Source organism: Prevotella herbatica (assembly GCF_017347605.1).
Lineage (GTDB): Bacteria > Bacteroidota > Bacteroidia > Bacteroidales > Bacteroidaceae > Prevotella > Prevotella herbatica.
Genome location: NZ_AP024484.1, coordinates 1,062,501 through 1,120,171 on the forward strand (window position 1 = coordinate 1,062,501; position 57,671 = coordinate 1,120,171).

Annotated in this window: 40 protein-coding genes, 2 tRNA genes, 2 rRNA genes and 1 CRISPR repeat array (2 of these 45 cut by a window edge); of the genes, 14 read left to right on the forward strand and 30 right to left on the reverse strand. The window is 36.8% G+C overall.

Annotated elements, in window-relative coordinates; all coding sequences use genetic code 11:
- The 6 genes from prwr041_RS03890 to prwr041_RS03915 all read right to left on the reverse strand — a co-directional run.
- Positions 1–1,641, reverse strand: a 23S ribosomal RNA gene (locus prwr041_RS03890); it reaches 1,257 nt to the left of the window's first position.
- Positions 1,642–1,823: 182 nt separating this feature from the next.
- Positions 1,824–1,897 (reverse strand) — tRNA-Ala (locus prwr041_RS03895).
- A 16-nt stretch (positions 1,898–1,913) separates the two neighbouring features.
- Positions 1,914–1,987 (reverse strand) — tRNA-Ile (locus tag prwr041_RS03900).
- A 159-nt stretch (positions 1,988–2,146) separates the two neighbouring features.
- A 16S ribosomal RNA gene (locus prwr041_RS03905) occupies positions 2,147–3,676 on the reverse strand.
- The 16S and 23S rRNA genes sit together here with 2 tRNA genes alongside, the layout of an rRNA operon.
- A gap of 451 nt (positions 3,677–4,127) precedes the next feature.
- Entirely contained in the window at positions 4,128–5,291 is a 1,164-nt protein-coding gene (locus tag prwr041_RS03910) for an iron-containing alcohol dehydrogenase (RefSeq protein WP_207155054.1), read from the reverse strand.
- Positions 5,292–5,411: 120 nt separating this feature from the next.
- Positions 5,412–6,116 (reverse strand): SIMPL domain-containing protein, encoded by a 705-nt coding sequence (locus prwr041_RS03915; protein WP_207155056.1) that lies wholly within the window; start codon positions 6,114–6,116, stop codon positions 5,412–5,414.
- A gap of 410 nt (positions 6,117–6,526) precedes the next feature.
- Between prwr041_RS03915 and prwr041_RS03920 the strand changes: the two genes are divergently transcribed.
- The 3 genes from prwr041_RS03920 to hemG all read left to right on the forward strand — a co-directional run bounded on the left by prwr041_RS03920 (position 6,527) and on the right by hemG (position 11,384).
- Entirely contained in the window at positions 6,527–8,575 is a 2,049-nt protein-coding gene (locus prwr041_RS03920) for a TonB-dependent receptor (RefSeq protein ID WP_207155057.1), read from the forward strand.
- Between the two features lie 75 nt (positions 8,576–8,650).
- Complete coding sequence (gene hemN / locus prwr041_RS03925; protein ID WP_207155059.1) at positions 8,651–10,015, forward strand: oxygen-independent coproporphyrinogen III oxidase; 1,365 nt, start codon at positions 8,651–8,653, stop codon at positions 10,013–10,015.
- Between the two features lie 4 nt (positions 10,016–10,019).
- Positions 10,020–11,384 carry a protoporphyrinogen oxidase gene (hemG, locus tag prwr041_RS03930; protein ID WP_207155061.1) on the forward strand — a complete coding sequence of 455 codons (1,365 nt, stop codon included), beginning with the start codon at positions 10,020–10,022 and terminating at the stop codon, positions 11,382–11,384.
- Positions 11,385–11,724: 340 nt separating this feature from the next.
- Here the strand turns inward: hemG and prwr041_RS03935 are convergent, their stop codons facing one another.
- The 15 genes from prwr041_RS03935 to cas6 form a co-directional block, all read right to left on the reverse strand.
- On the reverse strand, positions 11,725–12,513 hold the full coding sequence (locus tag prwr041_RS03935; protein WP_207155062.1) for a class I SAM-dependent methyltransferase: 789 nt from the start codon (positions 12,511–12,513) through the stop codon (positions 11,725–11,727).
- Positions 12,514–12,696: 183 nt separating this feature from the next.
- The gene (locus prwr041_RS03940) at positions 12,697–13,218 is read right to left on the reverse strand and encodes a hypothetical protein (protein WP_207155063.1); all 522 of its coding nucleotides are present in this window, start codon (positions 13,216–13,218) and stop codon (positions 12,697–12,699) included.
- Between the two features lie 21 nt (positions 13,219–13,239).
- Positions 13,240–14,943 (reverse strand): sigma-70 family RNA polymerase sigma factor, encoded by a 1,704-nt coding sequence (locus tag prwr041_RS03945; RefSeq protein WP_207155064.1) that lies wholly within the window; start codon positions 14,941–14,943, stop codon positions 13,240–13,242.
- A 233-nt stretch (positions 14,944–15,176) separates the two neighbouring features.
- Positions 15,177–15,899: an ImmA/IrrE family metallo-endopeptidase gene (locus prwr041_RS03950; RefSeq protein ID WP_207155065.1), complete on the reverse strand. Its 723-nt coding sequence runs from the start codon at positions 15,897–15,899 to the stop codon at positions 15,177–15,179.
- Positions 15,886–16,233: a helix-turn-helix transcriptional regulator gene (locus prwr041_RS03955; protein ID WP_207155066.1), complete on the reverse strand. Its 348-nt coding sequence runs from the start codon at positions 16,231–16,233 to the stop codon at positions 15,886–15,888. Before prwr041_RS03955 ends, prwr041_RS03950 begins: the two co-directional genes overlap by 14 nt.
- A 279-nt stretch (positions 16,234–16,512) precedes the next feature.
- Entirely contained in the window at positions 16,513–17,661 is a 1,149-nt protein-coding gene (locus prwr041_RS03960) for a peptidase associated/transthyretin-like domain-containing protein (RefSeq protein WP_207155067.1), read from the reverse strand.
- A 64-nt stretch (positions 17,662–17,725) separates the two neighbouring features.
- The gene (locus tag prwr041_RS03965) at positions 17,726–21,604 is read right to left on the reverse strand and encodes a Pls/PosA family non-ribosomal peptide synthetase (RefSeq protein ID WP_207155068.1); all 3,879 of its coding nucleotides are present in this window, start codon (positions 21,602–21,604) and stop codon (positions 17,726–17,728) included.
- 907 nt (positions 21,605–22,511) lie between these two features.
- A CRISPR array of direct repeats spans positions 22,512–28,318; the repeat unit is 30 nt; unit sequence ATTTCAATTCCATAAAGGTATGATTAAAAC.
- Between the two features lie 216 nt (positions 28,319–28,534).
- Entirely contained in the window at positions 28,535–28,798 is a 264-nt protein-coding gene (gene cas2 / locus prwr041_RS03970) for a CRISPR-associated endonuclease Cas2 (protein WP_207155069.1), read from the reverse strand.
- The gene (gene cas1b / locus prwr041_RS03975) at positions 28,798–29,802 is read right to left on the reverse strand and encodes a type I-B CRISPR-associated endonuclease Cas1b (RefSeq protein ID WP_207155071.1); all 1,005 of its coding nucleotides are present in this window, start codon (positions 29,800–29,802) and stop codon (positions 28,798–28,800) included. The genes cas2 and cas1b overlap by 1 nt, the downstream gene beginning before the upstream one ends.
- Positions 29,799–30,311 (reverse strand): CRISPR-associated protein Cas4, encoded by a 513-nt coding sequence (cas4, locus tag prwr041_RS03980; protein WP_207155073.1) that lies wholly within the window; start codon positions 30,309–30,311, stop codon positions 29,799–29,801. Before cas4 ends, cas1b begins: the two co-directional genes overlap by 4 nt.
- Positions 30,312–30,318: 7 nt before the next feature.
- A complete protein-coding gene (cas3, locus tag prwr041_RS03985) occupies positions 30,319–33,093 on the reverse strand; it encodes a CRISPR-associated helicase Cas3' (protein WP_207155074.1) in 2,775 nt (924 codons plus the stop codon).
- Entirely contained in the window at positions 33,077–33,844 is a 768-nt protein-coding gene (gene cas5b / locus prwr041_RS03990; protein ID WP_207155075.1) for a type I-B CRISPR-associated protein Cas5b, read from the reverse strand. The genes cas3 and cas5b overlap by 17 nt, the downstream gene beginning before the upstream one ends.
- Before the next feature lie 12 nt (positions 33,845–33,856).
- The gene (locus prwr041_RS03995) at positions 33,857–34,768 is read right to left on the reverse strand and encodes a type I CRISPR-associated protein Cas7 (protein WP_207155077.1); all 912 of its coding nucleotides are present in this window, start codon (positions 34,766–34,768) and stop codon (positions 33,857–33,859) included.
- Positions 34,769–34,775: 7 nt separating this feature from the next.
- A complete protein-coding gene (locus tag prwr041_RS04000) occupies positions 34,776–36,722 on the reverse strand; it encodes a hypothetical protein (RefSeq protein ID WP_207155078.1) in 1,947 nt (648 codons plus the stop codon).
- Positions 36,723–36,738: 16 nt separating this feature from the next.
- Positions 36,739–37,518, reverse strand: coding sequence for a CRISPR-associated endoribonuclease Cas6 (cas6, locus tag prwr041_RS04005; protein ID WP_207155080.1), 780 nt, complete (start codon positions 37,516–37,518; stop codon positions 36,739–36,741).
- Positions 37,519–37,939: 421 nt separating this feature from the next.
- On the opposite strand from cas6, the gene prwr041_RS04010 reads away from it, so the two are divergent.
- The 11 genes from prwr041_RS04010 to prwr041_RS04060 all read left to right on the forward strand — a co-directional run bounded on the left by prwr041_RS04010 (position 37,940) and on the right by prwr041_RS04060 (position 50,020).
- Positions 37,940–38,392, forward strand: coding sequence for a DUF6078 family protein (locus prwr041_RS04010; protein ID WP_207155081.1), 453 nt, complete (start codon positions 37,940–37,942; stop codon positions 38,390–38,392).
- 232 nt (positions 38,393–38,624) lie between these two features.
- Entirely contained in the window at positions 38,625–40,757 is a 2,133-nt protein-coding gene (locus prwr041_RS04015) for a VapE domain-containing protein (protein ID WP_207155083.1), read from the forward strand.
- Positions 40,758–41,005: 248 nt separating this feature from the next.
- The gene (locus prwr041_RS04020) at positions 41,006–41,212 is read left to right on the forward strand and encodes a GxxExxY protein (RefSeq protein ID WP_207155085.1); all 207 of its coding nucleotides are present in this window, start codon (positions 41,006–41,008) and stop codon (positions 41,210–41,212) included.
- Positions 41,213–42,004: 792 nt separating this feature from the next.
- Positions 42,005–42,169 carry a hypothetical protein gene (locus prwr041_RS04025; RefSeq protein WP_207155087.1) on the forward strand — a complete coding sequence of 55 codons (165 nt, stop codon included), beginning with the start codon at positions 42,005–42,007 and terminating at the stop codon, positions 42,167–42,169.
- Between the two features lie 101 nt (positions 42,170–42,270).
- Positions 42,271–42,894 carry a hypothetical protein gene (locus prwr041_RS04030; RefSeq protein ID WP_207155089.1) on the forward strand — a complete coding sequence of 208 codons (624 nt, stop codon included), beginning with the start codon at positions 42,271–42,273 and terminating at the stop codon, positions 42,892–42,894.
- Between the two features lie 821 nt (positions 42,895–43,715).
- The gene (locus tag prwr041_RS04035) at positions 43,716–44,411 is read left to right on the forward strand and encodes a hypothetical protein (RefSeq protein ID WP_207155090.1); all 696 of its coding nucleotides are present in this window, start codon (positions 43,716–43,718) and stop codon (positions 44,409–44,411) included.
- Positions 44,412–45,068: 657 nt separating this feature from the next.
- Positions 45,069–46,571, forward strand: a complete 1,503-nt coding sequence (locus tag prwr041_RS04040; protein WP_207155091.1) for a hypothetical protein — start codon at positions 45,069–45,071, stop codon at positions 46,569–46,571.
- A 188-nt stretch (positions 46,572–46,759) separates the two neighbouring features.
- The gene (locus prwr041_RS04045) at positions 46,760–47,167 is read left to right on the forward strand and encodes a hypothetical protein (RefSeq protein ID WP_207155092.1); all 408 of its coding nucleotides are present in this window, start codon (positions 46,760–46,762) and stop codon (positions 47,165–47,167) included.
- A 12-nt stretch (positions 47,168–47,179) separates the two neighbouring features.
- Positions 47,180–47,638: an NTF2 fold immunity protein gene (locus prwr041_RS04050; protein WP_207155093.1), complete on the forward strand. Its 459-nt coding sequence runs from the start codon at positions 47,180–47,182 to the stop codon at positions 47,636–47,638.
- 973 nt (positions 47,639–48,611) lie between these two features.
- The gene (locus prwr041_RS04055) at positions 48,612–49,076 is read left to right on the forward strand and encodes a hypothetical protein (RefSeq protein ID WP_207155094.1); all 465 of its coding nucleotides are present in this window, start codon (positions 48,612–48,614) and stop codon (positions 49,074–49,076) included.
- Positions 49,077–49,546: 470 nt separating this feature from the next.
- Positions 49,547–50,020, forward strand: a complete 474-nt coding sequence (locus prwr041_RS04060; RefSeq protein ID WP_207155095.1) for a hypothetical protein — start codon at positions 49,547–49,549, stop codon at positions 50,018–50,020.
- A 172-nt stretch (positions 50,021–50,192) separates the two neighbouring features.
- On the opposite strand, the gene greA is transcribed toward prwr041_RS04060, so the two are convergent.
- From greA to prwr041_RS04105, 9 genes are all read right to left on the reverse strand, one after another.
- Positions 50,193–50,660 carry a transcription elongation factor GreA gene (gene greA, locus prwr041_RS04065; protein ID WP_207155575.1) on the reverse strand — a complete coding sequence of 156 codons (468 nt, stop codon included), beginning with the start codon at positions 50,658–50,660 and terminating at the stop codon, positions 50,193–50,195.
- A gap of 249 nt (positions 50,661–50,909) precedes the next feature.
- On the reverse strand, positions 50,910–51,905 hold the full coding sequence (tsf, locus tag prwr041_RS04070; protein WP_207155096.1) for a translation elongation factor Ts: 996 nt from the start codon (positions 51,903–51,905) through the stop codon (positions 50,910–50,912).
- A gap of 110 nt (positions 51,906–52,015) precedes the next feature.
- The gene (gene rpsB / locus prwr041_RS04075; RefSeq protein WP_207155097.1) at positions 52,016–52,867 is read right to left on the reverse strand and encodes a 30S ribosomal protein S2; all 852 of its coding nucleotides are present in this window, start codon (positions 52,865–52,867) and stop codon (positions 52,016–52,018) included.
- 118 nt (positions 52,868–52,985) lie between these two features.
- Complete coding sequence (gene rpsI, locus prwr041_RS04080) at positions 52,986–53,372, reverse strand: 30S ribosomal protein S9 (RefSeq protein WP_207155098.1); 387 nt, start codon at positions 53,370–53,372, stop codon at positions 52,986–52,988.
- 9 nt (positions 53,373–53,381) lie between these two features.
- The gene (gene rplM, locus prwr041_RS04085) at positions 53,382–53,843 is read right to left on the reverse strand and encodes a 50S ribosomal protein L13 (protein WP_207155099.1); all 462 of its coding nucleotides are present in this window, start codon (positions 53,841–53,843) and stop codon (positions 53,382–53,384) included.
- 336 nt (positions 53,844–54,179) lie between these two features.
- Positions 54,180–55,073 carry a hypothetical protein gene (locus prwr041_RS04090; RefSeq protein WP_237072303.1) on the reverse strand — a complete coding sequence of 298 codons (894 nt, stop codon included), beginning with the start codon at positions 55,071–55,073 and terminating at the stop codon, positions 54,180–54,182.
- Complete coding sequence (locus prwr041_RS04095) at positions 55,070–55,975, reverse strand: hypothetical protein (RefSeq protein ID WP_207155100.1); 906 nt, start codon at positions 55,973–55,975, stop codon at positions 55,070–55,072. Before prwr041_RS04095 ends, prwr041_RS04090 begins: the two co-directional genes overlap by 4 nt.
- Positions 55,975–57,015 carry an NAD-dependent epimerase/dehydratase family protein gene (locus prwr041_RS04100; RefSeq protein WP_207155101.1) on the reverse strand — a complete coding sequence of 347 codons (1,041 nt, stop codon included), beginning with the start codon at positions 57,013–57,015 and terminating at the stop codon, positions 55,975–55,977. The genes prwr041_RS04095 and prwr041_RS04100 overlap by 1 nt, the downstream gene beginning before the upstream one ends.
- A gap of 4 nt (positions 57,016–57,019) precedes the next feature.
- On the reverse strand, positions 57,020–57,671 hold the 3' portion of the coding sequence (locus prwr041_RS04105; protein ID WP_207155102.1) for an IspD/TarI family cytidylyltransferase. It continues 68 nt past the right edge of the window; only the last 652 of its 720 coding nucleotides appear in the window; its start codon lies off the right edge, out of view; it ends in the stop codon at positions 57,020–57,022.

The following is a 57,671-nucleotide window of genomic DNA, read 5'->3' on the forward strand; positions in this document are numbered from 1 at the left end:
ACCACAGGGATTAAGTTTAGCGGATTTTCTCGGGAGTATGCTTACCAGCGCTATCAGCTTCCCCCGAAGGGGATGCCGTACTTTCAGGTTCGACTCGGAAGGTGGATTTGCCTGCCTTCCTCAACATCTACACCCTTAAACGGGGACTTCCGTCACCCCGCGGCTGTGTCACTGCTCCGTCTCCACGTCACTCCCTATGGTAGTAACGGAATATTAACCGTTTCTGCCATCGCCCTCGCCCTTCGGCTGAGACTTAGGACCCGACTTACCCCAGGCTGATTAACATTGCCTGGGAAACCTTAGACTTTTGGCGGAGGGGGATCTTACCCCTCTAATCGTTACTTATACCTACATTTGCTTTTCCATACGCTCCAGGATCGGTTATCCTCACCATTCGACGCATATGGAATGCTCCCCTACCGATACTTTTATTATTACTATCCCGCGTCTTCGGTACCTGCCTTATACCCGATTATTATCCATGCCCGGACCCTCGACTAGTGAGCTGTTACGCACTCTTTGAATGAATGGCTGCTTCCAAGCCAACATCCTAGCTGTCACTGGGACCAGACTTCGTTAGACTAACTTAGACAGAATTTCGGGACCTTAGACGGCGGTCTGGATTCTTCTCCTCTCGGGAACGGACCTTAGCACCCGTCCCCTTACTGCATATCTGCCGCTCATGAGCATTCGGAGTTCGTCAGGTCTCGATAGGCGGTGAAGCCCTCTTGACCTATCGGTCGCTCTACCTCTCATGAGGATCAATACACGCGGCACCTAAATGCCTTTCGGGGAGTACGAGCTATCTCCAAGTTTGATTGGCCTTTCACTCCTACACTCAACTCATCCAGAAGCTTTTCAACGCTTATTGGTGCGGACCTCCATTCCGTGTTACCGGAACTTCATCCTGGTCAAGTGTAGATCACTTGGTTTCGCGTCTACCCCCTCTGACTGAACGCCCTGTTCAGGCTCGCTTTCACTGCGGTTGCGGGGCTTAACCCCTTAACCTTGCCAGAGATGGTAACTCGTAGGTTCATTATGCAAAAGGCACGCCGTCACTGATTGCTCAGCTCCGACCGCTTGTAGGCGTATGGTTTCAGGAACTATTTCACTCTTCTTATCGAAGTTCTTTTCACCTTTCCCTCACGGTACTGGTTCACTATCGGTCTCACAGGAGTATTTAGCCTTACCGGATGGTCCCGGCAGATTCGCGCAGAATTCCTCGTGCTCCGCGTTACTCAGGATACCACTATGCCGGATTCAACTTCACATAAGGGGCTATCACCCGCTATGGCTGAACTTTCCAGTTCATTCTGTTCATTGTCTCCATACAATCACGTGGTCCTACAACCCCGGCGGTGCGTTGCCACATCACCGGTTTGGGCTGGTCCCCGTTCGCTCGCCACTACTAGGGGAATCATTATTTATTTTCTCTTCCTCCGGGTACTAAGATGTTTCAGTTCCCCGGGTTAACCCTCACGACTGGCGTGAGTGACTGTCCTTCAGACAGACGGGTTGTCCCATTCGGAAATCCTCGGATCAGCGGCTATTTGCACCTACCCGAAGCTTATCGCAGCTTATCACGTCCTTCATCGTCTCTGTGAGCCTAGGCATCCACCATACGCCCTTTCTTACTTTCTTTCGCCAACATGACATTAATGTCATGAGGTTGCTCATACTTTCAGCTGTTAAGTGAAATCCTTAAATCTTGCGATTTTCTTGATTTCAAAGTTTGAACTTTATTACTTTACAGTTTTGCTTGTGTCAATATGTCAAAGATCTATCTGGAATGCATATACTTAATCAAAAGTATGTTCCATGTGTGGAGAATAACGGATTCGAACCGTTGACCCCCTGCTTGCAAAGCAGGTGCTCTAGCCAGCTGAGCTAATCCCCCGAGGGATTGTAAGGAGTAGTCCCAGGCAGACTTGAACTGCCGACCTCCACATTATCAGTGTGGCGCTCTAACCAACTGAGCTATAGGACTATATCTTCCAGCTGGTTCATTCAAGCTACGTGGGCTTTTTGCTGCCCAGCTTCCTTATTTCTCTTATATCTATAAACAGTTCAGTGAGTACAAGAAGGAAAAGAACCAAACTCTTGTTCTATCCTTATATATAATCCATTGTTGGAAAATCGTCTCCAGAAAGGAGGTGTTCCAGCCGCACCTTCCGGTACGGCTACCTTGTTACGACTTAGCCCCAATTACCAGTTTTGCCCTAGGCCGTTCCTTGCGGTCACGGACTTCAGGCACCCCCGGCTTTCATGGCTTGACGGGCGGTGTGTACAAGGCCCGGGAACGTATTCACCGCGCCATGGCTGATGCGCGATTACTAGCGAATCCAGCTTCGTGGGGTCGGGTTGCAGACCCCAGTCCGAACTGGGACCGGCTTTAAGGATTGGATTACTTTTGCAAGCAACCGTCTCTCTGTACCGGCCATTGTAACACGTGTGTAGCCCCGGACGTAAGGGCCGTGCTGATTTGACGTCATCCCCACCTTCCTCACACCTTACGGTGGCAGTATCTCCAGAGTGCCCAGCATCACCTGATGGCAACTAAAGAAAGGGGTTGCGCTCGTTATGGCACTTAAGCCGACACCTCACGGCACGAGCTGACGACAACCATGCAGCACCTTCACAGAGGCCCCGAAGGGCATCACCATCTCTGGATCTTTCCTCTGCAATTCAAGCCCGGGTAAGGTTCCTCGCGTATCATCGAATTAAACCACATGTTCCTCCGCTTGTGCGGGCCCCCGTCAATTCCTTTGAGTTTCACCGTTGCCGGCGTACTCCCCAGGTGGGATGCTTAATGCTTTCGCTTGGCCGCTGGCCCAGGTGGGTCAACAGCGGGCATCCATCGTTTACCGTGCGGACTACCAGGGTATCTAATCCTGTTCGATACCCGCACTTTCGAGCTTCAGCGTCAGTTGTGCTCCCGTAAGCTGCCTTCGCAATCGGAGTTCTTCGTGATATCTAAGCATTTCACCGCTACACCACGAATTCCGCCTACGTTGCGCACACTCAAGTCTGCCAGTTCGCGCTGCAATTCAGATGTTGAGCATCTACATTTCACAACACGCTTAACAGACGGCCTACGCTCCCTTTAAACCCAATAAATCCGGATAACGCCTGGACCTTCCGTATTACCGCGGCTGCTGGCACGGAATTAGCCGGTCCTTATTCATACAGTACCTGCAAATAACCACACGTGGCTAACTTTATCCCTGTATAAAAGCAGTTTACAACCCATAGGGCCGTCATCCTGCACGCTACTTGGCTGGTTCAGGCTTTCGCCCATTGACCAATATTCCTCACTGCTGCCTCCCGTAGGAGTTTGGACCGTGTCTCAGTTCCAATGTGGGGGACCTTCCTCTCAGAACCCCTACTGATCGTTGCCTTGGTGGGCCGTTACCCCGCCAACAAGCTAATCAGACGCATCCCCATCCATAACCGATAAATCTTTATTCCTAATCAGATGCCGTCAAAGGAAATTATAGAGCATTAGTCTTACTTTCGCAAGGTTATTCCCTAGTTGTGGGCAGGTTGGATACGCGTTACTCACCCGTGCGCCGGTCGTCGACAAGGAAAGCAAGCTTTCCTCTCGTTACCCCTCGACTTGCATGTGTTAAGCCTGTAGCTAGCGTTCATCCTGAGCCAGGATCAAACTCTCCATTGTAAAATATTATATATTCTATTTCTAGAATGTCTGTAATCTGTTCAGAACGAATCTCCTAAATTATTGTAGTCTAAAACCTGATTTTTTCGAAACCGAACCTAAGTCCGGTGACGGTTTGTTTCTTTTTACCCGAGTACCGAAATAAATCCCAGCACTCGCTTCTTGTACTACTTTTCTGTCTATGTAAATCTTTTCAAAGAACTCTTTCTTCTTTCGAAGAACACCGGCTGCACTCAACATGTGAAAATAAATTTCATTTTGTTTTCGTTTGCACGATGTTTCTTTTTGCTTTATTAAAAACCGTTGTTCTTAAAAGCGAGTGCAAAAGTATAGGTTTTTATCCAAACCTCCAAATCTTTTTGCTAAAAAGATTCATTTTTATTTCATTATTTCCGTTTTGTTGACAGAAAAGATGACAAGATTTTAAGTTCACCTTATTATATATAGCACATCAATATGCTTTTTTCAATATATCAAGGATTTCCTGAGTAGTCATTTGCTTATATCCACCCATTAATAATGTAGAATTAGCAATCAATGGCAGCATTTCCTCTGTAGCATTTAGATCACGCAGACGTGTCACCATTCCCGATTCCTTAATAAACTGTTCCAAAGCATCTATTCCAGCCTTCGCAAGCTGTTCCTTGGTCATGCCTTCTTCATTGATATGCCATACCTCACGAGCGAAACGAACAAACTTGTCTAGTCCGAACTGAGATACATAACGATAATAAGGTATAGAGATAGCAGCTAGTCCCATACCATGAGCACAATCAGTATAAGCTCCCAACTGATGTTCTATCATGTGAACTTCCCAATCCTGCGCCTTTCCTAGTCCAGCAAGTGGATTCATTGCCAGAGAAGAGCACCACATCAAATTGCTGCGAGCCTCATAATCTTCTGGATTTACTACTGCCACACGTGTACTATCAATAATCGAACGGAGCAATCCCTCGATGATATAGCTTGAAGTTCCGTTATCATCACCTGCGAAATAAGCTTCCATAAGATGAGACATCATATCAAAGATACCACTCAACATCTGATATTTAGATACAGAGAAAGTGTATTCTGGATTAAGGATTGAAAAACGAGGATTAACGTTTGCATCAAACACACGCCCCATCTTGATTTTTAAGTCTTCATTTGTGATTACCGCACCTGAATTCATTTCTGATCCTGTACCAGCCATTGTCAGGATTGAAGCCACTGCAACTAGCTTATTGTCTACTGGTTCAAAGTTAGTAAAATAACGTTGCCATGCGTCGCCTTCGCAATAAGTAGATACCGAAATTGCCTTTGCGCAGTCTATAACCGATCCACCACCTACAGCAAGTATCAAGTCTACATTGTTTTCCTTTACCAATCGGCATCCTTCCATCACTTTCTCGTAAGTAGGATTAGGCATAACTCCAGACAATTCAACAACAGTCTTACCCAGACTCTTGCATATATCCAAAACCTGATCGTAAACGCCTATCTTCTTTATTGCTCCCTTACCATAAGCAAGCATAATTGTTTTACCATATTTTGCAAGTTCGGTTTTAAGACCATCCATTGCCGTACGACCAAAATATATCTTGGTCGGATTCTCATATGTGAAATCTAATTTCATAATTACTATATCCTTTCTTTTATTACATTAGTTATATTTACGGATGCAAAGTTAAATCATATTACGCATTTAACGAGTATCCGAATTACAGATTAAAATACAGATTTTACTGATTCTGCGTCAGTCTTTCAGATAATACACAATACTAGTAACAACACGCACCTTTTTAATAAAAGGAGTATTGGCATCACGGTCTTCAATAGATATCTGTCCCTGGTCGGCACTTTTTATCTTACCGAGATCGCTTTCAGAATCCTTTGCGAATTTCTCTGCTGCTGTACGTGCATTCTTTGTAGCCTGTTCTATCATCTTTGGTTTCACGCTATTGAGTTTTGTGAAAGCATAAATCACTGTATTATTATAATCATTTGCCGTAATGGCTACACCCTGCTTCAGCAAGTCTGCCTGTTGGCTCATCAACCGCCTTACAAGATCCACCTTATTTGTTGACACAGTCATCACCGATGTAACATTATACCTTTCTTTATATTGATTGTTGCCATAAACATCAGCTGCCTTGTCAACAATCTGAGGAGCGTTTACACTTATTTCCTTATCAGAAATACCTTTGCTTATAAGGAAATTCTTCACAATACGATTATTTCTGTTCACATCTTGATAAATAGAACTGAGATCATTACCAACAATCTTAAACGAGACAGGCCATGTTACTTTATTGGCTTTCACGTCCATTTCCGCCAACCCCTTAACGTTCACCACTCGCGAGTTGTCTGCCATACTGTTCAATCCACTCTTGATGCAGACTCCCACAACGATGAGTCCCACCATCAGCAATGCTGCCGAAACAATTTTGTAGTTTTTCATATTCACGATATAATTAAGTTGTTCAGTAAATCACAAATATAATGATTTTACCAACAAGCCGCATCATAAAGCAACGAAGTTTATGAAATATTTTATATTTATTATGTATAGAGGCGCAACTTGCATTTATACAGATATCTCCTACTAATATAATCGCATAGACGAATACTGAAGCAAGTTTAGTGAAAATGGATTAGAAGCATACCATTTTTCCAAAAACAGTTAATTACCTTACAAATGAGGATTGCATACTTTAAGATTAGTTGCTAACTTTGCGCACTGATAAAAACAGGATGTCAACAACTCAAAATGGCAGCATCATGCAAACATTGGATAATGTCAACGACCTTCCAAAACTTGCAATGAGAGTACTTCCTGAATAAACGTAATAAACAAAACAGATAAATAGTATGCTTACAGAAATTTTAATGACTTCACTTATGTTGGTTAATACACATTTTAAAACAGACAGTGTCATAAACATTAAAGAAGTCACCGTTACAGAGTTCAAAGCCAATAGAAGAAGTCTTGCGCCTATGTCAGTAAACAAAATGAACGCAAGAGACTTAAACATGCAAAATGTCACAAGCATGAAAGAACTCTCTACCCTTCTACCAAATTTCTATATGCCCGATTATGGTTCAAGAGCCAACAGTCCTATATTTATTCGTGGAATAGGTTCAAAGGCTAAGACATCCGCTGTCGGCTTTTATATTGACGGAATCCCACATTATGATATTTCTGCTTTAGATATTGACATGGCTGATATTGAGAGTATTGAAGTTTTCAAGGGACCACAGGGTACCTTATACGGACGCAATGCCATGGGCGGCATTATTGATATTCACACATTCTCACCGTTGGAATATCAGAACACTAAAATAAAAATAGGTTATGGTAACAAAAACGATATCACTGCTCAGGCATCAAGTTATTTAAAGTTGGCAGACAATATCGGTTTCTCTATTTCAGGAAATTATCATAGCAATGATGGTTTCTTCACGAATGTAGCTACTGGCAAAAAGGCTGACAAGATCAAAGAATATTCTGGCAGAACTGCTTTTGAATGGAAACCTACTGAATTATGGAAACTCCGATTTAGTTCATGGATTGATTACAGCAACCAGAACGGTTATCCCTATGCTCTATATGACAAGCAGAACAATACTATAGGAGACATTTCTTACAACAGAACAAGCGGATTCAAAAGACTTATATCAAATAATGGACTATCTGCTGTCTACAATGGAAGCAACATTAGCTTCAGCAGTCAGACATCATATCAGTTTATGAACGGAAGCATGAATATTGATCAGGACTTCACTACTGCTGACAAATACTTTGTCACGAATGATTACCACATGAACACGCTCACGCAGGAATTCACACTTAAATCAAATAATGACAAGAGATACCAATGGATTCTTGGAGCTTTCGGACTCATTCAGAAGAAGGACAATGTTCTGACAACAGATTATATTGCCCGGAAATTCAGCATGCCTACCTATTACAGTGATCCTATATCATCTTTCGCTATCTATCATCAGTCATCTTATAATATATGGAAAGGCCTTTCTGCCACTGTTGGATTAAGATTTGACTATGAGCATGCAAAGAAAGATTATAAAAGATATACTATCGTAACAGGTTCTACTTCTGCTAACAATTCTCCATATACATTCAACAATAAGCTCAACTTCAACCAATTCTCGCCAAAGTTCAGTCTGCAATACCTCACTACCCTGCATAACAATTACTATATCACCGTAAGTCGTGGGTATAAAGTGGGCGGTTTCAACGAAACCATTACTTCCGACGACGACAAGACATACCAACCTGAATATAGCTGGAATTATGAAGTAGGCAGCAAACTGCGTTTCCTTGATGGAAAAATCACCACCGATATTTCTTTATTTTATATCGACTGGAGACATCAACAGATTACTCATACTATTCCTGGAGTAGGCAACATCCTTACAAATGCAGGACATAGCAACAGCAAAGGTGTTGAGCTCTCTGTTTCTGCCCACCCTATATACAATTGGAATGTTGGATTAAGCTATGGATATACCTATGCTGAATTTCTTGACTACAAGCAAAGTGATAAGACGATTTATAATCACAATATGATTCCGATGGTCCCAAGAAACACTTTCGGTTTAAACTCTGATTACACCTTATATCCAAAGTGCAATATTGTTGATAGAATCACATTCAGTGCCGGTCTTGACGGAACAGGCAAGATATATTGGAACGAAGACAATGCTCTTAGTCAGAAATTCTATCTTCTACTTAATGCTAAAGTCATCGTCAGCAGTGGTAAGTTCAACTGGGAAATATGGGGCAAGAACCTCACCGACACCAATTATCAGACCTATTGCTTTAGCTTGAGTAACGCATATTATGTGCAGAAGGGCAGACCAGTAAGTTTTGGAACATCAATATCATATAATTTCTGATAACATCGAGAGCATGTGCAGCGATAATCATCAAATCCGCCGTCACATGCTTTCCGTCATTTTATTACGAATACAATGAACAAGGAAATAATTAATAAATACAATATTCAAGCACCGAGATACACCAGTTATCCCCCAGCCAACTATTTCAAAGAAATCAATGAATCTGATTTCATAAAGACAATCCAGGATTCCAACGACGCGAAGAGAAACAATGTTTCATTTTATCTCCATTTCCCCTATTGCAAACGCTTGTGTCATTACTGCGGATGCAATTCTTTCAAATGGAATAATCAGGAGTCTACCGATAAATATGTTGATGCACTTCATAAAGAAATAGACCTTGTTGCAAAGCATCTCGACAAAAACAGGCGCATCTCGCAGATACACTATGGTGGTGGAAGTCCATCCCAACTTAGTGCTAGCACACTAAAGGAACTCAACCAACATCTATTGTCGTTAATGCCTACTATCGACCATCCCGAAATAGCTATCGAATGTCATCCTGGATTTCTCAATCGTGAGGGATGGGAAGCTATTGCCGATAGTGGATTCAACAGAGTGAGCATCGGCATACAAGATACAGATACTAGCGTATTGGAAGCCGTAAACAGACAACCTTCAATATTGCCGATAAAAGAAATCTTCGAGATACTTAAATCAAAAGGAATCATCATCAATCTTGATTTCTTATATGGTCTACCCCATCAGACACCAGAGGAGTTTGAGCGTGCGATATCTGAAGCCGTAAACCTTCGTCCAGACAGAATAGTAACATTCAGTTACGGACATGTGCCATGGGTTTTCAAGCGTCAACAGATATTAGAAAAGATTGGTTTGCCAGATAGTGAGAGCAAAGAAGAAATGGCAACAAGAGCTGCAAAGGCTATCGCCGAAGGTGGATACCGCCGTATCGGTATGGATCATTTTGTATTACCTGAAGACGAACTCAGCAAGGCTTTGGATACCCACCAACTGCATCGCAACTTCCAAGGCTATTGCACCCTCCGCACCACCGGACAGGTGTATGCCTTTGGAGCAACAGGAATTAGTCAACTAGATGATGCTTATTGCCAAAACACAAAAGATATCAGCGAATACGTCGAGACCATCAACAGCGGACATTTGCCTGTTGCACACGGATATAAACTGAATGAGAAAGAAAAGGTGATGCGTGAAATAGCTGAATCATTGATGTGCAACTACCATTTAGACTGGGACGTATTGGCAAAAGAATTAAATATGTCTGTTGACGAGGTAAAAGCCTGCACCAACTATAATGAAGATAAGCTGAAAGAGATGGCTGCAGATGGACTTATCAACATGTCTGGCAACATCATTGCAATGGCTGAAATGGGATCTCCGTTTGTCAGGAATGTTGTTGCAGCCTTAGATCCCCTGATGGTGAATACCGATAGAAAATTCTCTAAACCAATATAATAAGATGGACAATACTCACGATATAGTTATCATTGGAGCGGGACTTACAGGACTCACTACAGCTTTCGCATTGCATCAGAAAAACCGCAATGTCACAATCCTTGAAAGCGACAATAAAATTGGTGGACAGATACAGTCACATCATGTCAATGGATTCATCTTTGAAGGTGGTCCTAACACTGGTGTCATTAAATATCCTGAAGTGATGGATCTGTTCCATTCCTTAAACGACAAATGCGAACTTGAAGTTGCTAAAGAATCTGCAAAGAAGAGACTCATCTGGAAAGGTAACAAGTTTCATGTATTACCTTCCGGACCTATCAGCGCCATCACTACTCCCCTATTCACAACCTACGACAAACTGCGTATTCTTACAGAACCATTCAGAGCAAAAGGCAACAATCCCAATGAAAGCATCGCAGAATTGACGAAAAGAAGACTTGGAAGTTCATATCTCAACTATGCCGTTGATCCATTCCTTGCCGGAGTTTACGCTGCCAATCCTATGACGCTGCCTACAAGATACGCATTGCCCAAACTATATGAGTTGGAACAAGACTATGGCAGTTTCATCCTTGGGGCTATTAAAAAAGCCCGTCAACCAAAGACTGATAGAGATAAAACAGCCACAAAAGAAGTATTCTCCACTCGTGGCGGACTGTCAAATCTTACAAAGGCGATGGCTGATAAAATTGGTTCCGACAACATTATTTTAAAAACAAAGTCAATCAGTATAACCCCATCAGCTGATGGTTTTGTGATAGACTACACCGTCAATGGTGAGCAGCATCAGATAAAATGCAACAAGGTCGTCACCACATGTGGAGCTTACTCCCTACCAACCATGTTACCATTTGTAGACAAAGGCATCATGGAGACTATCACTAATCTGAAGTATGCGCCAGTAATTCAGGTAGGCGTAGGAATTTCCGACACCAAAGGAGTTTGCCACAACGCATTTGGCGGTCTTGTTCCATCCAAAGAAAAGCGTGATGTATTAGGTATCTTGTTTCCTTCCGACTGTTTTGCACAACGTGCTCCCGAAAGAGGAGCTGCTTACGCATTCTTTATAGGTGGCATGCGACATCCAGAGATGGTAGATCTCAGCGACGAGGAGATAAAGCAGTTAGTAATAAATGATTTACACAGCATGATGAAATATCCCGCAACGATACAGCCAGATGAAATCAATATTTACCGTCATGATAAAGCCATTCCACAATATGAAAGCAGCACAGGCAACAGATTAAAAAGCATATCGTTGTTGCAGCAAACATATCCCGGACTCGTCATCGCTGGCAATCTTAGAGATGGCATCGGAATGGGCGACCGCATCAAGCAAGCCTACGATATTGCAGCAAGTATGTAAAACACATTGGACTCACGCAGAGTTTCTTTTTCGTATATCTGCTAACGCAGATGTATTTTCACGCAGATTTAATGCTTCAACATAAACGACCTGTTCTCTCGCAGATTACGCAGATAAAGACAGTTAGTGTGTTTTTGGGGTTGTCTGCGTAAATCTGCGTAAATCTGCGGGAGATAATACCATTCACACATGCAAAGAAAGAAACATATCAGTGAGAAACTACAGAAGAATAAACACTCACAGCCCATGAACATGTTATATCATCCCCATTGACGGAATTAATTTAGCGCATACTTAACTCGGTCAACAAGTATTCTTCGAATATTGCTTGAAGCTACTATTATTTTTTCAATAAATAGAAACATGATGTGGAACAGAAATTCCTTAAATAGGGTATCTGCGATATGGGTAGACAAAGTTTCTTGGGGTTTAATCCGAATTTTTGTTGATAATGCGGATTAATAAGCCAAAGTTTGCGATTCAAGATAGTTAAATCGACGGTTTTTATTACTTTTTCAAATCTCTCGATAGAGCATCTGCACTTCTTAATATACAGAAGTTCCTTAATCGTAGCTTCTTCTTCTCCTGCAAACTTTTTTAATATAAAACGATACCACGAATAAGGCAGCAAATGAAAGAAAGGTATTTTCGACCAAATCCTATTTCTACAAATTTGCTGATGTCCGCCAAAAGGCATCTGCCATGCAGGAAAAGCAACAAAAAGAATTCCATCTGCTCTCATAAATTTATGAGTGTAAGCTATAAATGCATACTTATCAGGAACATGCTCAATGACATCGTGCAGAATAATAATGTCAAACTTTTCCTTATCTTCTCTTGGAATAGGAATTTTTAGAAAGTCATCACACTCAAAATCACCTTCTAAACCTTCTACCGCAAAGAAATGTCTCGCTAGTTCTATCCTTATTTGAGCCATATCAATTCCGATGACACGACAGCCAGCTTTTGCAAAAGGTTTTAAATTACCGCCCTCGCCACATCCTATTTCTAATACTCGGTTGTCTTTATTTATGGGATGGAACTTTTCGATGTATGGAAAGTAATAATGCGCCGATGTTATGGCTGAATCTTCAAAATATCTTTTTCTGTCTAAGTGTCTTGCTTGCATTTATGTATCTCTTTAAATGGTTAAACAAACTGAGACTGCCCAATGAGTCTATCAAATAATAGATACAATTATAAGCAAATGACTGCTCCCTTTCTGACATAAAGTTATTTTCTAAGACTTAATTCCATAAAAAAACGGTGTGCAAAGATGTGCACACCGTCTACTTCTTTTCATTCCTATATCTTAGCGAATCATAGTTAGCGTTACTGACTTGTTTATTTCCAAATTTACAGTTCCCTCATATATTTTGTTTGATGAGTTTGTCTGCTTTGTTGAAGTCGTATGATATACCATTATTTGATAATTCCCTGGAACTAAATCTTTCATTTTAAAGTTCACATCATACTGGCAAATGCAGTCTGTCAACATATCCTGTTCTGGGTAAAGAATTAGCACAATCGTATTATCATGACTGCTCGCATCTACATGAAACTGCCCAATCTGGCAATTATCCAGTACATCAAGAAATTGTGCGCTAATTGTATAGTCATTTCCCATGAGCATAGTCAATGTCGGCTTTTTACTATAAATGTCATTATAGTATTCTATGCGAGTATCCGCTTTCGACAAAGACGTTTTGCAGTCAGAAGTACTAACGTCTGATACCTTCACATTTCCAATCAATGTGTTTTCTGAAGAGCATGCAGTCATGACTCCTAGAATGCTAAGTGCCAACAAAATTTTTGTTACCTTTAAGTGTTTCATAAGTTATATATTATTTGATTATTACCATGTCAACCTTAATCCAAAAGGTATGCTGAATGTGAACGGATGTTCAGTTCTATATGTTTCAATACCACTGCCATTACCGAAGTAGTAGAACAGGTTCGGTTCCAGATAGAAGCTGAATGGCTTGAAAATGCGATATTGCATACCCACACCTACATTCACAGACCATTGGTAACGTGGATGAACAGTTTCCTTCATTGTGAACGAAGAATCCGAAGTGATAATAAAGTCTTTCGTGAGAGAACTATGTATCGGCATTTCGAAGGTAACACCTCCCGTAGCGTAAACATTAAATCGTCCCTTATTCCATACGCTGTAAGTCATTCTCAAAGGTATACCTATGTAATCTATCTTCTGTGTCTTCTTCAGATTAGCATCATTAAATGGACTCTCAAATTCAGACTTCAGCCTTGTGTAGGTAAGTCCAGTGCCAAAGGTCCATCGTGGTGTCAACTGCTTATTAAGCGACAGACTGTAAGTCTGAGGACGATAGTGATGGATCTTTTCACCTAAGTCTTGATCAGTTGATCCATCTGTATTCATTGCTATTTGGCGCAGCCTTGCGTTCTCCGTTGAATCCATCATCGTACGGTTTCTGTCAAGGTAATCAATATATTCGTTCAAAGAATAAATTTTGGCAGCTGCACCGCCGTTAGCATAGTCTATAACCGACAAATAATTCAAACTCGATGTGGCGTTGCCTGAAGGATTTGAAGAGTAACCGAAGTTGAATGTCCACGGATATTTCTTCTTATGGCTGAGTTTGATAGCTGAACCTTCATTCAATGCCACCAGTTTGTTTTCATGAATTTGTAGAAGACGATGCAAAGAATCATCCTCCATACCGATACCCTTTGCTAGATATTTCTGTAAGGAATCTGCATTGAATGGTGCGGTGCGGTGTTCTGCTTCCACACTGTCTGTTTTTATTTGTGGAGATTGTCTCTCAGCATGAACAGTTGTTTCCGCCCAAATATTGCCATTATCATTCTTTGTGCTTGATGGGGGCGAGTATTTTGGTTGTTTTATCTTCAGCGCATTTCCATTTTTTTGAACAATCTTGGATTTATCTTTATGAGAGTTGTCTGCCATAGACTTATAATCAGACTTTCCAATAGACTTTTCTCTCGTTATGAAATAGATATATATCGGGATGAGAATTGGCAATACTAACAGCATCCAATAGTTAATCAGTATTGTACGTAGCATTTTCTTTGCTCTGAACAGCTGTGACGATGAACTGTGTGGATTGATGCCAAGCATTTCTCCGATTTCCTTATGGGATAGACCGTCCAGCACGGAGAGTTTGAACACTTCCCGATTTCCCTCTGGTAAGGACTCTATTGCTGACAGCAATAGTTCCAATTCAATGTTTTTTTGTTCTTCACGTCCTTTATCTGGAATATCAATCCCCAGATACGATAACGGTATTTCGTCTTTTTCTACACTTTGTAGATATTTCAATGAAAGATTCCTCACGATGGTAATCATCCACCCTTCGAGTTTAGAGTTGTCTTTCAGTGTTTTTATAGAGGTAAAGATAATAATAAAAGCATCGTGCAAAATATCTTCTGCCGTATTTCTATCTTTCACATAGTGCAAACAAATCCTCATTAATCTCCCAGAGTATGTCTGATATAATGTTCCAAGAGCCTCTCGATCTCCCTGCCTACATGCGTCTATATTAATATCTATATTCATAAATATATTTACTCATTTTATTTCAAGGAGTAGTTTTTATCAAAAGACTGCACGATTTTTGAAACTTTTTTTTGAGAAATTGTAAAATAGAGAAATAATCTCTATTGTTGAATTCCTTTTTAGTGGTAGATGCATCATCCTTGCTCAAAAGGTCATACTATACTTGTTAGCAGAATCCTATAAATTGAACTACACGACAATTTACCTTTGTGGAGATTAACAATATGATAACATCAGCATCCAGCACTATCTTCCTCTTTGTCATGTCGTATTTTATTTATTAGTTCTTCATAGTGGCCCTCTGATATGATTTCAGATTCAAACAGCAATCTCGCTTTCTCCCCATAATCACCTATTATAAGATAGTCGTTGCCACATTCATAAAGTGTGGTGTCGTAACCATAGTCTTTTGCGGTTTGTTTTGGAGCAAGTTCAAGCAGCTTGTCTAAATTGTCTTGAGAAATTACATTGATGTTTTTGAGTCTGTAGAGCATAGCTGAACGAGACACACGGAAATACTGCTCCAGACGCAATACTACAGATATTGGTAATTCTTTGCTTTTTAAATATTTATCGGGAATCATTTCTATAACACCATCCTCTGGCATCAACAAAGCAGCAGCAAAAGCATCAGCCGCTTTTTCTGTAGCCGAACGTCCGTCTTTCGTGCAGAGATGAGGAGTAGGATTGTCATCGTAGAACAGATGGAAAAGTTCGTGGGCAATAGTGAAATGCTGTCTGCCCTTACGTGTGTTGCTGTTTACAAGAATGAACTTATCGCCTTGTTGCGACGACAACGACAAACCGTATGCGGTTTCAGACATTGGAAGATAAACTGTTAGTATGTTCAGTTTCCTCAAAACGGTTTTCACATCTATAGCCTCCGAAGAATTTAGTCCTATTTTAATACGGAAAAACTTCGCATTCTGTTCTGCTTGCTTTTTACTTAATACCATGGCTAGTAAAGAGATTATTCATCTTTAAATAATTTTTCACGATACCCTTAAAATGGGCAATTTGTTCCATGTCCTCAGGTGACAAATTGTCTACTCTGAAGGCACAGGCAAGTGCACTTTCAATAGCCTTTGCATCTTCTTCAAAAAGAACATCGAGGTCGCATCCAAAAAGCTCTGCCGCTTTTTCCATTTGTTCCAAAGGCATTTCACGCTCTCCCAACTCATACATAGAATAGGTTGAGCGACTAACGCCTAGATACCTTGCAACATTCTCTTGTGTAAATTTATTGGCTTCTCTTAGTGATTTTAGATTATTTCCTATTGTTTCTTTCATTTGGTTTATTGCTCTTTAATCTGTGGCAAAATTACAAACAAATTATTATATATGCAAATTTTGCCACAGATTTAACTATCTTAAAGTCTGTCAAATCATGTACTTTTTGAAGGTATAGGAGAATTTCGAAGAGGTATAACAGCTTTCTTTCTCGCTTGCTTGACACAACGCCTTTAGCATCTAGGCGTGTATACATACAGTGAATAAATCTCTGCGGGAAACTACAGGAATCTGTGAGAGAATAAACTCACGCAGCCCATGAACATTATATATCATAATTTAATATAGAATGTATTCTTTAGGTATATTTTGTAGTTGCTCTTCAGCTAGTCTTTCTTTTTTGCTAACTATAATCTTCATATACCACGGTTCCGCAAGATCAAAGAATCCAGTTTCTTCTTGAGAGTTCGTTTGATTGAAAATTATTTCAGATTCAAAAGAATCAAACTTCCTTCCGGCATATTTCCCCTTTTCTGATTCAGCAAGGATGTAAGCTTTATATCTACACAAAGAAGGATAATAGACTCCATTAATATCAGAATAAGTAATCTTTTGATTTACGATCCATTTAGAATACTTCCAACCTGTAAGAATATTAAAGGTAGTTCTCGTAAAACCATTCGTGTTGTTGTCTATATTATAGCCAATACCAGTATCTCGTATGACAGAGAGAATGATGCATTTAGCGGTATCTACATTAATATACCCCTTATCTTCTTTATCATATTTTATAGACTTGAAATAAAGTTGAACCACATCTTTGTCTTCCGCATTAAAAGCATCATTAACTTGGAATTTATGGTGCTTAATAAATTTCATATCCATTTCATCCACGAAGTCATGATAAACCATTCGCTTCATGTTTGTGAAATCACAACCTGCGGTACTATCTTTGAAATGAATATACCCTTTCGATGGTTTTATTTCAAATCGTGTTTTTGTTGATGATAAAGGTATTCTGATTATGCCAGAATTTTCAAACCAATAGCCGCTATTGTCACTCGCATTTCGGGTGCTATAACTATAGTGGAAATTTTCTGTTGCAGTTCGGTATTTATCTTTTTTATGCTCAATAAACCTCTTTAAGAAAGGGCGAATCCATTGCGGTTCCGTATTACTGACAACAACTTCTGACAAAAGATTCTCTTTCGGAATAAGAAATACTGTGTCTGGTGTATTAGTGAATGTTTGTTGTGTGTAACCAACATGACTAATACAGAGTTTTTGAAAAGAAAAGTCAATCGTTGCAATTCCCTTTTCATCAGTCACAGTACCTCTATATTCCCCTTTTTCCGCTTTATAAACATTCGTATATGGTATAGGCGCTTTGGTAGTTGCATCACAAACAATAATTCGTGATTGCCCCATAGCGCTTTGCCCATAAACGAGAATGACACAAGCAGTAATAAGAGTCTTTCTTATTCTCATAGTCCTTTAATTTCTAGCTTTACAAAACTCATTTATATCTAGATGAGACTATTTTCTAAGTCATTTATACTTTGTTTGCCGGAGCACCGATGTATCTGTTATCAGCAGACAGTGTCTCATTCTTCATCAATACAGACAGTGGATCAAGGATAGCATTCTTTTCCATCTTTGAATCATAAAGCACAACCGACATACCACCAACAGAACAGTTTTCTTCCATCGTTACATACGACATCTTCATCACACGATCCTCAAAGAGGTGAGTCTGCATGGTACAGTTGTCGTTAAGGGCAACGTAGTCATCTACATGTATCAGGTCAAACTCTGTAATCTGGGTTGTAAACAGACAGGTTCGTTTACCAATCTTACAGCCAAGTAGTCGAAGTGGATACTTTATGAATGGTGTTCCTGTAAGGATGTTCAAGCAAAACAATACCAAGAAATTCTCATACAGACCGGTGATAAGTTCGCTACGCCATACAAATCCGCTCCATAAAGGTTTGTTTTGTGGCACGTATTTTCCAACGATGACCCATTTCAGCAGTGCTGTGATAAATACACCGATGATTGATGCACCAATGTAGAGTAATGGGAACCATAATATTAGTTCACTAAGAGACCTCTCAATCTGCATGTAAGAAGTTACATCAGTGATGATACCCGCCATGAAGATGAAGAATGTTGATGGCAGGATAACACGGAAAAACTCGATGAAATATCGGTAGCAGAACAGTTTCTTTGAAGGTTTATAAGTGCGTTCTGACGAGAAATCATGATTCACATCCCTTCGTGGCAGGAATACCGCAGGTGATCCAAACCAGTTTGTGCCATCTTTTGCAGGCAGATTCTCTTCCTTCATCTTTGAAAGTACACCCACAAGCACATCGTCTCCTAGCTTGGTTCCCGGACTCATTACGGCACTATTGCCTACGAATGTACGGTTTCCAATATATGTTTTGGCAATCTCAATATAGCCGTTACGAACATACGATGCTCCCACTGAAACAGAATCGGCAAGGAAACATTCATCTCCCGTAACAAGTAAGTCTGGAGAAATAAACTCTACGGTAGATATTTCCACACGCTTTCCCATCTTTACACCTAGCATCTTGAACCACTTTTGCAGGTAGAGCGTTGTGTAAAGTGTACCTATTACCTGCAAGCTCAACTTCATCAACTGGTCAAAAAACCATTTCTTATAGTAGAAAAGACTGTTCACCTTGTAGCGTCCTTCCTTGATATTGCCCAGAAGCAACCATTTGAATATTGCAATAATCACTGTCAGAAGCACCACGAATGAAACACCAATCAGTAGTGTTATCCATGCAAAATGCCAGATACTGGAAACATAATTGATGTGAGCCACTGCCAACATACCAGGGAAGAAAGCCACCATCGTGATAAGTGGAATGATGAAAACAGATGCCAATGAAAGCAACGTAAATTTCGGAGACCATAGTTTGATCGTCTCTTTCTTTTCGTTGATCCCTATTTTGCGTGGAGGTGAACCACCCCAGTTCTCGTTAGCAGGTATTGTTGTACCTTCAGGAATCAGTGTCAAGTCTTCTATCGAACTGTTTTTACCCATTTTAGAATTATGTGCCAGACAGCATCTAGTTCCTACAAAAGCATTGTCTTCCAGTTCTATCGTGCCTATCTTTAGCCAACCATCTTCAATGGTATATCCTCTCAGGTGTGTATCCGTACAAATACTTACATTATCGCCTATCTTCACAAGGTCGAATGCGTCAATGGCTGATGTATTGATATAGGTATTATTTCCTACTTTTGCACCCATAAACCGCATAAACCAGTTCATGATGGATGTTCCTGTAAAATATATCACAGGACAGATAGCTGTAACCTTACCTACAATCCAGAAGCGGAAGTAGTAACTACCCCATAGTTTGTATTTGCCTGGGCGTATTCGTCCAATAACAATCCATTTAAATAGAATAGAGAATACCGTGAGGCAGGGCAGAATCAGGAAGTATGACATCAAACTGATATAGATAGAGTCAACCATTCCATAGTCAGCTGAATAGAAATAAGAATAGACAAAGAAAGGTCCTAGCCATTCCAATCCGAACAATAAGGTTAGGAATACCAGTGAGATGCCCTGAGATAAAGAGCAAAGATAATATTTCCATGTTGGCACCTTGTATATATCCCTCTCCTCTTTCTTCTCATCAGCTGCGGGACGTTTGCCCTCCAGTTCCTTTGCAAGATCTGAAAGCACCGGAAATTTGTAAACATCCACCACAGACATATTCTCAAACATCTTCTGTTCTCTCATCTCCGACACGACAATCGCAGCGAGCAGCGAGTGCCCTCCCAGATCATTAAAGAAGTGATCGTCCATTGAAATGTCATCACGCCCAATGTTCTTGGCAATAACTTTAACCATAGACTTCTCCAGTGGTGTTGAAGGTTGAATGATATCTCTGTCTTTCGAGAAACTCAATGGAGTTTTAGGAGCCGGCAATCTCTTGCGGTCTATCTTCTGGCTCGATGTCATTGGCAGTTCGCTTATCTCATCGAGCGTTGATGGAATCATGTAATAAGGCAGTAACAACCTCAACTGCTTGGCTACGACGGCACGGTCTACCGTCTTTCCCGCACGTAACACAACGAAAGCTGCTAACTGTTGAGTCGCATTATCAAGTGTTACCGCTGCCGCCTGTATGGCATCATTCTGCATCAGCAGTCCTTCTATCTCAGCAAGTTCCACACGGAATCCACGTACTTTCACCTGTGCGTCGGCACGTCCAATAAACACAAATTCGTGATCCTTATTATATTTAGCCAAATCGCCAGTGCGATAATATCGTTTCATCTTACCGCAGTAACGTTCGGTAGTGATAAATTTCTTTGCTGTGAGGTCGTCACGGTTTAAATAGCCACGAGCTATACAGTCACCACCAATAAGAATCTCACCCTCCTTGTCAGTCTCGTCAATCACGTTCATCTCTTCATCCACCAAGAGAACTTCATATCCGTCCAAGGCTTTACCGATGGTAACCTCCTGACAGGGTTCAAGAATAGAATATGTGGCAATCACCGTTGCTTCTGTAGGACCGTAAGTGTTGTACACCATACGACCCTTTTTACACCAACGGTTGGCGATATCGCGGGAGCAAACCTCACCGCCAAATATCAGTATTCTAAGATCTGGAATATCATCTTTTACCATCGACAACAATGTTGGCGCACAAGATAGGAATGTAATACCCAGATTTTGCAGTATAGAAGAAAACCTGTCGCCAGAGCGCATGATGTCGAATGTACCAATCACAAGAGTGGAACCTGCCGATAACGGTACCCAGATTTCTTCCACAGAGGCATCAAAAGATACAGAAAATCCCTGTAAGGCTCTGTCGGTTTCGTTGATTGGGTAAATCTTTCTTGCTCCGTTAACGTATGTCACGGCGTTTTTATGCATCAGCAGCACCCCTTTAGGCTTACCCGTGGTACCTGATGTATAGATCATATAGCATAGATTATCCTCACTTCTTCCATCCACGATGGGTTTTGTGTCAGGATAATCGTCTAGCTCTGTTCTCTGTTTGTCGATATTGAATATTGGGAATGATGACAATTGATCACCTATTCTATCCAATATCTCATTAGAAGTAATAAGCAGTTTGGCATCAGCATCCTCCATAATGAAGTTAACTCTGTCTGCAGGAATCTCGGGATCGAGCGGAATATATGCCGCACCAGTTTTGAGAATGCCAAGCATGGAGATGATTACTTCAGCGCAACGTGGCAAGAGGATTGTGACTTTGTCTTCAGGACCTATCGACAAACCTTTAAGGTAGTTTGCCAATTTGTTTGCTAACTGTTCAGCATCAATATAGGTATATCGTTTTTTACCTTCTTCAATTGCTATGTTATTGGGGAACGTTTTTGCGGAATTTTCAAAGAAAGAATCTAAAAACATACAATAATATTTTTATAAATTTGTATCAAAATTGTATCGCCATATTTGATAGTTTGATACAAGTTTGTATCATCTACTGCAATCTATGTCAATCATGAAATATTAATCGTGGCAAAGATAGGAATTAATATCAGAATTCATTTGTTTAACGGATATTTTTTTAAGATATTTCATCTTTTGTTTAAAAAATGGTAACTAGAGCGAAAGGGACCGAGGTACACCTTATTACTTGTCACTAGAAACTGGTAAGGAATCCAAGGAAGACTGTTCATATTTAGCTATCGTTTCTATGATTGCTATATTGCTCAAAATGTCGGATGAATAAAATTATTTGATGCCTATAACATCAGTTAGGGATTGGTCGTATTAATAATAGGTAGAATATAATACAAACCGATTCCCTATCGGCTTTACGTTTCAATTCACTAAAATGAGTTCGGTAATTGGATATCGCAAAATGCGATATCCAATTATATCATGATGGTAGCTCACAAATTAAATGCAGCAGCGTAAACAGTATGTTCCCCCGCAGATAGCGCAGATTCCCACAGAGCACAACACTAGCAGATGAATTAATTTGCTTTAGCAGATAGTACAAATACATATAGAGAAAAGAAAATCTACGGGAATGTACTAAGTTTCAATAGCATGTATTTCACACTTTAGTTTATTTTACTATTGAATTTGCAAACAATAGTATTGCAAATATGCATGTAAAATAAAACATTATAGGTATTTTGCCCTTTAAACTAGGATAAAAACTACGAATAAGTCCGGCATTTGCAAATAGTCACAAGTCTTTCATAAACAACAATAAATTATTAGACGCCTATAACATCAGTTAGGGACATAAAAGAAACAGATTATAGAAACTTCAAACTTGAAGTCACAATATATGACTTCAAGTATTTAAATTCCATATAGGTACGATTAAAACGCCAGTGCAAATTTGAACTTGGCGAGCAGTATGTGAAATTTCAATTCCATATAGGTACGATTAAAACAGCGTAGCGAGAGCGTTGTTTTCTTCTATCGTAGATTTCAATTCCATAAAGGTATGATTAAAACGATTTTGCGCCAAAGTTGCCGAGGTCGTTGCCGTTATTTCAATTCCATAAAGGTATGATTAAAACAATTTAGCCGCTGCGGTAAACTTCGCATAAGCCGTATTTCAATTCCATAAAGGTATGATTAAAACTATAGCCGCCATCGAGCGACAAGCCCTTTAAGTGTAATTTCAATTCCATAAAGGTATGATTAAAACTTTCTTTGCTCAGGAACAGATATATGGAACTCCTATATTTCAATTCCATAAAGGTATGATTAAAACTATTCAACAGGATTTCCTGATTACCTTGTAAGCGGATTTCAATTCCATAAAGGTATGATTAAAACCTTAGGCAAATTATCTGCAAGCCTAGTTTCATAGAGATATTTCAATTCCATAAAGGTATGATTAAAACTCCAATAAAGGTACTTGCAGTCATAGTAGTAGCACATTTCAATTCCATAAAGGTATGATTAAAACCGTCACTACTCTTCTTAATGCGCAGATTAAGAATATTTCAATTCCATAAAGGTATGATTAAAACAAGATGTTAAGAAATGGCTTAAAATGATGCATGTATTTCAATTCCATAAAGGTATGATTAAAACTAGCGAATTGATAGCACTTAAATCAATATTTTTCTATTTCAATTCCATAAAGGTATGATTAAAACTTAAAAAGGGGTACATAACTATTTACCAACGCCGAATTTCAATTCCATAAAGGTATGATTAAAACCCCGAAAAGGTTGATGAAACAAAACCTACTGTAAGATTTCAATTCCATAAAGGTATGATTAAAACCCCGAAAAGGTTGATGAAACAAAACCTACTGTAAGATTTCAATTCCATAAAGGTATGATTAAAACACAGAATACCGAACGATATTATTATTTCATTGCTATTTCAATTCCATAAAGGTATGATTAAAACACCAACCACAGCAGCCACCTCAAAATCCACCGATATTTCAATTCCATAAAGGTATGATTAAAACGCTATAATTGTTACTATTCCCAAAACATCTCCATCGATTTCAATTCCATAAAGGTATGATTAAAACTTGCACTTTCTCCGTACATAAACAAATTATCTGCATTTCAATTCCATAAAGGTATGATTAAAACGCTTCTTCTATTGTCATATTGTTTATATTTTATTTATTTCAATTCCATAAAGGTATGATTAAAACATAGTCTATATATGTTGATATAACCCATGCTATATATATTTCAATTCCATAAAGGTATGATTAAAACAGAAGTCACGGATAGTTTTAACCGTTCCGTCTGCATTTCAATTCCATAAAGGTATGATTAAAACATAATGGCGCTACATATAACAGTCAGCTTACTGTATTTCAATTCCATAAAGGTATGATTAAAACTTAAAGACGCAAATTATAGAGACTCCGGGACTACTATTTCAATTCCATAAAGGTATGATTAAAACTTAATCTCTGCAATAATTGCCTCTGCCATTGTGCATTTCAATTCCATAAAGGTATGATTAAAACTCCCGACTTCAATTTTATGACAGCCGACACCATGAATTTCAATTCCATAAAGGTATGATTAAAACAATCTTTACCGTTTTTGTCTCCTCCTCTTCCTTCATTTCAATTCCATAAAGGTATGATTAAAACTCTATAGAAAAAGATGGTGCTATATATCAGGCAGATTTCAATTCCATAAAGGTATGATTAAAACGATTAAGTCCCTTGTTCGCTGCAAATCGTTCTAATATTTCAATTCCATAAAGGTATGATTAAAACCGGTACCGTCGTATGCCAATACTCTAGCACCGTAATTTCAATTCCATAAAGGTATGATTAAAACACGAATCCAGCAGATGCCGTGAACTCTGTCATGTATTTCAATTCCATAAAGGTATGATTAAAACAAGCATTGCAGCGACAGCAAGAACTTAATAAAACATTTCAATTCCATAAAGGTATGATTAAAACTACTGAAGAGCAAGATGTTAAGAAGAGTATAATGAATTTCAATTCCATAAAGGTATGATTAAAACTCTTAGAATTTTTTAGGTTCTCCTATTTTTCTTCATTTCAATTCCATAAAGGTATGATTAAAACCGGCTCGACACTCTGCTCACAACATTCCCTATATTATTTCAATTCCATAAAGGTATGATTAAAACTGGATGATTTCAATGTTCGTAGAGATTTTGATCTTGAATTTCAATTCCATAAAGGTATGATTAAAACTCTTTGTACTCAGCAGGTATCTCACATTCATCTATATTTCAATTCCATAAAGGTATGATTAAAACAAAGAAAAAAAGAACTTTTTAAAGTCCCTTTTAATATATTTCAATTCCATAAAGGTATGATTAAAACGTTTAAATGTTATAGGTGGAGAGCCAATTTCTGAATTTCAATTCCATAAAGGTATGATTAAAACCATCCCATACGGCATCCTTTAACTGGGATAGGAGATTTCAATTCCATAAAGGTATGATTAAAACACCATCCAAATTATCTTCTCAACAAGAAAATGTGATATTTCAATTCCATAAAGGTATGATTAAAACTAGAAGACAATGAAAAGGTCAATGACTTTGCAACATTTCAATTCCATAAAGGTATGATTAAAACTAAATATTCTTGCATCTGCTTGATGTTCTGAAGGGAATTTCAATTCCATAAAGGTATGATTAAAACTAAAAAAACATTGCATGCAATATTCTTACGATTCAACATTTCAATTCCATAAAGGTATGATTAAAACTAAGTAAGGTGTCGCAATTCTCGACTCAAAAATGATTTCAATTCCATAAAGGTATGATTAAAACCAAGAAAGCAACGAATAAAACTTTTGGCTGCACAATTTCAATTCCATAAAGGTATGATTAAAACTTGGCGATGAAGTCGGAGGGTTACTTAATATATGATTTCAATTCCATAAAGGTATGATTAAAACTAAGCAAGCCGCAGTAGTTACAGAAACTAAATTTTCATTTCAATTCCATAAAGGTATGATTAAAACAAATATTTTTATTATTTGATTTAAGTTCTATTTCATTTCAATTCCATAAAGGTATGATTAAAACTCTCTTGCAGCGCATGGATATTGCGATTGTTATTTATTTCAATTCCATAAAGGTATGATTAAAACTTAATTCCACTAGGGGATTACCTAGACATAATAAATTTCAATTCCATAAAGGTATGATTAAAACTATTGGGGCTTTAGCGACAACCCACCGCATACACCATTTCAATTCCATAAAGGTATGATTAAAACTTAGACGCTCTGATTGGTAACATTAAACCAATCGGATTTCAATTCCATAAAGGTATGATTAAAACTAAACTTTTAATCATGTTTGTTTGCAAAGCTAATATATTTCAATTCCATAAAGGTATGATTAAAACCACCCTCCTAGCAAGTAGTCCCATCGTTCAATTATATTTCAATTCCATAAAGGTATGATTAAAACAATATAGACCTAGCGAAGATAAGACCCCTTCTCAATTTCAATTCCATAAAGGTATGATTAAAACGGTAAATATGGAACATTCTTCGGTTCAGTAGACCCAAATTTCAATTCCATAAAGGTATGATTAAAACCCCTCTCGGTAGTAGCCCTTACGACTGTTGCTTGCATTTCAATTCCATAAAGGTATGATTAAAACGTGTTTTGTTAATGTCTTATCCATGTCGTTTAATGATTTCAATTCCATAAAGGTATGATTAAAACATTTATCAATTTTCCTTCAGCAGTTATTTGAGCAATTTCAATTCCATAAAGGTATGATTAAAACCGTCTCATATCCTCAAGTTCGTATTTATACAAATATTTCAATTCCATAAAGGTATGATTAAAACAAATTGTTGGGCAGTATCCGCTGCACCTCGGTTTGATTTCAATTCCATAAAGGTATGATTAAAACGATGTTTCTATGTTCTCAAAGTCACCTCTAACGCATTTCAATTCCATAAAGGTATGATTAAAACACTCGCAATGAAAGAATAGTCTTAGCATCTACGTTATTTCAATTCCATAAAGGTATGATTAAAACTTGTGGCATAGAATATCCGTGCGGTGTTCTTCTTATTTCAATTCCATAAAGGTATGATTAAAACTTATGGTCGGTAATCCGTCTATCGTGTAGACTTTAATTTCAATTCCATAAAGGTATGATTAAAACTTAAGTAAACTTATTTGTGAATAAGTGATAAAACCATTATTTCAATTCCATAAAGGTATGATTAAAACAATTGTACTTTGTATATTGATATCATTTAATTCTATTTCAATTCCATAAAGGTATGATTAAAACTAGTAACTAATTACAATGAAGTTATTAAGATAATTACATTTCAATTCCATAAAGGTATGATTAAAACTTAATTACAAGGATAGCGATGGTAATATACTTGAATTTCAATTCCATAAAGGTATGATTAAAACAATAGCGTTTATACAGGAACTCTTACAGCCAATCAAGATTTCAATTCCATAAAGGTATGATTAAAACAGTTCTCCAATAGATTTACCTGTCTGCTTTGATAATTTCAATTCCATAAAGGTATGATTAAAACGGTTCGAGTCCTGAAGTGGCTCACTTATTTTATAATTTCAATTCCATAAAGGTATGATTAAAACTCTACTGGCAAAAAAGTTACATTAGTTAATGCCCAATTTCAATTCCATAAAGGTATGATTAAAACGTAAAACTAACCGAAGTTAAGAAGTGGCTCAAAAATTTCAATTCCATAAAGGTATGATTAAAACTCTTGTAATGAACTACATCACCCGTAGCCTCGTGTATTTCAATTCCATAAAGGTATGATTAAAACTTCCTGTAAATAGTTGTGATGCCAAATCAGAAGATTTCAATTCCATAAAGGTATGATTAAAACTACTCAATCTATTCAAGGTTGCGAGATTGTTACAGGATTTCAATTCCATAAAGGTATGATTAAAACGGCACTGATTCTAGTGCAAGCATCGGTACTATTGCATTTCAATTCCATAAAGGTATGATTAAAACTTAGTGCCAAAATCAAAGAGTTGGGACTATCTTAATTTCAATTCCATAAAGGTATGATTAAAACTATTTATTAAATTGTTAATACTATGTTGTCGATGATTTCAATTCCATAAAGGTATGATTAAAACTGTAAGACTATTAATATATAATAGATATAATAAGATAGATTTCAATTCCATAAAGGTATGATTAAAACTTAAAAATGAGAAAAACGCTAGTGTTGCAATAAAATTTCAATTCCATAAAGGTATGATTAAAACAGCCTATTAATTAAAGACGGTAACAATATACTAGATTTCAATTCCATAAAGGTATGATTAAAACTAAATCTTTCCTTTTTCTGTTTTCTTTTTATCCAATTTCAATTCCATAAAGGTATGATTAAAACCTCTCTAAGAGTTCCATTAGTAGGCATATAACCGATTTCAATTCCATAAAGGTATGATTAAAACGTTTCATAGTTGTATTGTTTAAATAACTAGTTAAAATTTCAATTCCATAAAGGTATGATTAAAACCATTATATTCTGATTTAGCTAGGGCGATTTCTTTTATTTCAATTCCATAAAGGTATGATTAAAACATATTAAGAAGCAAAGGATGGGAAGTAATTCCTATATTTCAATTCCATAAAGGTATGATTAAAACCCTATAAGTCAAAATAGGGGAATCCTTATTATAAGGACTTTTTATAGTTTGCAAAGATACAAATAATCATTGAGAATATGTCGATGTCTAATAACATATTTTTATATAGGAGATCGACATATGCCCTATTTATGGGGTGTTACAATATGTCAAAGAACGAAAAAGGAAAAAGCATAAACTTGAAAATTTCCGTTTAACAAGGCATCGACATTTTTCTTACAAGAAATTATCAAGTTTCATTCTTTCTTTTCCAACTATAATCTTATCCATATAATACCCCGTACGGTTGCTGAATATGATCATACTATCTTCAGTAATATCCATTATTGATTTTGCAAATATACTCAATTCTTTTAATTTAACCTCAGATATTTCACCTTCAAAAACAGAATTCTGAATCCAGTTAAGATACTTACGACATAATTTAAGCATCTTACCAACACGCTTTTCACCAATATCATACACTAATATTACATACATTACCAATACATTTTAAAAGGTTTATACTCTTCTAATCCAAGTAAATCTTTTAGAAGCTTATAGCATTCTAGCTTTATTAGATGCTTATAACTCACATTTCTACCCAAAGAACGATGCTTAAAAGTTTCTTCATATCGCTCTTCCATAGCTTTCACATAAATTTTCTTACCATTCTGATTTAGCAAGCAACTATTAAGCTTATGATCAAAATGTTGTTCTTGTATAAGACGTTTATTCAACACTTTAAAAATCACTCGATCAACTATTATTGGTTTAAAAATCTCAGAAACATCTAAACATAATGAATAACGTCGCTCACCTGGCGTATGAAGATAGCTTATTGTAGGATTTAATTGAGTTTGATGTATCGCACGCAAAGTCTCAGAATAACACATCATATTACCAAATGATATAAGAGCATTAACTTCATTCTCAGGAGGTTGCTTCGTCCTAGAGCTCATATTAAAGTCATTAAGTATGATATCAAAAGCAGTATAATATTCTTGTCTTATCAAACCTTCTATACCCATTAATTCAGGGATTGTATCTGTATTAGGTATAATCTCAGCTAATGACTTCATTTTAGCAATTTGCTCGTCAAGCTCCTTTCCTCGTCTATTGTAATAGTTCAGGTTCATTAGCATATTCCATACAGCAGCATCAATAAACTTATGAGCAATTTCAACTCGTTTTCTCTTATTTTGATATGCTGCTGTTTGAGCTAACAGAACTTTTCCTGAAAGTAATGTATCACGTGGCATAAAACTACCCGTATAATTCTCATAATAGTCAAAGAAGTGCACTGCAATATCTTTCTGCCCAAGAAAATTATATAAAGAGCTACTAGCACGTAGACTACCAAAAACATAAAATTCTGAGACATCTTCTACGGGTAAATATCTCGGCTGCATAGGATTTTCCTCAGAATCAAAAGGTGTAAATTTTAAAGTATTATCTTTCCTTTCGAGCATGCCAGGATTAAATAAATAAAAAGTCTTTTTCATTCTTCAACTTCTTTAGTGAAACAAAATTCATAATAGCTACAACTCTTGCATATACCTTTCTTTTGTAAAGGAGGACACTCTTCGCTAGATATAATTTTATCGATATCTGCAATTATTTCCTTTATCCTATCCCGATCAACATCACTCAAAACAACAGGCTGTGTTTTTCTCAAGGTTGGATATTCAAGAATTCCTTTCACATCGGTCACCCCATGCTGTTCAAACACATACATATAATACTTAAGTTGCCATTCATGTGCCTGTTCTATCTTATTCGATCTTTTTATTTCATGAATAACTTTATTCTTAGTATCATAATAGTCTACCTTTATACCGTCGATTTCTATTTCTTCATATTTGGAGGAACGCAGTGGATAGCTATCCTCATGAATGAGTTTTCCGTCATACACGATATCTGACGTATGTTCAAACCGTATTTGATTGGCATGCAACCATAATTCACGTTTGCACACATTATATATATTGATGTAGGTGGCATTGATGTTCATAGTTATATTATAAAAATTGTGTTTCTTCTATTCCTGTCAGTTTTTTAGCATCAAGTCCTTGTTCGATAGAATAAATGTCGGTATATCTTTGAATATATAGGTATCCATATTCCGACTTTTCTTTATCATAAAAATTAACCAATTTATTTTCAATATTGGGACTTGCAAATATAGAGAAAACATATTTGCTCATAATACTTTGGAGTACTTTTTTTCTTATTTGTTGCTGTGTAAAATCTATTATATTATGAATAGATTGAAGATATATTTCAAATACGTCCTTTCCACATATTTCATTTCTATCATTGGGAAAAATTCCATTATTTTCTAAAAAAAGCAGTTCAGAAGAACTGAAAATTTGCTCAGTGTTCCCCTCAACAGCACTTTGAACCGTAATTGGAATATTCAATGGTATGAAACAGGATAAATTCTTTTGTTCTATCAGTTGAAAATCTTTATGTACTTTTTCAAATTTCAAATTCAGAATGGCAGATTCATAATCACTGAAGTTTTCTGCCATTTCTCGAGTGTTCCAATCGTTTTTTACATCAAATATTTTATTGTACAATGCGTCAAAATCTTTTTGAGCGAGTATTCGCTCGTAATCTTCCTGCTTAATTAGCTCTTTTGTTATCTTATATCTAAGATCTTTGCCATAAATCACAGATTCTTTGTTGAGATTAAAAAGATAGAGTGTGCAGTGTTCTTTATTAACATTTCGGTTGATACGTCCAGCCAATTGTTCATCCGAATCAATAATAGAGCGGTCTTTAAATCCTAAATCCATATCAATATCTACACCGGCTTCAACCACCTGAGTTGTAATCAAGATAATTTTCTTTTTTCTGTTCGATGGATTTTTCAAATAATTTAGAATCTCTATTCTTCTATGTTTAAGTATGGTTCCAGATAGCACGAATATTTTGTCGAAAAAATCTTGTTCCAAAATTTTAGTATAGAAATCTGTAGCAGACTGCTTGTAGATAAATTCAACAATAGTATAAACACTCTTTTGGGGTTTAGCTGATCCAAAATCATATTTCAAATAATCCTTAGACGCTGCGGTTACTTTTTCTGCTAATTCTTGCAACGATAAATCAGTTCGTTCAAACAATTCAAAATTGAAATTGACCCGATCTACAAAATTCGGATTGTGGAAATATAGTTCTTTTGAATTAGGCAATAGATAGACAAAATCCTGTACATTTTGATTTATGAAACTAAGTTTATCCAACTTGGGTAAAGTAGCTGACATCAAGATAAACTTGATATTGAATTTCTCAGCATATTGTCGGATAAAATAAATCACTTTATCCCAATGCGATGGATTATAGGATTGTAATTCATCAATCACAACAATAGAATTTGCTAAGCGATGCAATAAATAATTGGTTTCCTTTTCGTTTGTTTTTAATATATCAAAGAATCTGATATGCGATAGTAGGCAAAACGGATAGTTGACAAAGAGGTGGTTAATGTAATTCAACTTTTCGTCTCCGTATAGATCATCCTCATGTTGAGCTGACTTTAATCCGGCTTTTGAATGCAATTCTATAATTTCTTCTTCTTTCAATCCTAACATATCCCGCACAACTGTATATGTTTGTGTAATCAAAGTTGTAAATGGGAACACATAAAACACTTTATTGTATTGCCCTTTATGTATTTTAAGCAACTCTATAGTTGCTAAAATGGAAAGATTTGTTTTTCCTCCACCTGTCGGGGCTTCGATAAAGAATAGATTACTTTGGGAAGATTGTCTTATGTTTTTAATAACCTCAATGCCCATCTCTTTGCGGAGTACATTGAGATTGGCACCGCTTTTTTCTTTTGGGTTCCGCAATTTATAACCTTTCAAAGCATCGTAAGTACCTTTGTTGTAATTTTTCTTCTTATGTAAATCATCTATCCACTCACTTTGACTAACATTATGGTACAGCTCCTCAATTCTGCCCGGTGTCAGTATTCCAAAATCGTTTATTGGTAATGAATTCATATACTCGTTGGTCGCCATATAATCTGAAGCCGTGAGGAGTGAGAAATTGAGACGACAAAGGGAATACAGTTCAAAAGAATTTACGTAATCTCTGAAGGGACTTTCGTTTAATAATCTGTCATTTCCAATCAAATTTAAAATACTGGGATGAATTTCAAACTGATAACATTCTAAATATGTAGATAAAAATTTATTAATCTCAGACCAATTATTTTTTGCTTTTATTCCTGTAAATAAAAGCGTTTCACTACAATTATTATCAAAAGTTCGTCCGTGGTGTTTAAATATAGAATAAGCAAAATAAAGACAAGAAGTTACCAATAATGGATTTTGTTTTTTTTCAAGAACAATGTCATTTAAATGTTTTGTCAAATAAATAAAAGCACTTAGGGCAGAGTGATTAGATGATATTGGACTTTCATTTTGTGAACTTTCAAAGTACTTCCCATTTTTCATTTTTTCAAATTGAAAATGTTCATTAATTTTTCCAAAGTCATGAAACACAATGGCATTCACAAAAAGCACTTTGATATAGTTGCCTGTTTCCAAATCAATTTGGGTTGAAATGCCATTGATTAGTCTATCAATAACCGAATCTAATTTATGGGCAACTACAAGTTTTTCGAAATAGTGATTTACCAAATCAACATGCTCCTCTATTGTTTCTATTGGTCTTTCTGCTATTTTTGGCAAATGAGCATAGTAACTACCTGCATCAAGTAAATAACTACTTAATGCAGGTAAATCACTAACAATCTCAGAAACAGTTTTAAAACAATTGTACATAAGCATCTAATTCTTCGACAAAAAACAGATTTTCCAATGTTTGAGCATTTTTGATTTGATAGTTTGAGAATGCAAACTCACCTAAGTCGTATTGCATCAATGATAGGTCAAAATCTTTTGGTAAACGTTCAAAATAAATGAACGGACTTTCGGCATTGTCAAAATTGAGCAAATCGGGAAAAGGAGCTTCAACATTATTCTTTAGAGCCATATCTTTCTGAAAGATAGTCTTAATCTTAATGCTCCCGATAGGTTCCTTTTCATCTGAAAAATGATATTCTTTGTACGAATTGGTACTCCACCAAGCCGTGAACTCATTTTTCCCCAAGTAAGGAATAAATTCGGCGCAACCATCTCTTATATTATCAAGCAATTGCTTTTGATATCCGTTATCCTCATCAAGCAAAAGATAAATCCTGTATTCCGGCTTTACCAATGTCAATTCTTCGGTCAGAAAATTTGTCCCTTTATTCGCATATCCAACCGTATTAGAATACTTGATATTGGTTTTGGTATAATTTCCCTTATCGTGATTTAGGGGTTCTACACCTATTCTCACATCCTCCAATACCTCATAATACTGAGGCAACTTCCCTTTTTCCTTATACCCATCTAATCCAACAATTGCTCCTAAAACACCTAACACCGCAGGGCGATGAATGATATTGTAGGACAAGTTAATGGTCGCATTAGTGTCAGGGATTCGGAAAAAAGCAAAGTCCGCTTTTAAGTCGAATGATATTAATTTCATGTGACTCAGTATTTATAACTCAGTAAATAAAGCACCATTGGGTTCGCCTATTACTTTTGTATTTGATTTGTTGTAGTAAATCTCAATTTTTTCAATTTCCGTCTTGATATGCCCCTCTTCTAATAGAGCACTTACTCTTGATAAATCAATTTCTTTATCTTCGTTAATGTCAATTAGGCTCACAAATGAAGGCAATACGATTTTTGAATCTGGGTTGAGTTGTACCCATAGCAATAACTCGTTTTCAGTTCCTGCTTTTGCTGCTGAGTCATAGTAAGTCGCTCCCTTGCGAAGTCCTTCTTTTAATTTTACGATATCGTCTGTTGTCAATCCTTCCACACCGGTTCTTGCAACGTCACCTTCAATATTCTTTGGATTTACCGAAAAATGATGTACATAATGCCCTTCCTGCAAGCGAGATTGAGTTCCCAAAGTTGTCATGGTACTATCAGCACTTGCTTCATTTGAATTTTTGAAAGGAGACATTATTTGTTCGGAATAAATTACATTCTCGGGAAATTTATTTAAGCCGTGAGTAATTTGACATGTGCCGTGTATTGAAATATTGGTTTTCCCAGCATAAGTACCTCCAAATAGTTTTACATCAAGACATTTCAAAATATTCCCAAGAACTTCCAAGCGTAATTTCGTTTTATCTTTTTCTTTGAAATCTCCAAAATGGAAAGCGTAGGTTTCATCTAATGTCCTGGGCGACATTTCTTCGCTTAGTGATTTGAAATAAAATACTTTTTCGTTTAGTGCTGCATTCCAATAATTCCTAATGGAATATTTCAATGCTTTGTCTGTCGCATAAACTATACCATTAGGTAATTTTCGAGGTTGACCAGAAAAATCAGCATTGTAATTTGAATTGATTGATTTGATGATGGCTGCGCCATACACACGATTGTTAAATGTTGTCATGATTATTTTATTTTGAAGAGTTCGTACTAAATAATTGATTCTTAGAGAATACACCTGAAAGAATTTGAGGCAATAAATGTTTTAGATTCGCAGAGGTTTCATAACTTAAAACGAAGGCTGCCACTTTCTCAAAGTTTTTTGAGAAGTTTTCATGTTTATATCGACCGAAATCATTGGCTATTGCCCTTTTAAACTCAGTGCATTTAGATTGCTGTAAATAAGGTTCCAGCAGATTGTAACTATTGTCAGCAGATTTACTTTTACTCTGAATGTAGTTAATGACTTGCCCTGCAGCAAAGGCAAATTTTTCATCCGTAATATCACTCAGTGCTTCATCTGCTATGATAGCAGCAACAAAGTCCTGATAGTCTTTTAATTTATTTACCATATTGATTTTATTTTTAGGATTGAAATATTCATATAAACTATACCAGATATTGAGTTTTTCTCTAATACTATAACCATTGTTGTCTTTAATGTCGTCGGTTATTGCGTTAAATACCATTTCATCAAATATATGACCGTCAATAGTATTCCGCTGAGATTTGTACACATAATCGTATATTGCTTTGCGGTATCTACTGAAAGAACTAAAAGTCAAGTCTAATTTTGCGTAATCATCTTTGTTCAAATCTCCAAAATAATCAACCCGCAAGTACTTATTCTGAATAAATGGTTTCATTACTTGCTGTTCAAAGTCAAATATATTGTGAATAACTGGGTAATGTTTATTGTCTTTTCCTCCCTTTTCTTTAATATCAAACAGATTTAATATAACAAGAGGCTTTTCTCTTGACACCAAATATTCAAAAGTCGAGACAAAGTCAAAATCTCTAAAAACAATACCATCCTTTGTATTCTGCCAGAAAAGAAGATAATAGTTGCCCATATCGTCTGGATGATCTTCAACTAAGTTTTGAATAATCTCTTTATAACCAAACTTGAAGCCACTTTCTTTGAATATTCCAATCACTTTTTGTTGCATCTCTTCTTTATAAATAAAAACTGGCAATGGATTAGGAAGGGTTTTGTTTGGAAGTATGTTTTTCAATTCATAGAGAAGCTTTGCATCGAGGTTGGATATTCTTCCACTTATATCAAAAGTCGCAGTTTGATGCATCAGGAAAGGCATATTGCTATTGAAGCCATTCATAAAATTGCTGGTTCCGAAAATAACTCCTTCTTGATTCGGTTCAGTATTATAAAGCGCTGTATTAAATAACTTGTCATCCAAATACTTTTTATGAACCTGTTGGTATAATTCCAATGGAACATCAAGATAAAAGAGGATATAGTCGCTGTCGTCTAACGGTTTTACTTTGAGAAGCTCTTGCTCAATGGTGGCAACCTGATTCTTTAGTTCTGCTTTTCCAGTTTTGTCAGTGCTGCTTTTTAACTTTTCTTTGATTTGAGCAAGATCTTCTTCGAATTGAATACGTTTAGCCTTGTAATTTTCCTCTATTTTTTGAAGAACAAAACTGAAAGTATTTTGTGTGAAGAAATGCTTAAAAATTACATATTTTTCTGCATCCTCTTTGTTTTCAAATAAATCAAAAGCTTTATTGAAATACTCTTCGAAGCGTTCATATATCTGTTTTTTCTTGCCAATATTCTCTTTGAACTTTGTTCCACCTTCCAAATGTTCGCGCTTAAACGCAAGGGCAAAAGGTGAACAGGTATGAATCGCTTTAGTAGGTACGTCAAGACACTTGTTGGTATCAATGCACCATGCGTTCTGATGCAAAAGTTTACATTGAATCAGAAAATTAGAAATTTCACCTTTTTGTTTTTTTGAGTATTGTTCATATTCAAAGTCGAAAGTATCAATTTTTACTTCGCCTGACTCACTGATAAAGAGCTTCATTCGTATATGTAATCCCTCTTTTGGTGTAGAGCCCAAGTTTTTGAACTCTTCATCCAAATTTGCAGTAAAATTTATTAGTTCATTTATCATATTTGTTCTATTTATTCTAATTAATTACCTCAACGCATCCGAACCCTACCGAAGTTTGCACTCCGATTCCGCTCGAATAGATTATCTTCATAATCTCTACAGGTGCCTTGACCTTGAAGCGACACTGGAATCCACGGATTCTAGTTTGCGCAGTGGTTCCCGCCTTAATCATAATTAAGGCAGACTTTGGTTCTGACAGGGTCTCTAGTTTACAATCTTCAAGTGGATATTCTAAAGATTTACCACAAAAGGCCTTATACTTGTCAAACAAACCGTTGAATATTAAATAAGGTGCTCTTACATCCTTTGGGGATAAATAATCAATATGTCCATCTTCTGTTCTGAGTTTTATACACATTGGTGATTGCGTTTCAAATTCCATCTCCTCAGAATATGCAGGCTCTGGCATAGCCTCAACACATGTTATATGAAACTGGACAACAGATTTTTTATCACCAATCTCAAAAGTTTGATGAAGAAATAATCCTTCTATGAATTTCTGTGTACTCCGCTCGGGAAGAAAAGAAACATACCATTCTACAGTTTCCCCAAAAAATCTTATACGCCCCGTATCTTTTAATATCTTATATTCGCCAACGATTCTAGAAAATGTGAATAACTTAAACTTCTTTTTAAAATCTAAATTGAAACCATTTTCATGAAGCCATGTTGAATATTCTTCGTCTGCGTTAGACAATATTCTATATATCGCAGAAGATGCCTCATACTGATAACTCAGGGGCAATGTGTCTCCGTATTTTTCTCGGTTAATCTTTAGGGTTAACTTAAATCTCATGGGTATTGTTTTTTTTGTGTAATTACAAAATTAGTAATAAATTAAACATGTTCCATTATAATTAACATATTTAACATTTACATATAAAATCATTTCTCTGAACAAAGTAACTACATATTTGGATTTACACTCATAAGAGTGTGATAACATACTTATCCATATTTCTTTGTTTTTATAAGAAATAGCCGCTACCAGAAAAAGTTTTTTCAATGTCACTAATGTCACTTTGTCACAAACCATTTGTTTATAAGGGCTAAGCGAGTGACATTAAGTGACATTATCGGGGCAAAAGTGACATTAAATGCCGAATCACACCTACTTTTGGCGTTTTTTAGGCAATTATGACATTTGCATAATACATGCATTTTTTGTACCTTTGAAGGTCATTAGAACTTTATGACACAATTTCTAAAACAACATAATGAAAGACCAAAACGAAAAGACGTTATTTAACTATGCAGATGCACCTAAAAGCTGGTACAACTGCTTCAATTCTGCTTGTCCAAAGGCTGGTGAGTGTATGCATTTCATGACGGGAAAAAATGTTCCTGATGATGTGACTCTGGGCAATGCTATTTATCCTAATGCATGTAAAAACGGAGAATGCAGCTTCTTCAAACAAATAAGGATGATGAGAGGTGCTTATGGATTTAACACCATGCTTAATGAATTAAAACGAAAAGACGAGGAACTCCTAAGAGGTATGATAGCTGATTATCTGGGCAGTAACACCACTTACTATAAATTTAATAGAGGAGAGAAACTGCTTACTCCAGAACAGCAGGAATGGATTCTAAATTTATTCCATAAAAATGGGTATATCGGAGAGAAAGAGTTTGAAGGCTATAGATATATTTACGACTTCAGCGAATAAGGTATGATAAGAAATTACCCAGAGGCTTGGGTAATTTGATTACCTCAATGCCTGGGTAATACGATTACCCAACGTGGGTAACAGGATTACCTAACGTGAGAAACTTGATTACCCAACGTGGGTAATTGAATTGCCCAATGTAGGAAAGGCTATTACTCAGCACATGTAAACACATTACCACTACTCATACTCCTATAATAGAGTATCAGAAAAATAAACAAAATAAAGAAAAATGAAAGTATCAGTTGTAAGAACAGACAAGCAAAACAAAACTTATCTACAGACTATCACCATTGAAAAACTTATTGAACGTATTTGTAATGACAAATCAAACGGCACGATTGCCGATCTGCGCCATTTTATTCCTATCATGTCAGAAGGTATGACTTTCCAGAATATGCATCTCTTGCCAAGAGTGTACCCGTCTGTAGTGATGCAGAAGGATGCCGACGGTGATATATCTGCTGTGGAATATAACGGTATTATACTGCTTACGATATGCAACCTGAAAAGACAGGAAAGTATTGATGCCGTGAAAATGGCTGCCGCACAGTTGCCTACCACTCTGGCTGCATTTGCGGGAGCGAGCGGAAGAAGCGTAAAACTCTTGGTAAAGACATCGCTAGCCAACGGCTGTATGCCGGAAAATGAGCAGGAAGCCACAAAACTTTATCGTGCAACTTATCCATGTGCCGTAAAGATATACGAAGCTGCAGTAGGCGAACACGTAAAAATAGTGAACCCATCTATAAAAAATGGATTCAGGCTTACTGCCGATGACAGTCCATATCTAAACCTTAACGCAACTGCACTACTGATTGATCCGGATAACTTTAAACCTAATCTTGGTTTTAAGGAAGGCAAGGATGCGATAAGCGGAATTGTAGATGTAGAGAAACAGGAGAATATCGACATGAAGCTATACGATGAGATGGAATTCATGTATCATAGGGCTGTTGACATTGTTGCCGCTAATCAGATAGACGATAACGAACAGCGATTTGCTCATGAAGCATTCAGTTCACGTGTGGCTTGGCAGCTATGCAAAATGGGTATGCCTGAGGAAGAGGCTGTGCTGCACATGCGGGCACATCGCAATACAAGGGAAGCCGTTAACCATTGTCGTACAATAATATCTTCTGTATATGCAGAATTCAGTCTTTCAAGAGATAAAAAAATAGATGATAATGATTATCCTACGAGCATTCGCAATGAGCAGATGCAGATTATCAAATTTCTTGAACGCAGATATGTATTCAGGTATAATGAGGTGATGAAATATACTGAATACCGTCCAAACAATACATGGGTTTTGGATTATAAGCCGGTTGATCAGAGGGTGCAAAACCGCATGGCTATTGAGGCAAGACTTGAAGGCATGAACGCATGGGATAAGGATATAACAAGGTATGTGGAATCAGACTACGTGAAAAACTATAATCCTATTGAAGACTTTCTTTGGAAATGCCGTGGAAAATGGGACGGGCACGACCGCATACGTGAGTTGGCACGGACAGTACCTACTAACAACGCTAATTGGGAGAACTGGTTTTATACGTGGTTTCTGGCTGTGGTAAATCAATGGCTAGGGATTGGCAACAGCCGTTACGGTAATAGTGTAGCTCCACTGCTTATATCCGGACAGGGCTATAACAAAAGTACGTTTTGCAGGCGTCTTCTCCCCCAGGAACTGCAATGGGGATATAATGACAATCTGGTGTTGGCTGAGAAGAAGCAGGTGTTGCAGGCGATGAGTGAGTTTCTGATTATTAATCTTGACGAGTTCAACCAAATATCTCCGCAGGTGCAACAGGGATTCCTGAAGAATCTTATTCAGTTGCCAAACGTGAAAATCAAACGTCCGTATGGCAAGCATGTAGAGCAGCATGCCCGACGGGCTTCATTCATTGGTACTTCAAACATGAGAGATGTTCTGACAGATCCATCGGGATGCCGCAGATTTATCGGTGTAGAAATTACCAGTCCAATAGATGTGAGCAAGGAGATTAACTATGTGCAGTTGTATGCTCAGGCTCTGAGAGCACTTGAACACAAGGAGCCGTGCTATTTTGATGAGGAGCAGACGGCATTGATCATGAAGAGCAACCAACAGTTTCAGGCTAAGAGCGCTGTGGAACAATACTTTTATGAATACTTCAGCATTGGAACAAAGAATGATTCTAATGCTAGTTTCATGACTACTGCCGCTATCCTTTCGTATCTGAAAAAGCAGTTGGGTTCTGCTATAAAGCTAAACAATTTGAGAAGTTTGGGGCGTGTATTGACAAATATGGATGGTCTTGAACGAAAAAGAACCAATACGGGTACTGCATATTTGGTGAAAATTCGCCAAAAACAGGTGTGATTTGGCATTTAATGTCACTATTACCCCGATAATGTCACTTAATGTCACTCGCTGAAGCCCGATAAATAAAGGGTTTGTGACAAAGTGACATTAGTGGCATTAAAAAAACTTTTTCTGGTAGCGCGTTGGCTCACGCTGATAGCGCAGATTCACGCAGAGAGAATACAGTTAAAAAATAAATTCGCGTTCGCTGATAACGCTATGAAAAGAATATCAGCAGGACCAACGAGAAAATAAAACATAAAGTAATGACAGAAAACGAAATATCATATAAGATAGAAGAAGCCATATTAAAAGTCTACGATGAATTAGGTCCGGGATTACTCGAACCCGTCTATGAGGCAGCTCTTTGCTATCAAATGAAAAAATATAGAATGACGAAAAGTAATTTAGTTAAATGCATTTGCAGAAAGTATTATCTTTGCAAAAGATTTAAAGGTAGACAGTTATTATAACTAAAAGATAATAAGCCTCTCAGGCTTGCCGAAAGGCAGCATACTTGAGGGGCGTTCTTCATTTTATAGAGTAGCTGTATTAGAATCCAAACCTCCAGCTACCATTACTTTCTTTATAATAAGATCCTCCCAAATCAGTCTTCCAGATAATACACAATACTCGTGACGACACGTACTTTTTTAATAAAAGGAGTATTGGATAGTTTATCTGTTACATTAACCTATAAGAATGAAAAAACTCCCAAAATAGTGCAGATTAAATGCAACAGCATAAACAACATGGTCTCACGCAGATTCACGCAGAGAAAGCCATTGGAAATAAATCCGTGAGAGAATACTTAGCTATCCAACTTTAGAGATTTTTGCGTATTTACGCACTTTTGTCGAAAGTGAAGGAATAATTACATGAGTGAGGTGTAAAGGCGGAATAGACTATATCATATTTCTGTGAAGGGGGACAGTTGATAGCGCAGATCACGCAGAGAGAATGTAGCAAGCTGCATTTATCTCACTGGAGATTATACATAAGCTATTATGCACATATTGCTTAGTCTAGTCAAGTTGAAAATAGGGGTTATATGCCCCCACAGAAATTTAGTCTTCAGAATCCCATCAAAAAGTAATTTCTCCCTACCTTGTTTTATTTAACAAAAAAAACAGTTTTGAATAAGACAGTGATTTCGTACACATTTTACTTCAAATATACAAACAAGGCTTTTTTTCTCAAATTCTCTTGTATTTTCCATTTCAGAAGTTTATCTTTGCAAGACAAATGATGTAAGATTTAGAATTATGAAACACTTACAGATATTTCTAAAAAAACTAACAGGAAAATGTGTTGTTCCAAAAGGAACAAATTTTGCAGGTTATATCTATATTAATAATATTAGCTATAGAAATGCACACCCAATAAATTTAAATGTATCTGGAGGTTGGAATTATAGTGCACTTGGGTGACATGGGGCGCTTACAGGACCGTCTATGATTGGTTTCATCACTAGTGCAGGGGGAAGATATAAGCATGATTTCAGAATTAAATAACAAGCTAATAAGTTTCTATGAAAAAGATATTGTATATTTGTATTGGCCTCGTATTGATTATAGGATGCGCCAATGGACAGAACAAAAAAGATCTCAAAGAACTTCGTGACAGTTTAGACAATGTGTTCTTTATGGGTTATGTGCGTAACGATACAATAATGCTTAAAAGAGCATTGGAACTTTCGAACTATTTACTTAGTGTTGATACTTCGAATATCGGTAAGAGGCAATGTTATCTTTATCGTTCCAGAATTTTCTTTTCATTGGGACGCATGGATGAGACTATGGCTAACGGTGAACATGCAGTTTTGACCCTTCAAGAAAACAATCCGTCACGGCTTATCTTTCTGTCTGAAAAATACTTAAGGGAAAATAATAAAGACTCAGCTACTTATTACATTGAAAAGACAATTGCTGTTTGTGACAGTTCATTGAATGATGAGTACAACGAGAATATGGCTATTAATAAGATTAAAGCAATTTACCTGCGTGATGGAGAGAAGAATGCAAAGATTTATTTATCAAAACTATTAAGGACACATCCAAGCCCATTACTAAAATCATTAGACGAAGACTGGAATGAATGGGTTCGCATGAATAATGAGGAATTAAAACTTATGAATATTAAAATCTTGAAATAGAAATGGTATGTTGGAAAGCTAACATGTCCTTTATGTCTCTAATCACGACTTCGGAGTGATTTAATCCCCCCTTCGGGGGCAAGAGTCTTTGTGGGACAAATGGTAATTTGTGGTACAAAGACACATCTTGCCAATATCAAGAAAGAGGTTGACATGTTGTCTCCCACAGATAGCGCAAATTCACGCATATTAAACTCATAAGTTAAACTGCATCGTTTCACGCAGATATTTGCTAAAGTTTTTGTTATATTATTGTGTTTATATATGAAAACTTGGGGCTAAATAAGGATGTACTGACTTTGCAAATGTATATCTTTTCGGATTCAAATCCAAAAATATCGCAATATATTTGGATTTGAATCCGAATAGTTACAAAAAAGCTACATGAGTGAAGTGTAAATGCAAGCATGCTGAATAAACAATGATGGGAACTTTGTCCTTTAAACTAGCATAAAACGATAAATTAGTTGGAGGATGTTTATTTTATAGCTATATTTGCAAAACTTATCTATTACAAAATGACAACTAAAATAAACAATATAATAAAGCTGTCTCTTCCAGCAGGCGTGATGACTACATCATGGCTAGAGAGTCTCGGACTTAGTCGTACAGAGCAAGTATAGTATGTGAAGTCTGGTTGGCTCACACGCATGAGTACGGGAATATACAGATTAAGAAATAGTACACCTGCTCTCTAATGGTGCTGGTACTCGTTAGTACTATAATAAAGGTGCAAGAACCGAATTATGGAAAAACGATAGATGATAAAAAATAGTGCCCAACAAATTCTTTAATTTTTTTTACTTATTAATAAATTAAAAATGAAGAAACACAATATATTATATGTGATTATCTCTATGTTATTTACATTTGTTTCTTGTACCCATGTCAAAAACAAAGACTTGGAAGTAAAGATTCTTTCTCTGACGGAATCTGAAAGTGTCTATTTTATACAGAAAGCGGACACAATAGAATATAAATGTTATCTTGTTACAGAAAATGACGATAAAATAAGTATAACAGTACCATATAGTGCTAATGATTTTATTGATGATTTAAAGAGAAACAGCAAGGGTCTTTCAGCTTTTCCAATAGCTCAAAGACAGAGAGGTTATAGAGAAACTTTGCAAGAAATGAAAACATGTTTAAAAGTTATATCAAGCAAGTATTCAGAAGAAAAAACTATCAATATACATTGTAATCTGTCTGATTTTAGTGATATTGCCATCATCGTATCGCAACGCCTTCCAGAACAGAAGTGTAAGAATAAATCTCAAATAGAAGAGTATATAAACCATACTACATTAGCAGCAGATTTGACCGCAATATTGGGAATGTTTAATATGAGCGTACAATCCATATCATTAGATTCAGAAGCAAAAAGTATTTATATGAACAAGGAATTATTTTTATCAAATCACACGACATCTATTAAGGATATACCTCAAAAAATTCTTGCTGTTCCAATCAAAATAAATATCGTAGATAATCAAAGTTGTGCTGTCTCACGCAGATAGCGCAGATCACGCAGAGAGAATGTAGCAGGGCTGCATTATTTCGGAGATGTTTCATATTGGTAGTTATTACAGTTCTTGTGGTTCGTCTGCGTAATCATTGAGATCAGCGAGAGACATTGGGGGGCTTTGTACATTGATTGAGTACGCTCATGTGAATATTCTCTCGCAGATAACGCAGATCTCGCAGAGAAACGGACAACAGCATGAACTGCATTGTCTCCCGCAGATAAAGCAGAGGAATGCAGCAGGCTGCATTATTTTGCAGACAAAGACAGTTTGTGGTTGGTGTGGGGGGTATCTGCGTAATCTGCGGGAGACATTAGTAAGAATATCATTACTTAATTTTGTACTATTGTAAAATGGTGGATAAAAATACAAACATAATATTTGGAAACTTAAATAACTTTTTATATCTTTGCCATTAACTAAATAGACACTAGGTAGAGCACAATAGCAGATAAATCTATACGATGAAAGGAAATACTTATAACAATCAACAAGTATAAGATTTACACACGATAAGGAAAAATAACCGTAATATCTACTACTATGCCATGTGACATTTATAACCTTACAAGATTAAAACAATGTTACACCCCAAATAGAATTAAATTCTACAAGTAGTGACACTGTTAAAAAAAACAAAGAAAATGGCTTATGAAGAAAAAGTATATCATCTTATGGTTGATGATTATAGCATACTGTCAAACGTTTGCACAAGACAGATTATCCCCGCTTACATCCAATAAAACGAGGGAGATTAATTGTGTGTATTATTCTATACTTGATAAGAAACCGGATTTTTCTTATGCTTGTTTCTCAAATAAGTCCATTCATGGTTTCTATGGTCTGGATAATGGTGAACTCACAAGTTTTGAAATATTTCTTACAAAAAACAAGCATGGCAATTCTTTTCATGAGAAAAAGATCAAACTGACAAAAGATATAATCAATGATATATCTTCTTTATATGAGGATGCAATTACAACTTCATCTTTTACTTATAGCAATGAATTAAAAAATGATTCTATATTTTTATTTTCACACACAAATACAATTGCATATTGTTCCAAATCAACAAATAGTGTAACGTCTGGTAAATTAGTAAAAGTTTCTGAATCAATTTTTGAAGCTATTAAAGAGGAGGATGGTTCTAAAATTGAATCATTAAATGATTCAATAACAAATACTCTTTTTCTTTTTCAGAGTTTAATGACACCAGATGTTCGGTATGCACAGTTTGTATTTTTAGAGAATAAGCAACTTGCAAAAGGTTATTTTTTTGATTCCAGATCTGAAGATCAAAAAATGACAACATTATGGACTATCACATTGTCTTTAGCCACAGTATTGATTGCAATATGTATTTTTGTCTTATTACATGAAAAAAGAAGAAAAAGAAACAACATGAGTCATAAAATTGAACAGTATATTATTTTATTTATAACAATAATGGCAAGCAGCCATTTATACGCACAAAAAAGACTAACTCCGTTGACTTATAAACAGTTGGGAGATGCTAGTGAGGTATATAATCTTATAATTAATAAAAAGCCAGAATTTTCATATCTTAGTTTCTCTAACAAATCTAATTCAATACATGGTTTTTATAACTTAAAAGAAGATGAATTGATTTGTTTTGAAACAGATATTATTATGAATAGGAAAAAGGACAACTATTCCTTTCATGAGAAAAAGATTAAACTAACAAAAGATATCACTAAGCAAATTTCTATTTTATACAAGGATGCAATATTAGCTTCCTCTTACGCATATCAAGAGTATTCACAACCCGATTCAACACTTTTGTTTATCTATAAAAATATGACTGCTACTTGTTATTATCCTTATGGTCGTGTAAAAAGTGGGAGTTTAGCTAATGTGTCAGAGGATATATTTAAATGTATTAAAGCTGGAGATAATTCTAAGATAGAATCTTTGAATGACTCTTTACAAAAAATTCAAAGATATTTTAGCAAGCTTATAAAACAAGATGCAGCACAAGAAAAATCATCTTTAGTATTAAATATTGAGATTAATAATGAAATGAAATCAGAAAAGCGTAAAAGATGGATAATTGCATTATCAGTAGTTGCCTTTTTGGGGGGAGGTGGCTATATAATATATAGGTCAAAAAAAACAAAAAAGCGCAAGAGTTAAAATAACTTCTGAGCTTCTATGACTGATAAGCCTGGGTATTCAAGAGTTTGGTAACAAGCTCTATCGAAGGAAGATATAAAAACTTGTCCTTCTAATTCTAGGCAAATAGTGTTTGGAATACGTTCAAATTTAATTTATAAATATAACCAAAATGGATTTATAGCAATACTTCCCTTTAACATCATAAAATGAAAAATATTTATCTACTTTTTTTATTAACCTTCCTATCGGTAAATACCTATGGTCAAGGAAAAATATATAATAGAGTAATTCATGATTTAATAGAAAAAGAAAGAATTTCTCAAAGTGACAGCGCATATATAATGGTTATAGACAGTACGATTCATATTAATAATAAAATATTATTAACGAAGTTTCCCAATATAGATACTACTTGGAAGTCAAAGCCTTTATTCATTATATTAAAGCCAACATGTATTAAAAATAAAATAACTATTTGGATTAATCAATGCGATCTTTCTCCAAATATAAAAGAAAAAGAATATGCGATTACAAGCTATGGTTCCATTATGTTACAATATAAACGATTTAAGAACCATCTTAAACTTGTCAAATATAAAAATACAGGCATATAAAAAAATAGCGATATGAAAAAAATAATAACAACTATAATAATATTTTTAGTAGGAATAATACTAGGAATATTTATCAAGTCAGAATATGACTCAGTGAAAAGTAAAAAGGTCGTAGTTAAACAAGATTATATCTTTAAAGGAAATGTGAAAGTAGACAAGGATATGATAGATGCACGAAAATCGGTAGATGATAGTATCAATTATGAATCAGGAACAGACCCTTTTAACGTATACCGTAATCAGAACGGACTCATTCCCAATGCTAAGGCAGCAGTAGATGTTGCAAAGATAATATTTAATTATTGCGAAAATGGAACATTTAACAATGAAAAGCCTTTTAATGTAGAATTAGTAAATAACAGAGTATGGTACATATCTGGTTCTCTTCCAAAAGGTGCTGTGGGTGGCGTTGTCGAGATATCAATACAGAAGTCTGATGGTAAGGTGTTAGCAATATTCCATGGTAAATAAAAAAGTAACACGCAAGGCATCAGGCAGTATACATGAAAATAACTGATAGTTAATGCGTATTGCGTGACTTGCTTTTACTACATGAGTCGAGTTATGAAACAGCGCCATTAATGTTTCTCATTCATCCCTACGATTAGAATAATCTTGCAGTATCCGTTAGGTAACGAAAGCAGATGACTGCCAAGCATGTAGAATATGTAGTGGAATGTGGTAATAGTATAATATATAAATATAATAAATATGGAATTATTTCAACGTGTCCGACGAATGTGTTTTCTAAAAAGAAGCATAGTGTTGCTATTTATAGTATGTAGTATACCTCATACTTTGTATGCTCAAAATAGCTATTTGAAACAGTATGATTATATAATAAAGGATCTTCTTAAAACTGTTAAATCTGATACCCTATATTTTTCTTTCGATGGTGATTCGTGTATAGAAAATTCTATAAGGAAGCATGTTAAAAGTAAAAGAGCAAAAATAGAAATGCCTATGAAAGATGACTATTTATACATTTTGTCATATCCTAAGGTAGTTAAACATCGTCTGTCTATTCTAGTTATGCAAACATGGTTGGTTGCCGATCATAAGGTTCTTTTAAATAACAATTCTATAGAATATTTTTTTGGAAAGAAAAAAGTAATACGCAAGGCATCACACACTATACATGGGAATAACTAATAATTAAATCAAGTCGTGTTGTGTAAAAAACAAATAGATAATGATGAACAAGTGTGACATAGGAAGTTCTGCAGGTGATATTATTCTGTACATAGCTTTAATAAGATATAGCATGAACAAGATTGGAAAACAGAATTTCAAATTACCTCACTAAATGAAAAAAGGAATATATATAATTTTTCTTGTTATACTATGTATACCTGCTATGATATATATAGCAATCTTTCTATATAGTAGCTTTCACTCATATGACAGGACATTTAAAGCAAATATTGATAGATTCGGGTGGCAAATGAAATTTACAGAACAGGAAGCTGATTCATTGCTTAATTTTACTTTGTATCAAAAAAGGGAAAAAACATGTGACAGCATATCATTACTTATCCGTAACAGATATATGGAAGATGTTGTATCGTTCCTCTTTGTAGAAGGTAACGACACGATATATATAAGAAAAGAACAAGAATTTCGGGAACTGTTTTCACCAGAAGAACAAAATCAACATCTAGTAGCCCCTCCTGACTTTGTTGTTATCAATCCAGTTGTTGGTAAACTACCGTCAAAGTGTAAAACTGTGTCTTACTCCGATCAAAGATTCTTTGTATACGACAGAAAAAAATGTACGTACATACCCAAAAACAACAATATTCATGTTGTGACTTTGACTCATCTAACAGAAAGGACAAATTCGTACTACTTGTTCGACCTAACTAAAAACGACACTTGGGAAATTAAGTTGGATATCGCCAAGAATTGATTCACTTTTTCTATATAGCATAACCGACCGACTTTTAGTCTGTTTGTGCTATAAAATATTATTAATATAAGCGCTGTTCATTGCCACTAAATCACCATTAGCGTAGAAATAGGGTGACAACCGTTAAACTACATGACATACTGTTCGCTATCATGTTTTCAACTCAATTGAATGATTTTTTCCTTGTTCAGGCATTTTATTAGCTGACTACAAACCGGATGAAACTGCTTTAGTGGATAGTGTGGAGATGTGCTATGAGGAAAAGCATGAAGATTTTTTACTGTTGTAAGAAGGTATGACTAAATAAAATACTATAATTTTTTCAATGATTTATGCTTTATTTTACTCAAAAGTTTTTATCTTTGCGTCAAACGCTATAATTAAGCTAAAATATCTCCGCCTGTTGAGGTGAACAGATATTCTAACCTATGTTGGCAAAACACACTTAGTCAAACAAAAACTAGAATACAATGAAAATTAAAACACTCGTAATCTCGCTTATGCTTCTCTTAGTATGCGGAAGCTATGCACAAACAGTTAGTTATTCATATAAACCATTAGCAGAAGAAGGATGTTGTGTTGATTATAGCATAGCTAAACAAAACTCTGTATATTCTATTATCGTAAAAGTAACATCAAATAGTTCGCTTTTTCTTAAAGAGGCAACAATGTTACTTAAAACATTCGATGGCGAAATCATTAAGTTACATGGTACGGCAATTAATGTTGATTCTCAATCTACAAATCATACTTCTGGGAATATGAACTCTACAGCTCAATTCATAGCAACACCTGCTCAACTTGAATCATTAAAGAAAGGAATATCAAAAATTAGACTATCAACATCGCCGATAGAACATGAGCGAGAATTCAAAAAAGATAAGATTGGAAAGAAACTATATCAACTATTTCTCAAACAAAAGGATAAAGATAATAATTTCTGATATAAACAAGGGCAAGCCATTTCATTAAGCCGTTAGGGCAATTTAATGAAATGGCTTGTTTATTCATCAATATGCTTTTTGACGAGGTTATACGCAAAAAGATTCTATAACTTTAGAGATTATTGCGTATTTACGCACTTTTGTCTAAAGTGAAGAGAGATGTTGATATATTCTACATGATTGAAATATTATCAATGCGGAGCTTCAACATACCAGCAGGTACTTTTATTTCTACGATGTCACCTACCCGCTTCTTAAGCAGTCCTTGGGCAATAGGTGTCTTAATAGAAATCTTACCTGTGGAGAAGTCGGCTTCCATAGGATTCACAATAGTATATTTCATTTCACGGTTGTGCGTGAGGTCGGTGAGCTTAACAGTTGAAAACAACTGTACGGCATCTGCTGTAAGACGGTTGCGCTCAATGATACGTGCATTGGTGAGTTTTACTTTCAGGCGGTCTATACGTCCTTCCAGCTTGCCCTGTTCACGTTTAGCGGCATGGTATTCAAAGTTCTCACTAAGATCACCCTTGTCTCTTGCCTCGGAAATTGCTTCGGAAATACGTGGACGTTCAACGGTCATAAGCTCGTGAAGTTCGGCAACCATCTTGTCGTATCCTTCCTGTGATATGTATTCTATCATGATTTTCAGTTTTACGGCTGCAAAGGTATTACTATTTCGTAAATATCATGCCACAAATGACAAATATTTTATTGGAGTAATTGATGTACATTGTTTTTTTGTGTGTACTGTAATTTCTTTGCCGTTGTCATGGACACAAAAGGAAATAAGGTTACTGGGAAACTATGGCTTAATCTAATTGTAAGTAACAAAAAAAGAGCCGGAATATTATTCCGACTCTTTATATATTTATCCACGAAGGGAATATTACTCAGCAGCAAGTGTAAAGCGCTTGTAAGCAAGGATAGAAAGACCACCCTGTGCCTTGAGCCAATCCTGAACACTGATCTTATCACCATCACCAAATTGGAACTCCTGATCTACAAGGCAGTTATCCTTGAAGAACTTAGCCATACGACCTTTAGCAATGTTCTGAATCATTGTTTCATTAAGATTAGCTGTCTTCTCAGCAGCAGTAGCTTCGCTAATCTGCTTTGCCTTGTCAGCCTCTTCCTGTGTCAACCAACCCTTGTTGATGTTGCTCTCGATATGCTCAGCAGAGTCAACGAGGTTAGGATTAAGACCAGCCTTCTTAAGAGCTGCAACAACAGCCTTCTCAACCTGCTCTTCCTTAGTCTTCTCGATAGCTACCTTCAACTCCTCGTCTTTAACAGCCTGAGGAACAGAAGTCTCGTCAAGAGCTACAGGACGCATAGCAGCAACCTGCATGGCAACCTTATGACCAGCCTCATCGTTGTTAGCGTTCAACTGAACCATTGTTGCAAGAGTGTGCTTACCCATGTGATCGTATACAGCGATGTTATCACCTTCAAGGAAGTTGTAACCATCAATCTCCATCTTCTCACCAGAGATACCTGAACGATGCTGAACAGCAGTTTCTGCGTCATCACCATTAGCAAGTTTCAAAGCCTTAACCTCATCAATAGTCTTAGCCTTTGCTGCGATAGCAGCATCAAGGATGTTCTGAACAAGTTCTACGAAATCCTTACCAGCAGCAACGAAGTCTGTTTCACACTTTACAGCAACCATAGCTGCAAAACCATCAACGCTCTTTACAAGAACACAACCATTAGATGTCTCACGATCAGAACGCTTAGCAGCAATAGCCAAGCCACGCTCACGAAGTAAATCCTTAGCCTTGTCAAAATCGCCTTCAGCCTCAGTGAGAGCTTTCTTTACGTCAGCAAGACCAGCACCTGTCATGGCGCGAAGCTTCTTAATATCTTCAATAGAAATAGCCATAATATTGATTTTCTTTAATAAAATAAAGTTCTAAAAAAACGTGATAGGGTCTTATATGATTTTATTAGGGTCTTATAGATCCTATCAAAATCCTATAAGACCCTATTTAATTATTCAGCAGCAGGAGCAGCTTCTTCTTCCTTTGCAGGAGCAGCAGCCTCTGTTTCCTTTGCTGCTGGAGCAGCCTCATCCTTACGAGCCTTACGAGTGCGCTTCTTGCCTTCGCCAGCTTCCTCAGACTGCTCTGCAGCAGCCTTTTCGTCAGCCTTCTCAGCCTTACGCTCCTCAAGACCCTCAGCGATAGCACCACAAACAGCTGTCAAGATAGTCTCAACACTGTCCTTAGCGTCATCATTAGCTGGGATAACGAAGTTTATGTTCTTAGGATCTGAATTGGTATCAACGATACCGAATACAGGAATACCCAGGCGGTTAGCTTCCTTAACAGCGATGTGCTCAACCATTACGTCTACAACGAAGAGTGCACTTGGCAAACGAGTAAGATCTGCAATAGAACCAAGGTTCTTTTGAAGCTTAGCACGCTGACGAGTAATCTGCAACAACTCACGCTTAGAGAGGTTAGAGAATGTACCGTCGCTCATAAGTTTATCGATGTTCGTCATTTTTTTAACTGCCTTACGGATAGTAGGGAAGTTAGTCAGCATACCACCTGCCCAACGCTCGTTAACGAATGGCATGTTTACTGAAGCGGCCTTATCGGCTACGATTTCCTTAGCCTGTTTTTTAGTAGCGACGAACAGGATTTTCTTACCTGATTTAGCGATTGCCTTAAGAGCCTCTGAAGCTTCATCAATTTTAGCTACAGTCTTGTTAAGGTCTATGATATGAATACCATTACGCTCCATGAAGATATAAGGAGCCATAGATGGATTCCACTTACGACGAAGGTGACCAAAGTGGCAACCTGCCTGGAGTAACTGGTCAAAATTTGTTCTTGACATTTTTTCCTAATTTAAATGTTTACTTTCTTTTTTAATTCTTATTAGAATCAGTCGGATAGTAGCCGTCCAAAGGACAGATCTACCCAATTTAGATACTAAACAGGATCGTTCAGTTGGATTAACGCTTACTGAACTGGAAGCGACGACGAGCCTTAGGCTGACCTGGTTTCTTACGCTCAACAGCACGGCTGTCACGTGTAAGGAATCCTGCATCCTTCAACTTTTTCTTGTCATCAGCATTAATCTTAACAAGTGCACGGGCGATAGCAAGACGAAGAGCCTGGCTCTGACCTGTAAAACCACCACCGTTAAGAGTAGCCTTGATGTCGTAGGTACCTTCAACTTCCATCAACTGTAAAGGCTGCTTAACAACATACTGAAGTATTGCTGATGGAAAGAATTCTGTTAAATCTTTCTTATTTATAGTGATCTTGCCTGTACCTTCTGAAAGGTATATACGAGCTACCGCATTTTTACGGCGACCAATTGCATTAATTACTTCCATCTTACTTAATTATTTATACTGATTAATATCGATTGATTTTGGCTTCTGAGCAGTCTTATCATGCTCTGTACCATCGAATACATAAAGGTTATCCATAAGAGCACGACCAAGGCGTCCCTTAGGAAGCATACCCTTTACAGCGTGGCGAACCATTTTATCTACACCATCTTTGCGAGTACGAAGCTCTGCAGGTGTATTAAAACGCTGACCACCAGGGTAACCAGTATAACGTGTGTAAACTTTATCAGTTTCCTTCTTACCAGAGAAAACTACCTTAGCGGCATTGATAATGATTACGTTGTCACCACAATCACAGTTAGGTGTGAAGTTTGGTTTGTACTTTCCGCGAAGCAGCTTAGCTACTTTAGAGCAAAGGCGACCCACAATCTGATCGCTGGCGTCAACTACGACCCACTCTTTCTTAGCTGTTTCCTTATTAGCGGAAATAGTCTTGTAACTTAAAGTGTCCATTTTTAAAATTAAATTTTACTACTAAAAAACGTTTAATTACATTGTAATAACAGAGACCTCACGGCGCCTCCAGTCTAAAAGAGACCATCCATAGCTTTTTCTCTGCCGTGCAATAGATTCACTAACTGCGATACTCGGCCAAAAGTAAGGCTATTAACACCATTGCACTACTGGGGTTTCTAAGAGTCGCCCCTGTAATCGGTGTGCAAAGGTACATATTTTATTCTTACTTCATGATGCAAGGGTATAACACATTCCTTAATTTTACGATTAATTAACTATATTTCGAATAGTTAACCAAATTGATTCAAAGGAAAATGACCTATATGATATAATTTAAGATTTCTGATATTTTCTATTTAGATGATTATCATAGTCATATCTGAAGATATTTTTTCTTATCTTCACTACATTATATCTAAATACAAATTTCAGTAATGGGAGTATTGGCTTAGAATTGGTTTGATAAAAAACAGGTGGCAGATATACACGATAAAGAAGAGCGATGGTATCAAAGGCACTAAAATCATTTGGGGTTCCATGATACAACCATCTTTCTGCCAAAAAACGATCTGTATTATCCCCACTACTGTTGATTGGTGACAAGCTACGTATATATTTAGAAGTTGCCCACCAGAAGTTGCCTGCATACATTATGTAAGGTGCAGGTTTGGGGGGATATCGGTAGCATCCGTAAGTATCATAACCATCAAGAAGCACGTTTACGGCTACCTGCCATTTATCCATAAGAAAGTATTCCATGAGTATTCGCCATGCATCAACTCTGCGCTTGAATTTCACATAACAAGAGTCTTTGCGCTTTTCTGAGAAAAAAGAAACACCCTTTGTATGGAAATAATAAAACAGACAGTCTTCTTTTTCAGCCTTTTCACGAAGAAATTCCAAAGCGGGATACTCAAAGACTTTAGGATTGTCGACGGCAGATATTATTTCTAACTTATCACTATTAACGATTTGTTTAAGAATATCTACATCTCTCTCATGCAACGACACACAACTAACATAGAGTTTAGCTGTAACATCAAGAAGCCCACTACGACGCAGATGTTCAATTTGGGCTCTAACCAACAACTGCCATCCGTCAGCACAAAACACATGATAAACTCCATATATCTGCATATCCACATTAACAGGATGCTCCCATCTGGATAGATCCTGACGCTGCATTGTACGGAACAGAGTATTGTATATCCTTAAAAAAATATTCATGCCGTCTTGTTTTTAAGTTTCTGAAACTTCTTCTGACATATCTTTTTATAGTTATATCCAAAGACATGCTTCTGAATCTTTCGATAGTTATACATAAATATAAACCTGAACTTATCTGTCACCTTGGTTGTTCCCTTTGCATACAACGAACGAGAAATGCGAACAAAATACAAATCAGCAGTTGTATCAAATGCAGAGAAGAACTTATGAGTATTCTCAAAGAGCCATGTTTCGGAATAAAACCGATCATGAGAGATAACATCTTCACTGAAATCAGGAAGTGTCCTGATATACAAAGAATTTGCCCACCAGTAACTTCCAGAATACATCTTCTGTTTTCTTGGAGGCCAGAGATAACAGCCATAAGTATCATAGCCGGAGTTAAGAGCATTGACGGCAACATTCCATTTGAAGAAGATGAAATACTCCATCATTTCACACCATGCAACAATCTTATTTTTAAAAGAAAGGAAGGCACGGTCGGTACAATCTGAAGTCTGATAGCTTATTCCCTTGGTATGGAAATAATAAATCATGCAATCTTCCGCAGCGCTTATCTGCTTTACAAATTCCAATGCAGGATATTCATATTTACGCGGATTATCTGTGACGGATATTATCTGTAGTTTATCGCTATCAACAATCTCCTTCAGTTTATCAACATCACTCTCTTTACTCGTGATACAACTTACATAAAACGTTGTAGTAGCATCAAAGAGTCCACTGGTTTTAAGGCTTTCAATCTGCTTAACAACCAATCTTTCCCAATCGGTATCACAATACACATGATACACTCCATATATATTCCTGTCTGACTGAGGCGTTACATCCCACTCCCCCAAGTCACGCTTGTTGCAGACATTAAAAAGAGTGTCATAAACTCTGGCAAATATATTCTTCATTACAAATCAGCTCTTAACGATTCGATAAGGTTGGCAAACATGTCGTGCATGCTGTACATCGGAGTCCAACCAAGAGAACGGATCTTCTCTGTTGACAGTCTCAACTTGGTGACAGGCGAATAGCCCATTCCTTCCTTTAACTCAATAACTGGTTTTACGTCAGGATTGAATTCCGTACAAAGATAACGTGCCATATCTACAATGGAAATATAGGTTTCTTCGTTTGCCACATTATAGGCTTCACCGTCTTTTCCTTTCAATAATATATAGAGTATAGAACTTATAGCATCTGTTGTATAGCAATAACATCTGCTAAGTTCTCCTGTTGTATGCAATATGATATCGCTACCAGAGATGATGCTGCGGGCAAACTGGGCAAACACCCTATTGTCATCTTTAGATACACCAGCACCAAACGTCTGAGCAAGTCGGGCTATACGCACCGGCAATGACTTTTCAACAGCATAAGCATGACAAAGACATTCGGCAGCACGCTTACCAATAGGATAACTGCTGCGGGCATCAATAGGATTGATGTATCCCTGCTGATCTTCTGTCAACGGGATTGTATCATCATAAACGGTTCCATAAACTTCAAGAGAAGAGATATATGCCATAGACTTTACAGAATGTGAAGATGCATATTCCAACACCTTCTCTGTGCCACGTATTCCGGTTACAATAGTCTCGACAGGATATTCAAGAAAATATCTTGAAGCAGTGGGACTGGCAAAATGAACTATATAATCAGCCTCATTACAAGGGTTGAAAGATTCTGATGACGCGAAGTCATATATATAAAAGTCGTGGCAGGCTGTTTCTTCTCCAAATATGCGAAGAGCCTTTTCCTTATTCCTCACCACACTTGTGACATGCAAATCAAGTGAATATCTTTTATTAAGAGCTAAAAGGCACTTTACCATACATGCACCCAACAATCCTGTAGCGCCAGTAATGACAAACCTACCCCCTCTTAACATCTCGGCAAGCGGAAACATTCCAGCAAAGTTGTCGATATCACGTTTCTCTATTATATTCATATTTCTAAAGTCCAAATATCTGTTGATCTTCATGCACCTTGACCATAGCACGAAGCACAAAGAAATCAGTAGGAGTTGTAATCTTTATATTTTCCATCGGTCCGATTATCGTTCCCAACTTATAACCATAATAGCTCATCATTGTACATGAATCGATGAAATCATGTCTGCCTTCAGCCAATGCTCTGCGATGGGCACCGATTATATCGGTAAGATGAAAACTTTGTGGTGCACGGGCTATCAATGAATTTCCACGAGAAGGTATTTCTAATGTATCATCGGGCTGCTTCACAATAAATGTTTCAGTAGCAGGCACACACGTGATACAAGTACCACACTCATTAACCTTGTTGATATTATCAGTAATCGTATCTTCGCTGATGAGTGGTCGAACACCATCGTGTATCAACACAGTGACATCCTTGCCACTAGCAATATCCTCGGCAGCACACAATCCATTATAAATAGAATCCTGTCCTGAATCTCCACCGGGAACAATCTTCACAACCTTTGTGATCTCAAACTTACGAAGCATCTTCTCCAAGAAAGGAATCCAACTCTCTATACAAGAAACAACGATAGCATCTATCTGAGGATGATTATCGAAAAGCTCCAGCGTATAAATAATTATAGGCTTGCCATTAAGATCAAGAAAC

What these genes read in the sequence shown, in the direction of transcription:
- prwr041_RS04030 (WP_207155089.1), top strand. Translation starts at nt 42,271, where the DNA reads ATGAAAAAGATATTGTATATTTGTATTGGCCTCGTATTGATTATAGGA.
- prwr041_RS04100 (WP_207155101.1), bottom strand. Translation starts at nt 57,015, where the DNA reads ATGAATATAATAGAGAAACGTGATATCGACAACTTTGCTGGAATGTTT.
- cas1b (WP_207155071.1), bottom strand. Translation starts at nt 29,802, where the DNA reads ATGAAAAAGACTTTTTATTTATTTAATCCTGGCATGCTCGAAAGGAAA.
- cas6 (WP_207155080.1), bottom strand. Translation starts at nt 37,518, where the DNA reads ATGAGATTTAAGTTAACCCTAAAGATTAACCGAGAAAAATACGGAGAC.
- prwr041_RS04000 (WP_207155078.1), bottom strand. Translation starts at nt 36,722, where the DNA reads ATGATAAATGAACTAATAAATTTTACTGCAAATTTGGATGAAGAGTTC.
- prwr041_RS04010 (WP_207155081.1), top strand. Translation starts at nt 37,940, where the DNA reads ATGAAAGACCAAAACGAAAAGACGTTATTTAACTATGCAGATGCACCT.
- hemG (WP_207155061.1), top strand. Translation starts at nt 10,020, where the DNA reads ATGGACAATACTCACGATATAGTTATCATTGGAGCGGGACTTACAGGA.
- prwr041_RS04045 (WP_207155092.1), top strand. Translation starts at nt 46,760, where the DNA reads ATGAAAAATATTTATCTACTTTTTTTATTAACCTTCCTATCGGTAAAT.
- prwr041_RS04090 (WP_237072303.1), bottom strand. Translation starts at nt 55,073, where the DNA reads ATGAATATTTTTTTAAGGATATACAATACTCTGTTCCGTACAATGCAG.
- prwr041_RS04055 (WP_207155094.1), top strand. Translation starts at nt 48,612, where the DNA reads ATGAAATTTACAGAACAGGAAGCTGATTCATTGCTTAATTTTACTTTG.
- prwr041_RS04035 (WP_207155090.1), top strand. Translation starts at nt 43,716, where the DNA reads ATGAAGAAACACAATATATTATATGTGATTATCTCTATGTTATTTACA.
- cas2 (WP_207155069.1), bottom strand. Translation starts at nt 28,798, where the DNA reads ATGTATGTAATATTAGTGTATGATATTGGTGAAAAGCGTGTTGGTAAG.
- rpsI (WP_207155098.1), bottom strand. Translation starts at nt 53,372, where the DNA reads ATGGAAGTAATTAATGCAATTGGTCGCCGTAAAAATGCGGTAGCTCGT.
- prwr041_RS04015 (WP_207155083.1), top strand. Translation starts at nt 38,625, where the DNA reads ATGAAAGTATCAGTTGTAAGAACAGACAAGCAAAACAAAACTTATCTA.
- prwr041_RS03995 (WP_207155077.1), bottom strand. Translation starts at nt 34,768, where the DNA reads ATGACAACATTTAACAATCGTGTGTATGGCGCAGCCATCATCAAATCA.
- tsf (WP_207155096.1), bottom strand. Translation starts at nt 51,905, where the DNA reads ATGGCTATTTCTATTGAAGATATTAAGAAGCTTCGCGCCATGACAGGT.
- prwr041_RS03955 (WP_207155066.1), bottom strand. Translation starts at nt 16,233, where the DNA reads ATGAAAGAAACAATAGGAAATAATCTAAAATCACTAAGAGAAGCCAAT.
- prwr041_RS04060 (WP_207155095.1), top strand. Translation starts at nt 49,547, where the DNA reads ATGAAAATTAAAACACTCGTAATCTCGCTTATGCTTCTCTTAGTATGC.
- prwr041_RS03935 (WP_207155062.1), bottom strand. Translation starts at nt 12,513, where the DNA reads ATGCAAGCAAGACACTTAGACAGAAAAAGATATTTTGAAGATTCAGCC.
- prwr041_RS04040 (WP_207155091.1), top strand. Translation starts at nt 45,069, where the DNA reads ATGAAGAAAAAGTATATCATCTTATGGTTGATGATTATAGCATACTGT.
- prwr041_RS03945 (WP_207155064.1), bottom strand. Translation starts at nt 14,943, where the DNA reads ATGAATATAGATATTAATATAGACGCATGTAGGCAGGGAGATCGAGAG.
- cas4 (WP_207155073.1), bottom strand. Translation starts at nt 30,311, where the DNA reads ATGAACATCAATGCCACCTACATCAATATATATAATGTGTGCAAACGT.
- prwr041_RS04020 (WP_207155085.1), top strand. Translation starts at nt 41,006, where the DNA reads ATGACAGAAAACGAAATATCATATAAGATAGAAGAAGCCATATTAAAA.
- prwr041_RS03940 (WP_207155063.1), bottom strand. Translation starts at nt 13,218, where the DNA reads ATGAAACACTTAAAGGTAACAAAAATTTTGTTGGCACTTAGCATTCTA.
- cas3 (WP_207155074.1), bottom strand. Translation starts at nt 33,093, where the DNA reads ATGTACAATTGTTTTAAAACTGTTTCTGAGATTGTTAGTGATTTACCT.
- cas5b (WP_207155075.1), bottom strand. Translation starts at nt 33,844, where the DNA reads ATGAAATTAATATCATTCGACTTAAAAGCGGACTTTGCTTTTTTCCGA.
- prwr041_RS04095 (WP_207155100.1), bottom strand. Translation starts at nt 55,975, where the DNA reads ATGAAGAATATATTTGCCAGAGTTTATGACACTCTTTTTAATGTCTGC.
- hemN (WP_207155059.1), top strand. Translation starts at nt 8,651, where the DNA reads ATGAACAAGGAAATAATTAATAAATACAATATTCAAGCACCGAGATAC.
- prwr041_RS04025 (WP_207155087.1), top strand. Translation starts at nt 42,005, where the DNA reads ATGAAACACTTACAGATATTTCTAAAAAAACTAACAGGAAAATGTGTT.
- prwr041_RS03910 (WP_207155054.1), bottom strand. Translation starts at nt 5,291, where the DNA reads ATGAAATTAGATTTCACATATGAGAATCCGACCAAGATATATTTTGGT.
- rpsB (WP_207155097.1), bottom strand. Translation starts at nt 52,867, where the DNA reads ATGTCAAGAACAAATTTTGACCAGTTACTCCAGGCAGGTTGCCACTTT.
- prwr041_RS03960 (WP_207155067.1), bottom strand. Translation starts at nt 17,661, where the DNA reads ATGAGAATAAGAAAGACTCTTATTACTGCTTGTGTCATTCTCGTTTAT.
- prwr041_RS03915 (WP_207155056.1), bottom strand. Translation starts at nt 6,116, where the DNA reads ATGAAAAACTACAAAATTGTTTCGGCAGCATTGCTGATGGTGGGACTC.
- prwr041_RS03950 (WP_207155065.1), bottom strand. Translation starts at nt 15,899, where the DNA reads ATGGTATTAAGTAAAAAGCAAGCAGAACAGAATGCGAAGTTTTTCCGT.
- rplM (WP_207155099.1), bottom strand. Translation starts at nt 53,843, where the DNA reads ATGGACACTTTAAGTTACAAGACTATTTCCGCTAATAAGGAAACAGCT.
- prwr041_RS04050 (WP_207155093.1), top strand. Translation starts at nt 47,180, where the DNA reads ATGAAAAAAATAATAACAACTATAATAATATTTTTAGTAGGAATAATA.
- prwr041_RS03965 (WP_207155068.1), bottom strand. Translation starts at nt 21,604, where the DNA reads ATGTTTTTAGATTCTTTCTTTGAAAATTCCGCAAAAACGTTCCCCAAT.
- prwr041_RS03920 (WP_207155057.1), top strand. Translation starts at nt 6,527, where the DNA reads ATGCTTACAGAAATTTTAATGACTTCACTTATGTTGGTTAATACACAT.